This is a genomic window from Pseudoalteromonas sp. S1650 (genome assembly GCF_005887195.1).
GTDB classification, from domain to species: domain Bacteria; phylum Pseudomonadota; class Gammaproteobacteria; order Enterobacterales; family Alteromonadaceae; genus Pseudoalteromonas; species Pseudoalteromonas simplex.
Map to the genome: position 1 here is coordinate 1 of NZ_PNDF01000013.1, position 57,671 is coordinate 57,671.

General features: G+C 41.6%; 46 protein-coding genes (1 of these 46 running past the window's edge). 19 read left to right on the forward strand and 27 right to left on the reverse strand.

What is annotated here, in order from left to right; genetic code table 11:
- Positions 1-544: 544 nt before the first annotated feature.
- Positions 545-1,402: a tetratricopeptide repeat protein gene (locus CWB80_RS03535; RefSeq protein WP_138600421.1), complete on the reverse strand. Its 858-nt coding sequence runs from the start codon at positions 1,400-1,402 to the stop codon at positions 545-547.
- An 83-nt stretch (positions 1,403-1,485) separates the two neighbouring features.
- Between CWB80_RS03535 and CWB80_RS03540 the strand changes: the two genes are divergently transcribed.
- Positions 1,486-2,799 (forward strand): M20 metallopeptidase family protein, encoded by a 1,314-nt coding sequence (locus CWB80_RS03540; RefSeq protein WP_138600420.1) that lies wholly within the window; start codon positions 1,486-1,488, stop codon positions 2,797-2,799.
- 1 nt (position 2,800) lies between these two features.
- Here the strand turns inward: CWB80_RS03540 and CWB80_RS03545 are convergent, their stop codons facing one another.
- The 4 genes from CWB80_RS03545 to pomA all read right to left on the reverse strand — a co-directional run bounded on the left by CWB80_RS03545 (position 2,801) and on the right by pomA (position 7,079).
- Positions 2,801-4,711, reverse strand: coding sequence for a DNA topoisomerase III (locus CWB80_RS03545; RefSeq protein ID WP_138600418.1), 1,911 nt, complete (start codon positions 4,709-4,711; stop codon positions 2,801-2,803).
- A 66-nt stretch (positions 4,712-4,777) separates the two neighbouring features.
- On the reverse strand, positions 4,778-5,254 hold the full coding sequence (locus tag CWB80_RS03550; RefSeq protein ID WP_138600416.1) for a hypothetical protein: 477 nt from the start codon (positions 5,252-5,254) through the stop codon (positions 4,778-4,780).
- A 130-nt stretch (positions 5,255-5,384) separates the two neighbouring features.
- Positions 5,385-6,308 (reverse strand): flagellar motor protein MotB, encoded by a 924-nt coding sequence (locus CWB80_RS03555; RefSeq protein ID WP_054552563.1) that lies wholly within the window; start codon positions 6,306-6,308, stop codon positions 5,385-5,387.
- A 3-nt stretch (positions 6,309-6,311) separates the two neighbouring features.
- Positions 6,312-7,079 carry a flagellar motor protein PomA gene (pomA, locus tag CWB80_RS03560; protein ID WP_054552564.1) on the reverse strand — a complete coding sequence of 256 codons (768 nt, stop codon included), beginning with the start codon at positions 7,077-7,079 and terminating at the stop codon, positions 6,312-6,314.
- 272 nt (positions 7,080-7,351) lie between these two features.
- Between pomA and xseB the strand changes: the two genes are divergently transcribed.
- From xseB to CWB80_RS03580, 4 genes are all read left to right on the forward strand, one after another.
- Complete coding sequence (gene xseB, locus CWB80_RS03565; RefSeq protein WP_054552565.1) at positions 7,352-7,594, forward strand: exodeoxyribonuclease VII small subunit; 243 nt, start codon at positions 7,352-7,354, stop codon at positions 7,592-7,594.
- Between the two features lie 4 nt (positions 7,595-7,598).
- Entirely contained in the window at positions 7,599-8,486 is an 888-nt protein-coding gene (ispA, locus tag CWB80_RS03570) for a (2E,6E)-farnesyl diphosphate synthase (protein WP_054552566.1), read from the forward strand.
- An 88-nt stretch (positions 8,487-8,574) separates the two neighbouring features.
- The gene (dxs, locus tag CWB80_RS03575) at positions 8,575-10,437 is read left to right on the forward strand and encodes a 1-deoxy-D-xylulose-5-phosphate synthase (protein ID WP_138600414.1); all 1,863 of its coding nucleotides are present in this window, start codon (positions 8,575-8,577) and stop codon (positions 10,435-10,437) included.
- Positions 10,438-10,722: 285 nt separating this feature from the next.
- Positions 10,723-12,825, forward strand: a complete 2,103-nt coding sequence (locus CWB80_RS03580) for a collagen-like protein (protein ID WP_138600425.1) — start codon at positions 10,723-10,725, stop codon at positions 12,823-12,825.
- Positions 12,826-12,929: 104 nt separating this feature from the next.
- Here CWB80_RS03580 and CWB80_RS03585 read toward each other — a convergent pair whose 3' ends face one another.
- From CWB80_RS03585 to glyA, 10 genes are all read right to left on the reverse strand, one after another.
- Positions 12,930-16,016 carry a ligand-binding sensor domain-containing diguanylate cyclase gene (locus CWB80_RS03585; protein ID WP_138600412.1) on the reverse strand — a complete coding sequence of 1,029 codons (3,087 nt, stop codon included), beginning with the start codon at positions 16,014-16,016 and terminating at the stop codon, positions 12,930-12,932.
- Positions 16,017-16,049: 33 nt separating this feature from the next.
- The gene (locus tag CWB80_RS03590; protein ID WP_054552569.1) at positions 16,050-16,535 is read right to left on the reverse strand and encodes a phosphatidylglycerophosphatase A family protein; all 486 of its coding nucleotides are present in this window, start codon (positions 16,533-16,535) and stop codon (positions 16,050-16,052) included.
- Positions 16,532-17,506 (reverse strand): thiamine-phosphate kinase, encoded by a 975-nt coding sequence (gene thiL / locus CWB80_RS03595; RefSeq protein ID WP_138600410.1) that lies wholly within the window; start codon positions 17,504-17,506, stop codon positions 16,532-16,534. Before thiL ends, CWB80_RS03590 begins: the two co-directional genes overlap by 4 nt.
- A 44-nt stretch (positions 17,507-17,550) precedes the next feature.
- Positions 17,551-17,961, reverse strand: a complete 411-nt coding sequence (nusB, locus tag CWB80_RS03600) for a transcription antitermination factor NusB (protein ID WP_054552571.1) — start codon at positions 17,959-17,961, stop codon at positions 17,551-17,553.
- A gap of 15 nt (positions 17,962-17,976) precedes the next feature.
- Positions 17,977-18,441 (reverse strand): 6,7-dimethyl-8-ribityllumazine synthase, encoded by a 465-nt coding sequence (gene ribH, locus CWB80_RS03605; protein WP_036966328.1) that lies wholly within the window; start codon positions 18,439-18,441, stop codon positions 17,977-17,979.
- 105 nt (positions 18,442-18,546) lie between these two features.
- On the reverse strand, positions 18,547-19,662 hold the full coding sequence (ribBA, locus tag CWB80_RS03610) for a bifunctional 3,4-dihydroxy-2-butanone-4-phosphate synthase/GTP cyclohydrolase II (RefSeq protein WP_063702249.1): 1,116 nt from the start codon (positions 19,660-19,662) through the stop codon (positions 18,547-18,549).
- Between the two features lie 42 nt (positions 19,663-19,704).
- Positions 19,705-20,358, reverse strand: coding sequence for a riboflavin synthase (locus CWB80_RS03615; RefSeq protein WP_063702246.1), 654 nt, complete (start codon positions 20,356-20,358; stop codon positions 19,705-19,707).
- A gap of 4 nt (positions 20,359-20,362) precedes the next feature.
- Complete coding sequence (ribD, locus tag CWB80_RS03620) at positions 20,363-21,502, reverse strand: bifunctional diaminohydroxyphosphoribosylaminopyrimidine deaminase/5-amino-6-(5-phosphoribosylamino)uracil reductase RibD (protein WP_138600408.1); 1,140 nt, start codon at positions 21,500-21,502, stop codon at positions 20,363-20,365.
- Positions 21,503-21,504: 2 nt separating this feature from the next.
- On the reverse strand, positions 21,505-21,954 hold the full coding sequence (gene nrdR / locus CWB80_RS03625; protein WP_054552576.1) for a transcriptional regulator NrdR: 450 nt from the start codon (positions 21,952-21,954) through the stop codon (positions 21,505-21,507).
- 108 nt (positions 21,955-22,062) lie between these two features.
- Positions 22,063-23,319, reverse strand: a complete 1,257-nt coding sequence (gene glyA, locus CWB80_RS03630) for a serine hydroxymethyltransferase (RefSeq protein WP_063702242.1) — start codon at positions 23,317-23,319, stop codon at positions 22,063-22,065.
- A gap of 291 nt (positions 23,320-23,610) precedes the next feature.
- On the opposite strand from glyA, the gene CWB80_RS03635 reads away from it, so the two are divergent.
- Complete coding sequence (locus CWB80_RS03635) at positions 23,611-23,979, forward strand: hypothetical protein (RefSeq protein WP_063702240.1); 369 nt, start codon at positions 23,611-23,613, stop codon at positions 23,977-23,979.
- Positions 23,980-24,023: 44 nt separating this feature from the next.
- On the opposite strand, the gene thrC is transcribed toward CWB80_RS03635, so the two are convergent.
- The 4 genes from thrC to CWB80_RS03655 form a co-directional block, all read right to left on the reverse strand.
- Positions 24,024-25,307, reverse strand: coding sequence for a threonine synthase (thrC, locus tag CWB80_RS03640; protein WP_138600406.1), 1,284 nt, complete (start codon positions 25,305-25,307; stop codon positions 24,024-24,026).
- 18 nt (positions 25,308-25,325) lie between these two features.
- Positions 25,326-26,252 (reverse strand): homoserine kinase, encoded by a 927-nt coding sequence (gene thrB, locus CWB80_RS03645; protein WP_138600404.1) that lies wholly within the window; start codon positions 26,250-26,252, stop codon positions 25,326-25,328.
- A gap of 9 nt (positions 26,253-26,261) precedes the next feature.
- Entirely contained in the window at positions 26,262-28,679 is a 2,418-nt protein-coding gene (gene thrA, locus CWB80_RS03650; protein WP_138600402.1) for a bifunctional aspartate kinase/homoserine dehydrogenase I, read from the reverse strand.
- 227 nt (positions 28,680-28,906) lie between these two features.
- Positions 28,907-29,281, reverse strand: a complete 375-nt coding sequence (locus tag CWB80_RS03655) for a response regulator (RefSeq protein WP_138600400.1) — start codon at positions 29,279-29,281, stop codon at positions 28,907-28,909.
- 238 nt (positions 29,282-29,519) lie between these two features.
- On the opposite strand from CWB80_RS03655, the gene CWB80_RS03660 reads away from it, so the two are divergent.
- Together CWB80_RS03660 and rdgC are read left to right on the forward strand one after the other, a co-directional pair.
- Positions 29,520-31,283 (forward strand): sensor histidine kinase, encoded by a 1,764-nt coding sequence (locus CWB80_RS03660; protein WP_054552582.1) that lies wholly within the window; start codon positions 29,520-29,522, stop codon positions 31,281-31,283.
- Between the two features lie 90 nt (positions 31,284-31,373).
- Entirely contained in the window at positions 31,374-32,282 is a 909-nt protein-coding gene (gene rdgC, locus CWB80_RS03665) for a recombination-associated protein RdgC (RefSeq protein ID WP_054552583.1), read from the forward strand.
- 58 nt (positions 32,283-32,340) lie between these two features.
- Here rdgC and CWB80_RS03670 read toward each other — a convergent pair whose 3' ends face one another.
- A complete protein-coding gene (locus CWB80_RS03670; RefSeq protein ID WP_054552584.1) occupies positions 32,341-33,183 on the reverse strand; it encodes an HDOD domain-containing protein in 843 nt (280 codons plus the stop codon).
- Between the two features lie 273 nt (positions 33,184-33,456).
- Here CWB80_RS03670 and CWB80_RS03675 point away from each other — a divergent pair, with 273 nt between their 5' ends.
- Entirely contained in the window at positions 33,457-35,157 is a 1,701-nt protein-coding gene (locus CWB80_RS03675; protein ID WP_138600398.1) for a DUF8614 domain-containing protein, read from the forward strand.
- Positions 35,158-35,205: 48 nt separating this feature from the next.
- Here the strand turns inward: CWB80_RS03675 and CWB80_RS03680 are convergent, their stop codons facing one another.
- The gene (locus tag CWB80_RS03680) at positions 35,206-35,958 is read right to left on the reverse strand and encodes a substrate-binding periplasmic protein (RefSeq protein WP_171041485.1); all 753 of its coding nucleotides are present in this window, start codon (positions 35,956-35,958) and stop codon (positions 35,206-35,208) included.
- Positions 35,959-36,016: 58 nt separating this feature from the next.
- Positions 36,017-36,421: an HIT domain-containing protein gene (locus CWB80_RS03685; RefSeq protein WP_138600394.1), complete on the reverse strand. Its 405-nt coding sequence runs from the start codon at positions 36,419-36,421 to the stop codon at positions 36,017-36,019.
- Positions 36,422-36,533: 112 nt separating this feature from the next.
- Here CWB80_RS03685 and CWB80_RS03690 point away from each other — a divergent pair, with 112 nt between their 5' ends.
- From CWB80_RS03690 to CWB80_RS03700, 3 genes are all read left to right on the forward strand, one after another.
- Positions 36,534-38,759 (forward strand): S9 family peptidase, encoded by a 2,226-nt coding sequence (locus CWB80_RS03690; RefSeq protein WP_138600392.1) that lies wholly within the window; start codon positions 36,534-36,536, stop codon positions 38,757-38,759.
- A gap of 149 nt (positions 38,760-38,908) precedes the next feature.
- Positions 38,909-40,546 carry a methyl-accepting chemotaxis protein gene (locus tag CWB80_RS03695; RefSeq protein WP_138600390.1) on the forward strand — a complete coding sequence of 546 codons (1,638 nt, stop codon included), beginning with the start codon at positions 38,909-38,911 and terminating at the stop codon, positions 40,544-40,546.
- 313 nt (positions 40,547-40,859) lie between these two features.
- Positions 40,860-42,980, forward strand: coding sequence for a Calx-beta domain-containing protein (locus CWB80_RS03700; protein WP_171041486.1), 2,121 nt, complete (start codon positions 40,860-40,862; stop codon positions 42,978-42,980).
- 67 nt (positions 42,981-43,047) lie between these two features.
- Here CWB80_RS03700 and CWB80_RS03705 read toward each other — a convergent pair whose 3' ends face one another.
- The 4 genes from CWB80_RS03705 to CWB80_RS03720 all read right to left on the reverse strand — a co-directional run bounded on the left by CWB80_RS03705 (position 43,048) and on the right by CWB80_RS03720 (position 47,784).
- Positions 43,048-44,571, reverse strand: a complete 1,524-nt coding sequence (locus CWB80_RS03705) for a M17 family metallopeptidase (RefSeq protein WP_138600386.1) — start codon at positions 44,569-44,571, stop codon at positions 43,048-43,050.
- A gap of 103 nt (positions 44,572-44,674) precedes the next feature.
- Positions 44,675-46,357: a carbon starvation CstA family protein gene (locus CWB80_RS03710; RefSeq protein WP_138600384.1), complete on the reverse strand. Its 1,683-nt coding sequence runs from the start codon at positions 46,355-46,357 to the stop codon at positions 44,675-44,677.
- A 106-nt stretch (positions 46,358-46,463) separates the two neighbouring features.
- The gene (gene dinB / locus CWB80_RS03715; RefSeq protein ID WP_138600382.1) at positions 46,464-47,516 is read right to left on the reverse strand and encodes a DNA polymerase IV; all 1,053 of its coding nucleotides are present in this window, start codon (positions 47,514-47,516) and stop codon (positions 46,464-46,466) included.
- Between the two features lie 61 nt (positions 47,517-47,577).
- A complete protein-coding gene (locus CWB80_RS03720) occupies positions 47,578-47,784 on the reverse strand; it encodes a hypothetical protein (RefSeq protein WP_054552594.1) in 207 nt (68 codons plus the stop codon).
- Between the two features lie 153 nt (positions 47,785-47,937).
- On the opposite strand from CWB80_RS03720, the gene CWB80_RS03725 reads away from it, so the two are divergent.
- The 3 genes from CWB80_RS03725 to CWB80_RS03735 all read left to right on the forward strand — a co-directional run bounded on the left by CWB80_RS03725 (position 47,938) and on the right by CWB80_RS03735 (position 50,495).
- Positions 47,938-48,366, forward strand: a complete 429-nt coding sequence (locus CWB80_RS03725) for an acyl-CoA thioesterase (protein WP_054552595.1) — start codon at positions 47,938-47,940, stop codon at positions 48,364-48,366.
- 12 nt (positions 48,367-48,378) lie between these two features.
- Positions 48,379-49,431: an aldo/keto reductase gene (locus CWB80_RS03730; protein WP_054552596.1), complete on the forward strand. Its 1,053-nt coding sequence runs from the start codon at positions 48,379-48,381 to the stop codon at positions 49,429-49,431.
- A 182-nt stretch (positions 49,432-49,613) separates the two neighbouring features.
- Positions 49,614-50,495 (forward strand): ABC transporter substrate-binding protein, encoded by an 882-nt coding sequence (locus CWB80_RS03735; RefSeq protein ID WP_138600380.1) that lies wholly within the window; start codon positions 49,614-49,616, stop codon positions 50,493-50,495.
- On the opposite strand, the gene CWB80_RS03740 is transcribed toward CWB80_RS03735, so the two are convergent.
- On the reverse strand, positions 50,446-51,057 hold the full coding sequence (locus tag CWB80_RS03740) for a fumarylacetoacetate hydrolase family protein (protein WP_054552598.1): 612 nt from the start codon (positions 51,055-51,057) through the stop codon (positions 50,446-50,448). The genes CWB80_RS03735 and CWB80_RS03740 overlap by 50 nt on opposite strands.
- 300 nt (positions 51,058-51,357) lie before the next feature.
- On the opposite strand from CWB80_RS03740, the gene CWB80_RS03745 reads away from it, so the two are divergent.
- The 4 genes from CWB80_RS03745 to CWB80_RS03760 form a co-directional block, all read left to right on the forward strand.
- On the forward strand, positions 51,358-54,318 hold the full coding sequence (locus CWB80_RS03745; protein ID WP_249362504.1) for a TonB-dependent receptor: 2,961 nt from the start codon (positions 51,358-51,360) through the stop codon (positions 54,316-54,318).
- Between the two features lie 90 nt (positions 54,319-54,408).
- The gene (locus tag CWB80_RS03750; protein WP_138600376.1) at positions 54,409-55,950 is read left to right on the forward strand and encodes a tryptophan halogenase family protein; all 1,542 of its coding nucleotides are present in this window, start codon (positions 54,409-54,411) and stop codon (positions 55,948-55,950) included.
- Positions 55,951-55,970: 20 nt separating this feature from the next.
- Positions 55,971-56,696 (forward strand): SapC family protein, encoded by a 726-nt coding sequence (locus CWB80_RS03755; protein ID WP_138600374.1) that lies wholly within the window; start codon positions 55,971-55,973, stop codon positions 56,694-56,696.
- A protein-coding gene (locus CWB80_RS03760; RefSeq protein WP_171041487.1) for a cupin-like domain-containing protein crosses the window boundary here: on the forward strand, positions 56,696-57,671 show its 5' portion. It continues 35 nt past the right edge of the window; the window shows 976 of its 1,011 coding nt (coding positions 1-976); it begins with the start codon at positions 56,696-56,698; the stop codon falls past the right edge of the window. Before CWB80_RS03755 ends, CWB80_RS03760 begins: the two co-directional genes overlap by 1 nt.

The window sequence follows — 57,671 nt, forward strand, 5'->3', positions numbered from 1 at the left end:
ACGATTCGATATCGAATTGACTATATAGTCACTCAGTTACATTTGAGACTCTAAATTTGTTTGCGTCATCTAGCGAACTAGAATCTGCTGTTAGAACTCAATCTGTACGAGTGCCCACACAGATGATTGCTTTATATTGTTAAAGAACGTTGCGACGTTGTCGCTAGGGATGCGTATAATACATCCTTAAATTTTCGAGTCAACACTTAATTTTAAACTTTCTTTTTAGACCGTTTTAAACCGAAGTTTTACTTAACTCTCTGTCACTTTGTTCAGCGCTTTTCATTGCTGCCCGCCGTGTCAGTGGATGCGCATTATAGGGATGCGAAGAATTAACGCAAGCACTTTTTGTAGAAAACTACTAAAAACTTACTTTTCGCGCAAAAAACAAGCTAAAGGCAGTAAAAAACACAGTTTACTGTACAAAATACAGCCAACTTTTCTCGAGAGGATCTTAAGTATTATCGAAATTAGGTAATACGCAAGTTTTTAAATAAAAAAAAGAGCCACAATCTTAGTGGCGCTTTTATCAATCAACTCTTAATTAGTACAAGATACTATATAACTTACGACGATACTTAGATGCCAAGGCATCGCCATCAGGTAAAGAAGCGATAATTTCTAGATAGGTTGGTTTTGCATCTGCGTAGTTAAGATCTTTTTTAAGTACATTAAATAACATCTCTAGTGCTTCTTCTTTGCGACCCGCGCTATTAAGAGCATTACTTAGTTCTACTTTTATCTCTAAATCATTTGGGTATTTTTCAACTTTATCCTGCAGTGCTTTTATCTCTGGCGAATCAGTGGCAGCTAATGCTTGTTCACATTTTGCTTGAATATTTGTGAAATACGCATCACGTTCGTTTTCTGCAACCGAATCTAATAATGCTTGTGCATCTTCTAATTTATGAATTTGAATACAGATATCAGCTAAAACTAACTTTACACGTGTGTGTTTTGGATCAAGTTCATAAGCCTGCTTTGCATAGTTAAAGGCATTATTTAGATCTTGATTAATTAACGCTTGCTTAGCTTGCTCTAATAATAACTCGTGTTGAGCTGGTAAATGTTTAGCTAGCGCATCGCGAATTTGCAGTTCTGTTTGAGCACCCGGTAACATATCGACAGGTGCTGAATCTTTTAACATCACAAGCGTTGGTAATGCTTGTAAACCAATTTGCTGCGCAAGTTGCCCTGCAAGAGCTTGCTCAACATCGCAATCTAATGTCGCTACTAATAAATGCTCACCATACTCATTTGCTATTTTCTCTAAAATTACAGCTTGCTGATGGCACTCTGGGTTTTGCGCAGAGTAAAAAGTAAGTAGCACTAGCTTTTCAGCTGACGTTTCACCCAATGCTTGCTGCAAATTTTGTGGGGTAAGGTTTATCATATTATTCATTTGATTGATTGCACTATATAAGTATTTAGGTTTTTATATAGTGACAAACATAACAATTACAAGCCCCACGGGTCGAGGTCATTATGAAATTATCTGCTATTTCTGCAGCTTTATTACTTCTTAGTCCATTCGCACAAGCAACAACGCTCGATTTAAACCTTCAAAAGACTATGCCTGAAATTGAAAAGCTCTATTTAGACTTACATCAATCTCCTGAGCTGTCTTACCATGAAAAAGAAACGGGCCAAAAGCTTGCAAAGCAATTAAAACAACTGGGCTTTACTGTTACAGATAATGTAGGTGGTTATGGCGTTGTTGGTATTTATGAAAACGGTGATGGCCCTACAGTAATGATCCGCACTGATACTGATGGACTACCAATTGTTGAGCAAACTGGAAAACCTTACGCTTCTAAAGTGACTGTAACAAATGATGCTGGTGCAACCGTTGGCGTAATGCATGGTTGTGGTCATGATATTCACATGAGCTCATTTATTGGCACAGCACAACAGTTAATGACACATAAAGATCAGTGGCAAGGTACGTTAATGATGGTCGCACAACCTGCAGAGGAAGTTGGCGGTGGTGCAAAAGCAATGCTTAAAGAAGGGCTTTTCACTAAGTACCCTACTCCAGATCATGTTATTGGTTTGCATGTAAGTGCAAGTGTTCCTGCTGGTAAAGTTAGCATGAAAACTGAATATACAATGGCAAGTGTTGACTCTGTTGATATTACAGTAAAGGGCAAAGGCGGTCACGGTGCCTATCCACACACAACGATAGACCCAGTTGTGATTGCTTCACGTATTGTATTGGCACTGCAAACTATTACTAGTCGCGAATTGTCACCACTCGAGCCGTCAGTGATCACCGTTGGCTCAATTCATGGAGGCTCTAAACACAATGTCATTTCAGATGAAGTAAAACTACAACTTACATTGCGTAGCTATAACCCTGAAGTTCGTTTACAACAAATCGCGGCAATTAAACGAATTACTAAAGGCATCGCATTAAGTGCTGGGCTTGACGAAAGCTTAGCACCAGAAGTCTATGTGCATGAAGATGAGTCAATTCCTTCAACTTATAACAATCCTGCACAAACCAATGTAGTGCGATCAGCAATTGCTAACGCTATTGGTGAAGACAATGTACTTGAAACTGAAGCTGTAATGGCCGGTGAAGACTTTGGCCTTTATGGCCGTACAGAACAAAATGTGCCGATTACTTTGTTTTGGTTAGGCGGTGTTGAACCGAGTCAATATGACTCAGCAATGCAATCTGGCGCAACATTACCTTCTTTACACTCAAGTAAGTTTGCACCTGATTACAAAAAAGCACTTCCTACTGGAATTACAGCAATGAGTAACGCCGCGGTTGCCCTATTCAACAAAAAGTAGTTTAGGCTGACTTAGCTCTGGGCTTAGCTTTTCTTTTAAAACGTCGCTTTTGCGGCGTTTTTGGTAACTGGGCAAAGACTTGGCTATCGCATTGCTTGGCTTGCTCAACTAAAGCATGTAACTCTTCCAACAATGGTGTTAAAAATTGCTGATAACTCATATGCTGTTCAGCGATATTACCTAACGATGCTTCCCACTTAGCGGTTAAGTCAGGGCTAGCAAGCTGTTCTGGTAATGTACTTATGAGTGCTTTACCTGTTGCGGTAGCCAGAATGTTTTTACCCTGCCGCTCTAAAAAACGGCGTTTAAATAAAAGCTCAAGAATACCGGCTCGCGTAGCTTCAGTACCAAGACCATCTGTTTCCTTAAGGATCTTTTTAATTTCTGGGTCTTTCACATACCGACTGATGCCTGTCATGGCACTTAATAAGCTCGCATCAGTAAAATGCGCTGGCGGTGTCGTCATTTTGTCTACTACTTCACCTTGATTGCAATGCAGCTGTTGACCTTTTTCAAGTGGTGGTAAGGTTTGCTCATCTTTTAACTCTGTTTTGCCCATTAATATTTTAAAGCCTAAGCTAACATCTTGCTTAGCTGCTGCTTTAAAAAGCCCACCCGCAATTTCAACCGTTATTTTGGTTTCGTTAAATAGATAGTCTGGATAAAATTGGATTAAATAATGACGACAGATCAAGCGATAGATTTTTTGTTCATCACTATTTAAGGACGCTGAGCGAAGTTGTTTTTCGGTTGGAACAATAGCGTGGTGAGCTGCCACTTTGCTGTCATTAAAACATTTACTCCGCTTACTGCTATCAGCTTGCTTACAAGCTTCAATTGCTTGACCTTCATTATTAGCGATGGCGGCAATAATACTCGCGGCATCTTTATGATGATCTTTTGGTAAATAGCGATTATCTGAACGAGGGTACGTAATTAACTTATGACGCTCATACAAGTTTTGGCAGGTATCTAGCACTTTTTGTGCAGGCATTGAAAACGCCTTTGCCGCATCAATCTGTAAAGCGGATAAATTATAAGGTAGCGGTGCCTGTTGTTTTTTTTGCTTTTGCTCAAGCTCAACCACTTTAGCTGGTTGATTAGTTATACGTGACACAACATTTTCAGCAAGCCCCCTATGCAATACTCGCCCTTCTTCATCTTGATAAGGTTCACATGCTTTACTTGGTTGCCACTTTGCAGCAAATGTTTGCTGCTGCTGAGTTTCAAGGTGAGCTAATACTTCATAAAAAGGTTTCGCTACAAAGTGAGTGATTTCATTATCACGATTAACGACTAAACCTAAAATAGGCGTTTGAACACGCCCAACAGATAGCACATTGCCAAATCCAGCTTTTTGCCCAGCAAGCGTATAGGCTCGAGTTAAATTCATGCCAAATAACCAATCGGCACGTGATCGAGCTAAGGCAGACACACTCAAAGGAATAAAATCGCGGTTCGATTTCAAATTATTTAGTGCTTTTTTAACTGCACTTAAGTTTAAGTCGCTGATCAAGAGTCGTTGAATTTGCTGTTTTTTGGCTTGGCTAAGTTTAACCTGTTCGATCACTTCATCAACCAATAACTGGCCTTCCCTATCAGGGTCGCCAGCATGAATTATTGTACTTGCCTGCTTAATGAGCTTTTTTAGTACAGTAAGTTGTTTGCGTGTTTTTGCTTTAGGTTTTAATTGCCATTGTTCTGGCACGATAGGTAAATGCTCAAATCGCCATTTTTTAAAACTTGCATCGTAATCATCGGGCTCTGCTTGCTCAAGTAAATGACCAATACACCAAGAGACACAATCTCCATTACCAAGCTCTATATAACCATCATGTTTTTTTTGTGGTTTTGGTAGAGCATCTGCAATGGCTCGTGCCAAGGATGGTTTTTCGGCAATGTAAAGTTTCATAACGCAACACTAAATACTGTTTTTATAAACAGTAGTCTAGCACAGGATTTTTAACGAAGAAACGCCTTAAGCTTGCTGGCTTCGTCGAGTAAAAAGATAGATAAGTGGTAGGTAACATACGACCACAGTACCAATATTGATTAGCGGTAGCAGGGTCTTATACATGTAAGTGCTGTAAGACAAATCCCAAAGGTGGCGGTCAACTAAACGGAACAGTTGCAAAATAGGCGCCATTATCACAACCAACTGCCCTAAAACACTTTGCCATAAGTAGACTTTATCTTTAATACCTAAGTAAGCAATGATTGCCATCCAAGCAATATCATTAAAAGCCCAAACGACATAGCGCCAAATATAAATGTCATCAAATTCACGTAAGCCGCTATGAATTAAGGTACCGTATAAAAAGAAACATGCTGTTATTACGGTAAAGTGGAATGCCTGCCAATCTTTGCGGAGGTAGAAAACGAAAATAGCAGGGCTCAGAATGAACACCCAGCTATTATTCAAAATTGAGATGGTATATACAAACCAATCAGGCAAAATTAACTAACCTTAATCTGTTTTACCATCATCGTCGCCACTACCATTACCAGGCATGTAGCTATATTTATCAACTTTTTTCATTTTTATTCTCTATTACATTTGTTAATGAGGCTTAACTTTAATTGATTTACTGCCTTACATCAATAGGTTCAGATTCGTGTGCTTTACCTTGCATAATAGAGATTTCAACACGGCGATTTCGCTTGCGATCTTCGTCGGTTACATTCGGTACTAGAGGCCTGGTTTCTGCGTGGCCGACCACCATCATACGGGACTTATCAAACCCTGGTGCTTTTTCCATTTCACTGGCAACTGCCACCGCACGCTTTGATGATAAATCCCAGTTATTGGTATAAAGCTCATTCGATACTTGGAAGTCATCAGTGTGCCCAGACACGGTTATTTCACCCGGCACATCTTTTAACAGCGTAGCAATATCACGAATGATAGGTTTAAACTTTGGCTGTAAAAAAGCACTACCCGATGGGAATGAACCATTCTCACGAATGCGAATAATAATTTGCTGGCCTAATGACTCAAGCTCAATTGCCCCATCCATAATTTGCTGTTCTAGTTGCTGGGCAATTTTCTTCACAAGTTCATTTGTTTGTTCTTGATCAGCCGCAGAAATTGACTGTTCTAAAGCTTGTTGCTGAGCCGTACTTTGCGATTCACCACCACGTTTATTACCGCGCTGTTCTTGTCGACCACCGGCGGAGCTTTCGTCGCCAGCCTGAAACTCAAGCATTTGTTGTGTCATCTCAACGGTTTGTTGCTGAATCGTTTCAATAGGTGTTGGCTCAGGTTTGCCTGGAGTAAACTCCATGGCAATAACAGAGGTTCCTTTTGGAATATCTTTTACTTCAATTTTATTTTGTACACCAAAAGCAAACTTCATAGAGCCAGCAATTTGCTTAAACTTCAGCACGTCCATTTCAGAGAAAGCAAGCAAGAGTACAAAGAAGCACATTAATAATGACATTAAATCTGCGAAGGTTCCCATCCAGGCGGGTAAACCCGGTGGTGGACATTTGCACTCTTCATCTGACATGCTCTACTCCTCGGTATCAACTTTACGTTTTGATTCGGCTAAGTAGTTTTTCAAAATACCTTCAATTACTTTCGGGTTCTGACCGTCTTGAATACCTAGCACCGCGTCAAGAATTAAGCGTTGATTAAGGGCTTCTTCGTCTTTACGCAGTTCTAGTTTTACCTGAATTGGAATAGCGACAACGTTTGCTAAGAAAGCACCATAGAGAGTTGTTAAAAGGGCAACTGCCATTGCTGGGCCGATTGCCTTTGGGTCATCCATGTTTGATAACATAGCAACCAGACCGATTAGCGTACCGATCATACCCATTGCAGGCGCAATATCGGCAAGTGATTTGAATAAACCAGCACCGAGTTCATGACGGTTAGCAGTAAGAGAAATATCTTTTTGCAGCGTGGCGCGAACGACATCAGCATCATGACCATCCACTAACATATCGACCCCTTTACGCATAAAACCGTTGGGGATTTCAGCTTCTTCTAATGCTAAGAAGCCACCTTTACGTGCAGAATCAGCTAATTCTACTGCTTTTTCAATTAATTCTTCCGGAGATTCGATTTTGAACATAAAAGCTTTTGCTGCCACTTTACCTATGCCCAAAAATTGCCCCATGGTGAAATTTGATAATACAATAAAAATCGAACCACCAAATACAATGACCACCGAAGGCGTGTTGTAAAACATTGCAACTTGGCCATCACTACTTAACACCATCGACATAGCAATTAAGCCTATGGCACCAAGAATACCTATTATGGTTGCTAAATCCACATACCCCTCCAGAGGAACAATTACACGATACACTCAAGTATCAAATTTTTATTATTAACTGCTTATCGGCAAGCAGTTGAAATACTTAAATCATTAAATGAATTAATTTTATTTTAATGTAAGATTTTTAAGCTACAAGTTTAAGCTGTATTTAAAATCGTAAAAATAGCATACTAAAAATGAATTATGCGTAAAAAAACACATCATTCTTTGACCTAGTTTAGCATTCCCCCTAAAATTGGCCTCACTTTCTAACAGCTATCGAGGCCACAATGGCAACAAAGAAACCAGAAAACTTAAGCTTTGAAGAAGCACTGGATGAATTATCTCAAATTGTTGCACAAATGGAGCAAGGTGAATTGTCACTGGAACAATCACTAAAACAATTTGAACGCGGCATTGCGCTAGCAAACGCTTCGTCTGGTAAGTTACAACAAGCCGAACAAAAAGTTGCCATTTTAATGGGTAACGATAGCCAAGCGCCTCTTAGCAATTTTGATTCAAACTTGGACTAATTAAGTGCAATTAAAAGAACAATTACAACGCGCTCGTGAAGACGTTGAAGCACATTTAAATCGCTATTTTGAACAGCCACTTAATACCGAAAAAAACATCAAAGAAGCCACCCACTACGGTGTTCTAAATGGTGGTAAACGCTTACGTCCTTACCTTGTATATGCAACGGGCCGGATGATGGGCGCGGACAAGGCCGATCTTGATATTCTTGCCGCCGCTATTGAGTGTATTCATAGCTATTCTTTAGTTCATGATGACTTACCAGCAATGGATGATGATGACTTAAGACGTGGCCGCCCTACCTGTCATATTGTCTATGGCGAAGCACAAGCCATACTCGCAGGTGATGCCTTACAAACACTGGCATTTGATTTAATTGCCAATCATCAATTTGCTGTTTCTGCGAGCCAGCAAGTAAAAATGATTGCCTCATTAAGCAAAGCCTCAGGTATTGAAGGTATGGTAGGTGGGCAAGCACTGGATATTGAAGCGACCGATAAAGAAATTACAGTTGCTCAGCTAGAGCGCATTCATCAGCTAAAAACGGGTGCCTTGCTTAATTGTGCAATTACACTCGGTGCATTGAGTGCAAAAAGCTGTGATGAACATACACTCGCGCAATTAAACATGTTTGGCCAAGCAATTGGACTGGCTTTTCAGGTACAAGACGATATCCTTGATGTAGAAGCTGATACTGAAACATTAGGTAAGCCACAGGGTTCCGATGTTGCTGCAAACAAAGCAACCTACCCTGCTTTATTAGGGATGGCAGGCGCAAAGCAAAAAGCACAAGATTTGCTGGCTCAAGCCCATCAAGCTCTTGAGGCTATTGATTACGACACCAGCGAATTGGCGAGTCTTGCAAGCTATATTGTTGAACGCAATTATTAATACCTAAAAAGAAAGACAAAATAACTAAAAAATCGGAGCGGCAATCGGCTATAATGCACTCTGGTTAGCGAAGGATGTATAAAAAATCATGACACTTGATAGTAGCAAGTATCCATTATTAAGTTTGGTTGACGAACCAGCACAACTGCGTGATTTAGCGCAAGACAAGTTACCTGCGTTTAGTAAAGAGTTACGCGAATACCTACTTAACTCAGTTTCGCAAAGTAGTGGTCATCTAGCATCAGGTTTAGGCACTGTTGAGTTAACAGTTGCACTGCATTATGTTTATAACACTCCTGAAGATCGTTTAGTTTGGGATGTGGGTCATCAAGCATACCCGCATAAAATCTTAACGGGTCGTCGTGACCAAATGCATACTATTCGTCAAAAAGACGGTTTGCACCCATTCCCATTCCGTGAAGAAAGCCCATACGATACTTTCAGTGTTGGTCATTCGAGCACCTCAATTTCAGCAGCCTTAGGTATGGCCATTGCTGCAGAAAAAGAAGGTAAAGATCGTAAAACCGTTGCTGTTATTGGCGATGGTGCGATCACTGCTGGTATGGCATTTGAAGCAATGAATCACATGGGTGATGTTAATCCTAACGTGTTAATTATCTTAAACGATAATGAAATGTCGATTTCAGAAAACGTAGGTGCACTCAATAACCACTTTGCCCGAATTTTATCTGGCAGCTTCTACACCAATATTCGTGAAGGCAGTAAAAAGCTCCTTTCTGGTTTACCGCCTGTGAAAGAACTTGCTAGCCGCATGGAAGAGCACCTAAAAGGAATGGTCATTCCGGGTACGTTCTTTGAAGAGTTAGGCCTAAATTACATCGGCCCAATTGATGGTCATGATGTAAATATGTTGGTTGATACCTTACGTAATATGCGTAACCTTAAAGGCCCACAGTTACTACATATTAAAACGCAAAAAGGTAAAGGTTATAAGCCTGCTGAAGCGGATCCAATTGGCTACCACGGCGTACCAAAATTTGATCCGAGCATGTCGAAATTACCAAAATCAAAACCGGGTGCTGCCACATTCTCAAATGTGTTTGGTGACTGGTTATGCGATATGGCAGCCCAAGACGACAAGCTAATGGCAATTACCCCTGCGATGCGTGAAGGTTCAGGCATGGTGCGTTTTTCAAAAGAGTATCCTGCGCAATACTTTGATGTGGCGATTGCTGAACAACATGCTGTAACGCTTGCAGCAGGCCTTGCTTGTGAAGGGTTGAAGCCTGTTGTTGCTATTTATTCAAGCTTTTTACAACGCGCTTACGATCAACTTATCCACGATGTAGCATTACAAAACTTACCTGTTTTATTCGCTATTGACCGTGCAGGTATTGTTGGTGCTGATGGTGAAACTCACCAAGGCGCCTATGACTTAAGTTTTATGCGCTGTATTCCTAATATGATTATTATGGCGCCAAGCGACACTAACGAGTGCCGCCAAATGCTTTACACTGGCTACCAATGCAATCAACCTGTCGCTGTTCGTTACCCACGTGGTAGTGCCGGCAATTGTGATGTTGAATCAACAATGAGTGCGATTGAAATCGGTAAAGCGCGTAGTATCAAACAAGGTAGTAAAGTGGCCATCTTGTCGTTTGGTACGCTGTTAGAGAGCGCCAAAGTAGCCGCAGATGAGCTAAATGCAACAGTGATTGATATGCGCTTTATCAAACCTCTTGATACTGAAGCTATTAATGAGTTACTTAGCAGCCATGATGTCATTGTTACTTTAGAAGACAATGCCATTGCAGGCGGTGCTGGTTCTGCTGTGAATGAATATTTGGCTGCAATCAAAGCCGATGTGACTATCTTAAATTTAGGTATTCCAGATGAGTTCATTAAGCATGGCACACAAGATGAAATGCACGCTGAGATGAGCCTAGATGCCAATGGCATCTTAACTCGCATTAAAGAGTTCATGGCTTAAAAACTATACGCAATTCATTAAAAAGGAGCCTCATGGCTCCTTTTTTATTATTTAAAACCATACACATAAAAAATAACTTACCTATTTTCTATTTTCTTGCATCCAATATCTTTAGCTAGCCGTTTATTCATTGAGGTTAACTCGTGAGCACGTATTTTGTCGTTAAACAATACAGGTTGTTTGTTCACATTTGATGGAATATTTAAAAGGTATAGACAAATGAATACGATTAAAAGTAAAGCTATTAAAGATCAACAACTCGCTAATTCAAAACTATCTAAGGTCATGTTTTCTGCCATTGCTCTTGCTGTGATGCTGGGTATTACAGGGTGTGATGGAGATGATGGTAAAGATGGTGCTATGGGAGCTCAAGGTGCAGCAGGGCAAGACGGTACTAATGGTGTCGATGGCCAAAATGGCGCTGACGGTCAAAATGGCGCTGATGGTATGAATGGCAACGATGGCGCTCCTGGCTTTGCATCAGCAACATTTATATTAGCGAACAATGGCTCTGATAATGCGGGCACTATCAACCTCATTGATCAAAATGCCGCTAAACTCACAACATTTAATACTGGTGCTAATGAAGGTGTTGTTTTCGATAGCTTAGGTAATTTAGTGCAAGCTGCTGATTCTGGAAATGGAGCACTGAGTACCGTATGCCAAGTGTTAAACCGTGCAGATGGCATGTACACCAATAATATTGATCGTACATTAACTGGCACAAACACCACACTTGTAAATCCGAAGGGCATACATATCTCTAATAAATATGGTCTTGTTTTTATTGCTGATTTTAATGCTATGCAAGTAACTGTATTTGGTAAAGAAGCTGCAGGCGATGTAGCACCATTAGCAACAACGGTAACTGATGCAACACCATGGGATCTTACGTACGATGAAAATAATGATCGTCTTTACGTCGCACTAACTAATGGTGATGTTGCTGTTTACGACAATTATGTAATGGGTGGTTTTACTGCAACACCAACTCGAACCATTACACCAAGTGATGAAACTGGTACAAAAATTTCAGTCAATATTCATGGTATTGCTTTAGATATGACTAGTAACAAGCTTGTGCTGTCTGATGTAGGTAGTGCATCTGATGCAACAGATGGTGCACTCTTTGTCATTTCAAATGCTGCTCAAGCAGATGGTATGGTAGCGGTTGACCGTCATATAGCAGGTCCAATGTCTATGCTCGGTAACCCTGTGGATATAAGTCTTACTGGCAGCGACTTGCGTGTGGCTGAAAAATCAAATGATGCAGTTTTAGTATTTAGTAATATATTTGCAGGCGAAAGTGGTGATGTATCACCAGATCTCATCACGCCAACAACAAAACCTGAATCAATAACAGAAACCGTTATGCATAATAATATGCAAGATAGCTCTGATAGTATTATGGTTAACATGCCCCTGCTCGGTGTAGCTGTAAGTAGTAACCCAGGAACAGTAGGTCCAACAACAGGTCAAATTAGTCGTTTAAACGCACCTTTAACAGCCGAACTGGCAACGTATAATGCAAATCAAACAATTGAAAGTGTGGCTTTTGATAAGTCTGGCACTAGCTACGCAACATTTGATGATGCAGTTACATCGATGGGTGGTATCGTTATTTCAAACAAGGTTGCAACACAGCGTAACGGCGAAAGTTACGCAACCAACCAAGATAGAACAATCATGGGAGCAAGTACTGGTATTATCTCACCAAAAGGTATTGATATAGCTTCAGATACAGGCATGATTTTTGTTGCTGAATTTAATGCAACAACGCCTGGTGTTCTCATTTTCTCTAGCTGCGCAACAGGTGATGTAAGCCCATTAATGACCCTAAACCCCAGTGCTAGTGCACGCCCTTGGGATGTAGACTATGATCCATCAACTGACAGGGCATTTGTTGCACTTACCAATGGCACAATTGCTGTTTTTGATGAAGTGAAAAGCAAGTGGATGTCAGGTATGACAACCATTACAGGTGAAGATCGTTTAATTACCCCTGCATCGGGCGGCACTGCATTTGCTGCACCAACCAATATTCATGGTATTGATTACGACCCATTAAGTGACTCACTAATAGTTTCTGATGTTGGCTCTGCAGCCGATGCCACCGACGGGAAAATTTATGTGATTAATAGTGCCGCTATGGCCAGTGGTTTAACCAATGTAAGTGTAAATATCGCAGGTCCTGCAAGCCAATTAGGTAACCCTGTCGATATTATGTATACGGGTAATGATTTATATGTTGCCGAAAAATCAAATGGCCTAGTTATGCGCTTTGATAATATTTTAAATAGTCCTAGCGGTGACATTGCAGCAACGGTGAGCTACTCCTTTACCGCCCCAGAGTCTGTGGCTGTTTTACCAGCTTGGCTTAATCACTAACCATCAAAAGGTGTTTAGGTAACGAACGCCTCTATTGGCCTCCAATGCCTTATCTAGCCCTAGGTAAGGCATTTTTTATATCTGCTCACTTAGTTTAGAGAGTATTAACGCATCCAAATTTTAATATCGGCTAAGCCATTGGCTTGCAGTGCGCTGAGCTGCTGATCAACATTGTTGCTTTGCTCGAACTCAAAGGCATCTAATTGCTCATCAAAGGTAATGTTTGCTACACCATCGCCACCGCGCTTTTTAACTTGATGCAGTGCGATATCGGCAAGGTTAACTGAGGTTTCCCAACCAATAACTTGGCCACCCAGTAAAGGTAACGGATAAAAAGACCAACCAATCGACGCAGTGATAGTGGTCGACTGCCCATTCGGTAATCTAAATGGGTTTGCTGCAATTGCTTCACATAAATCGGCCACATAATTGTCTATTGCTGTGCGTTTGAAATCACGTAGTAAGAGTAAAAACTCGTCACCACTCCAACGCGCAACATAGTCAGAACCTTGAGTACGGCTATTCAACAAAGTCGCCATTTGCTGTAAACAGCTATCGCCTGCAAGTGGGCCATACGCATCATTAATGCGGCTGAAGTTATCAAAGTTTATTATTAATAGCACTAGCGACTTACCCTGCGCTTGCAATGACTGTGAGTTACGCTGGAAGTGTTCGATATCTTTAGGGAGCTGATCAAACAAGAAGCGACGGCTACGTAAGCCTGTAAGCTCATCTGAGTGACTAACTAGCTTAAGCTGTGAGTTAACTTGGTTAAGCTTATCGTTAGCCTCTCGAAGCTCTACGGTACGTTCTGTTACTAAGCTTTCAAGGGCTAATTGCTTACGTTTCTCTTGCGCTCTAAATACCCAAAACACGAGGTAGAACAGTAAAATAAAGCTGCTGGTGATCAAGAGTCTAAAATAAATAGTCTCATCAAAACGACGCGGCACTACAAAGCTGTACTCGGTACGACGTGCTTTTTGCCAATCTTCACCACGACGCTTTGCTTCAAGTTGGAACAAAAACGATCCCGGCGGTAAGTTGGTATAGATTGCCTCACGACGAGTATTGGCATAACGCCAGTCACTGTCTAAGCCACTTAAACGATAACGGAACTCGATACTTGAAGGGGCATAATAATCAATCGCGGTATATTTTAACGTTACATCGCGTTCATCAATTTGTAGCTCAGGCTTATTACCTAAAGTTGCGGTACTTAAATGACGAAGCGGCGTGATCAAGCTTTCAATGCGAGGCTTAAGTGCTTGTACACCAAACAGCTCAACGCTCTTTGGTATTTCTACCACACCTTGCAGACTTGGGTACCAAATAGAGTTGCCTGTGTCTGCTACAGCATCATGGCCAAGGCCTGCACAACATTGACTGGCTTTACCGTCAAGTTGACGGTCAAACGATGAGATCACTTGTTCTACTTTTAAACTTTCGATATCAGTACCAAACTGCTCTACAGGCATACGGTATACGCCTTTCATAGTACTGACCCAAATACGTTTTAATTGCTTGTCGTAAACTAGACTGAAAATAGAGCCATACGGTAGACCATCGGTGGCATCTAACTGACGCCACTGGCCTTTGGTACTGCGATAAAATAAGCCATCGTTAAGTGAACCAATTAATATTCCCACTCCTTCGATATTCAAAATACTGGTGACGTAAGCACTTTCTAAACTAGTTTGGTCGCCAATTTTTTCAATCCCGCGGTCGGTAAAGTAATAAGCTCCTTTACTGGTACCTATTAAGCCAAAATTCTGCTCATCATGAACATAAGTAATAAATTTGCTGCTTAAGAAGGCATTGTATGCAAAAGGTGTTAAACCACCATAACTTAAGCGGTACATACCGCGGCCAGTACCGAGCCAAAATCCACCTTTGCTAGAACGGCTTATTGCAAATACTGGGTTATCGCGCAGCGCTCGCCCAGGCACCGTATACAGGTTTTGGTTTTCGTAATAAAACACACCGCGGCCTGTTGCGATGTACAAACGATCACCATCAAATTGTAAGTCGTGCACTGCTGCTCGACCAAACTGATTACTCGGAATTTGATTTACAAAATTCTTGTTGTAGTCGAAGTAGCCAACACCGCTACGGTTAGCCACCCATAATTTGCCATCAGGTGCCTGGCTAATCGCCATCACCGCTTCGGTCATATTTGAGATAGCTGAGTGACGTTCAATACGCCCTTCGTGAGCAAGCCATAAGCCTTCACTGAAGCTTGCCAGCCAAATGTTATTTTGATTGTCACGGAAAATATCGGCAAACCAAATGCTTTGATCGAGCTGGCTAGGTTCAACCCATTGCCAATCTCCTGAATTATTACGGAATAATAAGCGTCCATAAGTAGAGATCCATAGCGCGCCATCGGAGTCGCTCATAAACTTATAAACGGCAGAGTTACTGGCATTTGGCAGTGGGAATGGACGCAGCTCGTCATCTAAATCAAGAAAGTAGGCACCCAGCTCTGAGGCAAGATACAAGTTACCTTCAAGCCACGCCATGTCATGAATAATGGTTTGCGCTAATCGTTCAGGTAGTGAAACCTTGGCAGTCAGCTCTAATCGTAATTTCGCAAAATCAGAAGAGGTATTAGTTAAACGCAATAAGTGACGCTCATTAACCAGCCAAATGCCTTCTGGCGACAATGCCATTTGACTCACTGAACCCACAATTTGCGTAATAGCAGTGGCATTCGAGACCGGTACAATTAACGCGGAGTTTTGATTGAGTGTGACTTGATTTCGAGCAACATAATAAAGGCCATTCGCTGCAATCCAAATACTGCCTTTGGAATCTTCGAGAATATCGCGCACCGGACCTTTAACGTTAAAGGTTTGCGACATCATGGTTTTAGGATCAAGTGTTACTAAACCATTCTTGGTACCAACCCAAAGTAACCCTGTGCTATCGACTAGTAATTTATTGATACCATTACTTGGCAGGAAGTCGCTGTTTTGCGTATTGAAGTTAGTGAACGTATTACCATCAAAGCGGCTTAAGCCAAACTGAGTACCCAGCCACATATAGCCTTGCTCATCTTGAGCAATACTTTTTAATGATTGCGATGGCAAGCCATTTTGGATGTTCCACTGTTTGACGACATAGTCAGTAATAGATGCAAACGCAGGCATGCTGCAAAGCATCAACAAACAGACAACTAGAAATCGCATCATATACTTGCCACCAAGTAACACTTAACTCATCGTTTAAAAAGGCAAATAGCCTGCTTTAAACAAGGCTTGAACACAAATTAATGAAAAAACACCTGCTAAAATATCATCAGCCATGATGCCCAAGCCCCCGTGTAAACGTCTATCTAAAATTCGGATAGGACCTGGTTTAGCGATATCAAAAAAGCGGAACAATAAAAAACCAACCAACAGTGACTGCCAACTCAGTGCAGCACCAATCATGGTGATATAATAACCAGCAACTTCATCCCAAACAATGGCTGGATGATCATGCACACCTAAGTCATCTGCTGTTTTACCACATGCCCAAATACCAAACACGCTGATCACGACAGCAAATACAATTTGTAACCAAAGCGGAAAATACATTGTGGTGAAAATAAATGGCAAGGCAGCAAAGGTACCAAAGGTGCCTGGCGCTTTAGGGGCAAGGCCTAAGCCAAAACCCAGACCAAAAAATTGGTGTGGGCGTTTTAAATTGAATAAACGGTTACTGCTCAAACCGGCTCCTTCGTAAAGTGCTGAAAGCCCTTACCTTGGTAGTTAAACTTTTCGCCGTCAAGCAATAGCTCAATCTCACCTTCGCCACTTTTAATTTGACCTACACAGCTTGCTTCTACACCATATTGGCGCAGTTTCATATCAACCATGCTTTTATTGCTTTCTGGCACAGTAAACAGCAACTCATAGTCGTCACCGTAATTTAAGATATAGTCAAATTGCTCAGCACGTGGAATCGACGAATTTAATGCATCAGAAACAGGCACTTTATCAACATTGATCACCGCACTAACTTGCGATAGCGCTAAAATATGGCCTAAATCAGCTAATAAGCCATCGGAGATATCAATTGCTGAAGAGGCTGCGCCTCGCAAAACTTGCCCCGCTGCTACACGTGGCGTCGGATAATCAAAACGATTATTTAAATAGCTTAAGTGTTCAGGGGCGATATCGAGGCCTTGTTTACGGGCTTCAATGGCTACACCAGCATCTCCTAATGGACCTGTTACATAAATCCAATCGCCCACTTTAGCACCGCTACGGCGCAGTGCTTTGCCTTCAGGCACGATGCCTTTAGCACAAATCGTAATAGTTAAAGGGCCTTGAGTGGTATCACCACCAATGATTTGCACATTGAAGTACTCTGCAATTTCATGCATGCCTTCAGTGAACTCTTCAAGCCACTCTATATTTGCTTTAGGCAAAGTTAGGCCTACCGAAATCCACGTAGGTTCAGCGCCCATTGCCGCAAGATCACTTAAGTTAACAGCTAAAGCTCGATGCCCAAGAGCACGCGCAGAGATGTCATCAAAAAAGTGTACGCCCGCAACTAAAGTATCTGTTGTTACCGCCAATTGACAGTTTTCAGGCACAGTTACTAAGGCACAATCGTCACCAATACCTAGGTTCACATCACGGCGAATAATGCCACGGCCCTTAAAGTAACGATTGATTAATTCAAATTCCTTCATACACAAAAAAGCCGGCCCAAGCCGGCTCTCCTTTACGGGGTTACTTACTTACGCAGTTCTTTCACTGCTTTATCAAGTACACCGTTGACAAATTTATGGCTGTCTTCAGCACCAAACATCTTAGCAAGCTCAATGCCTTCATTGATTGCCACTTTGTAAGGTACGTCTTCACGGAATTTCAGCTCATAGCCAGACAGACGTAAAATTGCTTTTTCGACCATGTCTAACTCATCAGCTGGGCGTGCTAAATGTGGTGCAACGATTTCATCTAATTGCTTACAGTTAACAACAACACCGCGTGCTAGGTCTTTGAAATATTCGACGTCGATCTTAGTCACATCATTTTCAATTAACATTTGCTGTTCAATATCAGCAATTGGGTTGCCGCTTAACTGCCAAGAGTATACGGCTTGAAGTGCTAAGATACGTGCTTTACGTCTTGCTGCTGGTTTCACAGAGATTCCTTAAACTTAAATTTTGTCTAACACATTAACCATTTCAAGCGCGCCTAAAGCAGCTTCGCCGCCTTTATTACCCATTTTGGTACCTGCGCGCTCAATTGCTTGCTCAATGCTTTCAGTGGTTAATACGCCAAATGCAACCGGGATATCATACTCAAGAGATACTTGCGCAAGACCTTTGTTTGATTCGCCAGCGACTAAATCAAAGTGTGGTGTACCACCTCTGATCACTACGCCTAAAGCGATGATTGCATCGTGTTCTTTCTTTGCTGCAACGCGTTTCGCTGCTAAAGGTAATTCAACGGCACCTGGTACGTAAACAACAGTAATGTCGTCATCAGATACGCCACCTGTGCGCTTAAGCTCATCAACAGCACCTGCTAATAGGCTGCTACCAATAAAGTCATTAAAGCGAGAAATGACAATGGCAAATTTTTTGCCCGGTGCGTATTTGTTACCTTCAATAATTTTCATTTAATAACCCTAAAAAATAAGTTTAAGCGGTTGCGATTGCGCAAAAATTACGGCGCATAATACCACAAAAATATAAAAGTAGCCTAGAAAATCTGTTTTCCCTAATTAAGAGCGCGGCTCAACGTAGTCAACCACTTCTAAGTGGAAACCAGATAACGCATGGTACTTCTTAGGACGGCTCATTAAGCGCATCTTTTCAATACCTAAATCAGCCAAAATCTGCGAGCCAACACCTACAGTACGCGATGTACCTTGGAACTTACGATGACTGACATTTTCGCCCGCATCTTCAGCAGCAAAGGCTTTAACGGTTGCTTCTAAGTCTTCAGTTGATTCTTGTTTACCTAAAATAACCAGCACGCCGTTGTGCTCAGCGATATAAGCCATTGCATCTGACAAGCCCCAGCTACGATCAGCACTTCTATCTGATAATAGAATGTCGTTAAAGGTGCTTTGTAAGTGAACACGTACTAGCGTAGGTTCATCTTTCGATACTTCACCTTTTTGTAAAACATAGTGAAGCTGACCATCAATAGTGTCTTTGTAGGTCACTAAATCAAACTCACCGTGATCTGTTGGCAGTTTACATTTAGCAACGCGCTCAATGGTGGTTTCGTTTAGGTTTCGGTATTCGATTAAATCTGCAATAGTGCCAATCTTTAAGTCATGCTCTTTAGCAAATACTTCAAGATCTGGGCGACGAGCCATGGTGCCATCTGCATTTAAGATTTCAACAATCACAGATGAAGGCTCAAGACCTGCTAAACGCGCTAAATCACAACCCGCTTCGGTATGACCAGCACGTGTTAACACCCCACCTGGCTGCGCCATGATAGGGAAAATATGCCCTGGTTGTACGATATCGCTCGGCACGGCACCTTTAGCAATAGCTGCTTGCACTGTACGAGCACGGTCAGCTGCTGAAATACCCGTTGTTACGCCTTTCGCTGCTTCAATCGACATGGTGAAGTTAGTTGAAAAAGCAGCCCCGTTATTTTTCACCATTAACGGTAAATCTAACTGCTGACAACGCTCTTGTGTCATTGTTAAACAAATTAAACCACGACCATGTGTTGCCATAAAATTGATAGCATCAGCACTAATGTGCTCTGCTGCGATAATTAAATCGCCTTCATTTTCTCGGTCTTCATCGTCCATTAAAATAACCATTTTACCGGCTTTAATGTCATCGATAATTTCTTGCGCGCTGTGTAAATTCATAATGTGCCCATGAGAGTATGATTAATAGTGACGTATCTGTACTTATTTAATAAAGCCAGCTTGTGCGAGCAAGCTCATTGATATGTCTGAACGGGAAGGTTGTTCGGCCCCTTTTATTAGGCGCTCTAAATAGCGAGCAATCTGGTCAACTTCTAGGTTCACCTGAGTCCCCACCTGAAATTCTGCAATCGTAGTTTGCTCAGCAGTATGCGGAACAATCGTCAACTTAAAGCGATTTTGCTCGACCTCGTTGACCGTTAAGCTAATGCCATCAATACACACCGAACCTTTGTACGGAATATATTTCATTAAATCGCTATCTGTACTTAGCCAATACTCTGTTGCACGAGCATTAGGGCTGATACTTTCAACGGTCGCAATACCATCAACATGGCCTGACACTAAATGTCCACCTAAACGAGAAATAGGTTGCATGGCTTTTTCAAGATTAACTGTTTGCCCTTTTTTGTAATGTGCAAACCCAGTTAAGCTGATGGTTTCGTTTGACAAGTCAGCACTAAAACCATCGCTATGTTTAGCGACAACTGTTAAACACACACCGTTGGTGGCAATACTGTCACCGAGCTTGACGTCTTTCATATCCAAATTAGCGCTTTGAATACGAATAGCTAGATCACCTTGCTTTTGTGTTAGTTCAACAATTTTACCTGTTGCTTCAATAATTCCAGTAAACATAGTGCTACTCTTTATTTTCAATGTGTGTGGCTTGCTTTGCTTTTACCGCTGTTAGGCGGATGTCATCACCAATCATCACTGTATCAGTAAAGGTCAGCTCAGTGATATCACTCATCATGGTGACTTCTGCAAAGTTTAGTAAGCTTTTGCCCATATCACCTATTAACTTAGGGGCAATATAAACAATGTATTCGTCAATTAAATCTTGCTCAGCAAACACGCCAGCCAGGGTCGCACCTGCTTCGAGCCAAACGTGATTAAATTGTAGTTCAGCAAGACGCTTTAAAAGTGCTGATAAATCAACTTTATTATTAACTGCTGGCACTACTTCGTGTTTAACAAAGTGAGGCCACTTAGTTTGATTATCAAGCGACGTGGTAAAAATTATCACCGGGCTCTCGATGCTGAATAACGCAAGCTCAGGCGTTAACCTATTTTGTGAGTCAATAATGATTCGGGTAGGCTGGCGTAAAGGCAACGAGGTCGGCATGCTAAATGGCAACTCATCAACACGGACATTAAGTTTGGCATTATCGGTAATAACGGTGTCTGCACCGGTTAAGATAGCACAGCTTTGCGCACGAAATGCTTGCACATCTTGGCGCGCTTTAGAACTGGTTATCCATTTACTTTGGCCATTATTGAGTGCGGTTTTACCATCTAAACTGCACGCCATTTTACAAGTTACATATGGCAATCCAGTTTCCATACGCTTTAAAAAGCCTTTGTTTAAATCACGCGCTTGTTGCTCAAGTAAACCAGATGCCACCTCAATGCCAGCATCGGCTAAAATCTGTAGGCCACGACCACTCACCGCGGGGTTTGGGTCAACCATAGCAGCAATCACCTTGCTAACACCCGCGGCTTTTAAACCTTCGGCACAAGGCGGAGTACGCCCATAATGACTACAAGGCTCTAAAGTGACATAGGCAGTGGCGCCTTTTGCGTTGTCGCCAGCCACGGCTAATGCATTGACTTCAGCATGGCCCTGCCCTGCGATTTGATGAAAGCCTTCACCGACTATTTCGCCATTTTTAACCAGTACACAGCCAACATTAGGATTTGGCGTCGTAGTAAAACGGCCGTGTTTAGCAAGCTCAATGGCACGCGCCATATAAGCCGTATCAAGCTCTGTAAATGACATGATTAATCACCTAAACGAGCGATTTCTTCGCCAAACTCGCGAATATCTTCAAATGAACGATAAACCGAAGCAAAGCGTACGTAGGCCACTTTGTCGAGTTTCTTCAGAGATTCCATGATGCACTCACCAATCAAATGGCTAGAGATTTCACGTTCACCCGTGGCACGAAGTTGAGATTTAATGATGTTAACGACTTCGTCGACCTGCTCAGTGCTGACTGGGCGTTTTTCTAAAGCGCGATGCAAGCCATTCAGTAACTTGTCTTCATTGAATGGTTCGCGGCTACCATCTTGCTTGATGACTCTTGGCATCACAAGTTCAGCGCCTTCAAAGGTGGTAAAGCGCTCATGGCATTCGTTACATTCACGTCGACGTCTCACTTGATGACCACCGCCAACAAGTCGAGAATCAATTACTTTGGTATCTTTTGCTGTGCAAAAAGGGCAATGCATAAGGTTCAACTTCCGTTTATAAAAAACAAAAAAAGGCCGCTTTATAAGCGGCCTTTATAATAGCAAAAAACAACGCTATTGTTATCTTAATTACGGTTTAACCAGTAATTAAGCGTAAACTGGTAATTTTTTACAGATAGCTTTAACTTTCTCTTTTACTTCTGCTTGTACAGACTCATCGTTGATGTTGTCTAGTACGTCACAGATCCAGCCAGCAAGCTCTTTTGACTCAGCTTCTTTGAAACCACGGCGAGTAATAGCCGGAGAACCAATACGAAGACCAGACGTTACGAACGGTGAACGTGGGTCGTTTGGTACTGAGTTTTTGTTAACTGTGATGTTTGCATTACCTAGTGCAGCGTCAGCATCTTTACCTGTGATATCTTTATCGATTAGGTCAAGAAGGAATAAGTGGTTGTCTGTTTTACCAGAAACAACTTTGTAGCCACGCTCTTGTAGTACTTCAACCATCGCTTGTGCGTTCTTAACAACTTGTGCTTGGTACGCTTTGAATTCTGGTTGTAATGCTTCTTTGAAAGCAACCGCTTTAGCAGCGATGATGTGGCATAAAGGACCACCTTGACCGCCAGGGAATACAGCGCTGTTTAGCTTTTTGTAGATCTCTTCATCACCACATGCAGAAACGATTAGACCGCCACGAGGACCCGCTAATGTTTTGTGAGTTGTTGTTGTAACAACGTGTGCGTGAGGGATTGGGCTTGGGTATACACCAGCCGCGATAAGACCAGCAACGTGAGCCATATCTACGAATAAGTACGCACCTACTTTATCAGCGATTTCACGGAATTTAGCCCAGTCAACAACGCCTGAATATGCTGAGAAACCAGCGATGATCATTTTTGGCTTATGCTCTAATGCAAGTGCTTCAACTTGAGCGTAATCAATTTCGCCTGTTTCTTCATTTAGGCCGTATTGAATTGCATTGTACGTTTTACCAGAAAAGTTAACGTGTGAACCGTGAGTTAAGTGACCACCATGAGCTAAGCTCATACCTAGTACTGTATCGTGTGGCTGAAGAAGTGCTTGGAAAACAGCTGCGTTTGCTTGTGAACCCGCATGTGGTTGAACGTTAGCGTAATCAGTGCCGAATAACTCGTTTGCACGGTCAATAGCTAGTTGCTCAACAACGTCAACATGCTCACAACCGCCATAGTAACGTTTGCCTGGGTAACCTTCAGCATATTTGTTGGTAAGCTGAGAACCCTGCGCTTCAAGTACGCGTGGGCTACAGTAGTTTTCAGACGCGATCAGTTCGATGTGCTCTTCTTGACGAGCAGTCTCTTTAGTGATGGCTGCAAATAACTCTGGATCGAAATCCGAAATATTCATGCTACGTTCTAACATGGGGTCTCCTAAGGCAACGTGTATGGTGTTTTTTGAAGGCTGTATTGTACGCTTAAAACGCACTTTTGCCTATCTTGTAAAGGTGAACATATTTAAACAGGGATTGAATTTATTTCACAGTGTTTTAATAATGATATTTTTTTATTGATACATAACAAAAATTTATGAATTTAAAATATTCCATAGCTTTTTAAAATGTTATTTCAACAAATAATCGCGCTGTTACATTGCGTTTTTATAGGGACAAACTAAGCTTATAGGACTGGTCAATATCAAGGATGGTATAAGTTCATGTTAGCTAAACCAATATACGAATTAGTCCCCTACGGATACTTTTTTCTCGGCATCAGTTGTATCACATTAGCCAATGATTATGTGCCCACATTAATCGGTGTCATCTTATTTTTATTAGGTGCTAACATTTGGCGGATGCGTTCTGAAGCCAGAAGAACCGATCATTCAAGCCAGCGAGTTAAACAAAAGAAACTTCGCTATTACTATGAATTTAAACCCTTTATTATTTTTATTTCGGCATTCACTTTGATGCAATGGACACAAAATGAACTCGTCTCTGTGATCAGCATTTTGCTGTGTATTGCGGCTGGGGTCATTCTAAGTATGCGGGTTTTAAACCGTCATAGTCATTCGTTACTTCATTAAAAGACTGCATTAAAAAGAGCGGCTTAGCCGCTCTTTACTTGCTGTTATGCTAATTTATTTAACAGCTCAGTGCGAAGCAATTGATAATCAAACTTAATATCTTCAGCTAAACACTGTTTTGCTAATGCATCTGCCAGTGGTTTCGGCATAGGCAATTCGATGTCTAAAATTTGCTCTACGCTGTCTTTGAATTTAGCTGGGTGTGCAGTCGCTAAAAAGATACCTGCACTGCCATCAGCTAGATTTTCTTTCAAGCCCTGATAAGCAATTGCAGTATGAGGCTCTGCGATGTAACCGGTTTGATGAATTTTTTTCATCACCTCTTTTGTTTCTTCTTCACCTACACAGCTTGAATAAAAGTCATCATAGCTAAACCATTCGTTATCTAGCATAAATTGCACTCGTGGCCAGTTATTCGGTTTACTAACATCCATAGCGTTCGATAACGACTCAAGGGTGTCATTTGGCGCCCACTCTTTGCTTTGTAAGAAACGTGGCACTGTGTCGTTTTGGTTAGTGGTAGCACTTAATTTCGCTACAGGCATACCAAGCACAGCACCAATCATTGCAGCGCACACATTTCCAAAGTTACCACTAGGTACTGAGATATGCGCTTTACTGCGCTGCTCTTTAGGTAATTGAGCAATCGCTTCAAAGTAATAGCACACCTGTGCAACCAAGCGACTGATATTGATTGAGTTTGCTGAATTTAGACCTAGCTTTTGTTTAACTTCGTCGTCTAAAAAGGCTTGCTTTACCATACTTTGGCAATCATCAAAGCTGCCATCAACCGCATAGCAGTGAATGTTATTACCTAAAGTAGTGAATAGTTTTTGCTGCGCTAATGAAATTTTACCTTTCGGGTATAAGATCACGACATCGATATTAGGCTTATTATAAAAGGCATGGGCAACCGCCGCCCCTGTATCGCCTGATGTAGCCGTTAAAATCGTGACTTTTTCGCCCTGATTAAATTGCGCAAGACACTCAGCCATAAAACGGCCGCCAAAGTCTTTAAACGCAAGCGTTGGGCCATGAAATAATTCAAGGCAATAAATGTCTTTTTCTACTTCAACTAATTTCACATCAAAGTTAAACGCATTTTGCACCATCTGTGCAACGGTATCGGCAGGAAGCTCGTCACCAATAAGGTGTGATAAAATCTTGCTGCTACGACTAACAAAGTCTAAATCAAGTAACGCATCAATGTCTTGAATTGGCGTAAGGCTATTAGGGAAGAATACACCTTGATTACGCCCTAAACCCGTTTTTACCGCTTCAACAAACGACACCTGTTGTGTTTCATCTTTTAAATTATGTAATTGCATGTTTATTCCTTAAATTCTTTAAAGCTGTCGTGTGCCAAGCTGATCTAGTTGACAGATGTGGCAGAAGCCCTGCTCATTGATGTAATTATCATTCAGCCACGCTGCACACTTTTGTGCAGCTTCAAGGCTCTTACACACGGTAAATAATGTTGGCCCAGCCCCCGAAATGCTGACTATCTCTGCGCCAAACTCAGGTAAAGCACTTTTAGCTTCTGCAAAGCCTTGAATAAGCGGTGCGCGATGTGGCTCGGCTATTTCATCACTCATAATGGAGAGCGCTGCATCAAAGCGACCTATTAGTAATAAACTACTAAACGCAGAGAGTCGCTGTGCAAACTCAACACTGTCATGCATTGATAATTGCTTTGGCAGTACTGAGCGCGCTTTTGCGGTATTCAGTGAAAAACCTGGAAAAGCCGCTACGTAATACCATTGATTATCAACGGGTAACGAAATTGACTTGTTCGGAATAAGTTCACCAGTTAATTGCAAGCCACCCAAGTAACATGGTGTGATGTTATCGTAATGACGGCCGCCACTAACAATAGCTTCAAAATCAGCCATCAACTCGATAAGTTGCTCTTGAGATAAATTCGTTTCAGCGAACTTATCAAGGGCTGCAAACGCAGCCACTACAGAGCACGCACTTGAACCTAAACCAGAACCAATTGGTAAGTTCTTTTTAAGTTCAAGTTTTACCGCAGGCATAGTCGGCGCAACGTGTTCTTTAAAATGAATTAAACATTGATAAGCCAAGTTTTCTTCAGCATTAGCAGGCAGTTTATGGGCATAGTCGCCAGAGCAAACAAAAGTATCTTGCTCAGCGGCACTCACCTCAACAACATCACCTAATAAGGTGCCATCGATAGGTGCTAGCGCAGCACCTAAAGCATCAAAGCCGACAGCAAAATTCCCGATTGAAGCGGGTGCATATACACGGATCATGACCAGCTCCTAACGTGTTAACGTTTTTAAAATGTCGGCAAATACGCCTGCAGCCGTTACTTCAGCACCTGCGCCATAACCACGGATCACAAACGGACGAGGTTGATAATATTGACTTAAGATGGCCAGTGCATTTTCACCGTCACGGATATCGTAAAGAGCATGGCTACTATCTACAGCTTCAATGCCTACTTTACATTGACCGTTTTCAATAGTGCCCACATAACGAAGTACTTTACCTTCACTTGCAGCGCTTTGAATGCGGTCGTTAAACTGTGCATCAAGTGATGGTAGTTTTGCCATGAAATCTGCTACAGAATCACCTTCTGCAAACCCTTTTGGTAAAACAGATTCAACTTCGATATCGCTTAGTTCTAACTCAAGACCCGATTCACGAGCAATGATCAGTAGTTTTCGAGCAACATCAGTGCCTGATAAATCATCACGCGGATCTGGCTCTGTAAATCCACTTTCTTTTGCTTTTAACGTTGCTTCGCTAAGTGATAAACCATCTTGTAGCGCACCAAACATATACGATAATGAACCAGACAAGATACCGCTGAACTTAATAAGTTCATCACCGGCACCAAATAGCGATTTCAGATTATCAAGAACCGGTAAGCCGGCACCTACGTTTGTTTCGTATAAAAATTTACGATTATTCTTTTGTGTTGCTGCAACTAAATCTTGATAGTAAGCATACGAGCTAGTATTGGCTTTTTTATTTGCCGCAACGACATGGAAACCAGCATTCAAGAAATCAACATATTGCGCAGCAAGTTTATCGGCTGAGCTACAATCTACGATCACTGGATTGATTAAGTGATTTTGTTTAACAAATTGCTCAACCAGATTTAAATCAAATGCCTGCTCTGACTCGGCTAGTTTGTCTTGCCAGCCATCAAATGCAATGCCTTCGCTATCTAGATAAAGCTGTCTTGAGTTAGCAACACCGTATAAGTTCAGTTTAATGTTACGTTTTTCAAGCCATGCTTGTTGACGCTTTAACTGCTGAATAAGTTCTTGGCCTACTAAGCCACAACCAAGTAAAAACACATCGATTGAAGGAATGTGAGTAAAGAAGTTCTCATGGCACACTTTCACCGCGTCGTTGCATAACTCACCGTCGATAACCGCTGAAATGGCGCTTTCTGTTGAATCCTGTGCAATAGCAACAATGTTAACTTGGGCTTGTGCTAATGAGGCAAAGAACTTAGCAGCTAAGCCTTTGTGCGCACGCATGTTATCACCCACTAAAGTGACAATAGCAAGGTTACGTTGTACTTGAACTGGTTCGATTAAACCGGCTTGTGATTCCAATTCAAAAGCAACTTGAAGCGCTTCAAGCGCGAGCGTTAAATCGCTTTCGTGAACACAAAAACTGATACTAAACTCACACGAAGATTGAGTGATTAGCACAATTGAAACATTGTCGTGTGCCAGCGCATTAAATACTTTTGACGCCATGCCCACTTTGCCTTTCATACCTGGACCAGACACAGTTAACATAGCCAGGTTTTGTAAGCTTGATAGCGCTTTAACAGGTTCGTTCGATACACTGTCGTTGCTGATCACAGAACCTTCAGCGCGTGGGTTATGAGTATTTTTGATCTCACACGGCACGCCTGCTTTAGCACAAGGTAAAATCGTTTTCGGGTGCAATACTTTCGCACCAAAGTAAGAAAGCTCCATTGCTTCTTTATAGGATAATGAATCAACTTTAGAGGCTTTTTTGATATAGCGCGGATCCGCATTGTAAACGCCATCTACATCAGTCCAGATCTGGCATACATCAGCTTCTAAACATGCCGCAGCTATTGCTGCTGAGTAATCTGAACCATTGCGACCAAGTGTTGTTAGTTCCCCCTGCTCATTGGCAGCAGTGAAACCCGGCATGATATAAATAGTGCTCGGTGCTGCTTTTAATGCAGCTTGAAAACGTAACTTACTTGCGGTCAAGTCAGCTTCAGCATCAATGTAGCCACCTACAGATGCAATACAGTCTGTTGCTTCTAAATAACGAGCATTACTTTCTTTAAGCATACACTCCATCAAGGCAACACTAACGCGCTCACCAAAACTAATTGCATAAGCACGTACTTGGTCTGGGCAACACTTCAAAAGTGCAACACCATCCAGTTTATTCTTAAGTTCGTTTAAATCAGGCCAATTCACTACCTGACCAAAGTCAGCTTCAACAGCAGCTTTTAATTGTTCACAGCGCGCAACCAATGCTTGCCATAACTCACTAAAATCTTGCCCCTGCTCTGCAGCGCTTGCTAATGCAACTAATGAATCTGTCATGCCACCTGGTGCTGACAGCACTAACAGCATTTCATCGCGTAATTCTTCTTTGACTAACTGAGCTACCTGTTGCAAACATGCGTAGTCGGCCAAGGACGACCCACCAAATTTTAATACTCGCATTATTTATGTTTCCTCATTCCATAAACGAAAAAGGCCTGTGTTCTAGTGAACACAGGCCTATAAATTTGTTGCACCGACCTATGCCACTATCCCGTAAGGATGATGGTTGTAATAATAATGGTCGTTGCGTGATTAAATGTTTTCATAGCCTTTAGACTGCCTTAAATGTAGCCAAGCTGTCAACCCTTAAAGAAAAGATAAATTATGCACTTTTGTTATACAAAAGATTAATGAATACCAAACTTATGCAAAGTTGCTTTCAGTCGAACAATATCTATTGGCTTATCGATGAAATCAATGGCTCCCAAACTAACTACTTTTTGCTTCATTTGCGCTTGAATATCAGCTGAAATCACTATAACAAAGCACTCTATTTTCTCTGCTTTGATCGTTTCAAGTACAGCAACACCATCTAGCTCTGGCATAGTTAAATCCAAACACAATAGATCAAAGTTTTGCTCGCGTAGTAAAGCAAGTGCTTCTCGACCATTGGTTGCTTGTTGAATATCAGCACTTAAACAGTTACCTAAGCACCGAACTACTTGTTTGCGAGCTATACTTGAATCATCACAAACCAGTATTGAAAAATTAGGGTTATTCATGAATATAAAAATCTTCGCTGTAGCAAATACAACATCTAAAAAGGCTAAAGTAAAAGACAAGCGAAATTTATAACACACTTTTATTGGTGCAGTAAGGTTAAGTTTTTTTAAAAAATAGTAACAATTTATAAATACTCCAGTAAAAAAGGATTTATTTATTTATTTTTAACCGTTTATTAGCTAACTTTAGAACTAATTGAATGTATTACAAATGTAACCAAGGAGCTATGGGTATTCTATGTTACAGAAAAGCCTATCAAAAGAATTGTTAACAAATGTGCTCTCGGTCTACTTCTTACTCACTTTTGTAGTGACCTGTGGGCAGGTTATTGCTGAATATGTAAACACTAAAGATTACATTCGTGACGAATTAACCACTTTACAAAAAACATTTAGCCGTAGTTTAACCCGTGCAATTTGGGAACTTAACGATAAACAAACCATCACAACAGCTGAAGGCTTACTCGCAATCCCTATGATCGAAGGCATTATTGTGCGCGATGATAGTGGCGAGGTACTCTCACAATTAGGTCGCTCATTAGATATTCACGAGCTATATAGCCAGCAGTTAGTGCAAGAAGAAGCGATAATTGAAGATACACCATCCGGTTTATTCGGCTATACATTTCCGCTTATTTTTGAGTTTTCGGGTAAAACAACTCAAGTAGGCGATGTAACCTTATTCTCAAGCCGAGAAGTGGTATTTAGCCGCATCATGATCTCTATTTATTTTCTAATCGGTAACGCAATGATCAAAACCACCTTTTTGATCATACTTTTCTTACTAGCATTTAGAAAACGCTTAACTGAACCACTTGCGCAATTTACAGAACAAATTGAAGATCTTGAACTAAACGATTTAGAAGGCCGCCATATCGAGATCCACACAACTGAACACAACGAATTAAAAGTAATGGAAGAATCTTTTAACCGTTTAATAGATAAAGTTGTTCTCTACCGAGAAGAGCTGGAACATACTCAGAAAGAGCTTGTACTTAGTAATGAAAAACTCGACCAACATAATTTACAGTTAGAGCAAGAAGTCGCGCGCAAAACATCTAACCTTAGCCAAGCGATGATGGATTTGCAGCAACAGAAATATGAATTAGAAAAACAAAAGCTAACACTGACTGAAGAGATAGACCTTCGTAAACAAACTGAACAAGAACTCATAACCAAGCAAACTGAGTTACAGCGCTATGTTGATGAGTTGAACTTAGCACAGGAGCGCCTAGTCGGCTCCGAGAAAATGGCTGCTTTAGGCGGCTTAGTTGCAGGTATTACCCATGATGTAAATACACCAATCGGGATTGGTGTGACTGCGACTTCATTTTTACAAGAACGTTTAGATCAGATTGAAGCGGCATACAAAGAAAAAACCTTATCACCAAAAGCGCTTGAAGAGTTTATTAATGACGCCAAGCAAAGCACTAGCTTACTTACTAGTAATTTAGACCGTGCATCAGAGTTGGTTGCAAGTTTCAAACAAATTGCAGTCGATCAAGCTAGTGAAGCAGTACGTACTATTAATTTCAAAGAGTATTTAGGTGAAGTGATCCGCTCTTTACATCCAAAACTAAAGAAAACATCTCATCATATCAATTTAGATTGCCCTGAAGATTTAACACTCAACCTGCCTGCAGGCGCTATTAGCCAAATTTTTACAAACTTGATCATGAACGCACTTATTCATGGCTTTGAAGGTATTGAAAGTGGCATCATAGATATCATAATTAAAGACGAAGAAGATGAAGTCGTTATCGACTTTAAAGATAATGGTAATGGTGTATCCGAACATCAGCTAGAAAAACTGTTTGACCCGTTCTTCACAACCAAGCGTGATCAGGGTGGCAGTGGGTTAGGTACTCATATCACTTTAAACTTAGTGAAGCAAACCCTTGGCGGTGATATAGAAGTAACAAGCGAAGTTGGAAAAGGCTTGCATTACCATATTAGTTTCCCAAAAAACATGCCTAAACCGCTCTCAATGTTTAACTCATAAGCAATTCGTACTGATGGCGAAATGATTCATTTCGGCATCAGTTTTTTATTGTTATGATTGGGCAAATTTATTGAAAGGATTAGCCTAATTATGTGGTTTAGTAACCTTATCTGCTACCGTTTTAAACAAGACGTTTCATACTCTCAAGAAGACTTCGACAAAGCCCTAGAACAAGATCTGTTCCGCTCATGTACAGGCCAAGAGCTTTCAACATTTGGTTGGACAAAAGCCTTTGGTAAGCATGGTCAAACTCTATCTCACTTCTCTCAAGACAGCATTTTAGTATGCGCTAAGCGTGAAGAAAAAGTACTGCCTGCGGCCGTTATCAACGAATTGGTTGCAGAGAAAGTTGAGCAAATCGAAGCGGAAGAAAACCGTCCGGTAAAGAAAAAAGAAAAAGACGAACTAAAAGAAAATATTCTGCACACTTTACTGCCTCAAGCATTTAAAAAGTCGAGCCTACAGTTTGCGTTTATTGACCAAAAGAATGGCTGGGTTGTCGTTAACAGCGCAAGCTTTAATAAAGCAGAAGAGCTTTTAGCCCTACTTCGTAAATCACTTGGCACGCTACCTGTCGTACCTGCATTTGCTAATTATGATTTAGATGTATTTTTAACAGATTGGTTAACTAATTTCAGCACTCCTGAAGGCTTCTCTATCGGTAACGATGCAGAGCTTGAAGAAGCCGATGACAGTGGTGCTCAGGTTAAATTGAAAGGCCATGACTTATCATGTGACGAAGTAAAGTCACACCTAGAAAATGGTAAGCGCGTAACTAAACTGGCTCTTGATTGGCAAGAACGCGTTAAGTTCATGCTACAAAACGATGGTTCGATTAAGCGTCTAAGCTATTCAGAAACATTAAAAGAAGAAAACGCCGACATTCCAAAAGAAGATATGGCGGTAAAACTTGATGCAGACTTCATCTTAGCGTCAGAAGAAATTAAACAGTTGCTAGAAGAGCTGACCCAAGGCTTAGGCGACGCTGAAGATTTATAAAATTAACCTAAATGTTAATTAACAAAAAGCGCGACTTGGTCGCGCTTTGTGTTTTTAGCTATTCAGTAAAAATGGCTTTGACCTCATCAAGCATATCGTGATATTCGTCTTCATTAAATAACTCAAGCGATTCTATTACGCCTTTATCTACATATGTTTGCAATGCTGCCGATTTGTCAGAAACCTGCAAGATGCCTTCTAAAATCGCGCCAATACGAATAAAGTCAACATAGCATATATGCTCTGGACGATAGTTTGGATTTGCCCAGCTTTCAGCAACTTCGACGAACTCATCAGTAAAGCCCCAAGCACGCATAATTGCGCCACCTACTTTGCCTCCTAACTTTTGGATAGCGTGTGCCAAAAAACTTGGATTTGCAAAAACTTCAGGGTGCTTTTCAGCCTCAGTCAAAATTGGCAACACGCCTATGTTATAGACTAATGAAGCTAGCGTAATGGTATCTCGGTTCAGTGATGTTTGCTTATTTCGACGTAAGAAAAAGTCCATTAGAGTAATTGAGTGACATGCAACTTTAAGGGTTTTTTGCCATGCTTTATCCATATACCCTTTTATCAGCTCATTATGCGATACAAACAATTGTTCCATCGCCATTGCGGTGGCAATATTTTTGATTTGACGTAGACCAATTCGTGTGACGGCTTGATGAAGATTGGTGACTTTAACTGAGCGCCCCATAAATGCACTGTTGGCCACTTTAATCATTCGTGCCGATAACGCTGGATCATGGGAGATAACATCTGCCATATCCATCAAGTTTACTTCTGGGTTATCTGCTGCTTGCCTCACTTTTACTGCAACTTCAGGTAATGTCGGTAACACTAAAGTGTCATTATTTATTCTGTCGACCAATATGGTCAGTAATGCATTCTCTGTTGACATATGCGTGCCATCCTCTTGGGTTAGTTTGCCAAAATAAAGACAAACTAATGACTGACATTATTAGATTAGTTCTTGTTTTAGTATTGTCTAACTTAACGCTAAAGTTAAGAAAATCACAGAAATTATCTCTTTTTATGCTTTTTAATCATGTAACTGATAAATAAACATCGCTTCTAGCGCTGTATACTTGCCATGTATATGGCAGGTTTGCTTTAATGCATACACTTTTTGTTTTAATAACAATGACTCTCACTAAAATCGGGAACGGGCAAAATGACATTAAATAAAATTAGCCAAGCACTTATCTTATCAGGTGCTGTTTTTCTTGGTGCATGTTCTGATCAGCAAGCAACCACTTCTCAAACTCAGCCTGCTGCAGAGCAAACAAAGCAAAGTATTGAACAGAACAACCCACAACTTATCAATGCAGATGAAAACCGTTTAGACATTTACACAGACTTCACACTTACTTCTGATCTTAGCCACCTGAGTGATAACCAAAAGCAAATGGTTGGTAAGTTGATCGATGCCTCAAAAATTATGGATGAGCTATTCTGGCGCCAAGCATTTGGTGAGAACAAAGACGCTTTCTTAGCAAAAATCAATGATGAAAAAGTTCAAAAGTTTGCAGATATCAACTACGGCCCTTGGGATCGCTTAAACGGCGACCAAGTTTTCTTATCAGGTTATGAAGAAAAGCCTCTAGGCGCTGAATTTTACCCAAGCGATATCACTAAAGAAGAATTAAACAACGCAATCGTTGATGACAAAACAGGTCTTTACTCAGTGATCAAACGTGACGAGAAAGGCCTTCTTTACAGTGTGGCTTACTCTGTTGAGTACGCACAAGAGCTAGAAAAAGCAGCCAACTTGTTACGTGAAGCAAGCAAGCTAGCTGATGATAAAGAATTCGCTAACTACTTAAGCATGCGTGCAGATGCACTAGTAAATGATGACTTTCAACCATCTGATTTTGCATGGATGGATATGAAAAATAACCCTATTGATGTGGTTATTGGTCCTATTGAAACCTATGAAGATCAACTATTTGGTTACCGTGCGGCGTATGAATCTTATGTACTAATCAAAGACTTGGCATGGAGCGAGCGTTTAGCTAAATTCGCTGCTTTCTTACCAGAGCTACAAAAAGGTTTACCTGTAGACGAAAAATATAAGCAAGAAGTCCCAGGTTCAGACGCTGACTTAAATGCTTATGATGTCGTTTATTACGCAGGCCACTCAAATGCGGGTAGTAAAACAATTGCTATCAACTTGCCAAATGATGAGCAAGTACAGCTAGAAAAAGGCACACGTCGTTTACAGCTTAAAAACGCAATGCGTGCTAAGTTCGATAAAATCTTAGTGCCTATTTCAGAGCAGCTAATTGTTCCTGAGCAACGTAAACACATTACCTTTGACGCTTTCTTCGCAAACACTATGTTCCACGAAGTAGCGCACGGTTTAGGCATTAAAAACACCATTACGGGTAAGGGTACTGTTCGCCAATCATTGCAAGAGCATGCAAGTGCCCTTGAAGAAGGTAAAGCGGATATCTTAGGTCTTTACATGGTTGAGCAATTACTTAAGAAAGGCGAGATCACTGACGGTACATTAGAAGATTACTACATCACCTTTATGGCTGGTATCTTCCGTTCAGTGCGTTTTGGTGCTTCAAGCGCACATGGTAAAGCGAATATGATCCGCTTTAACTTCTTCGCTGAAGAAGGCGCATTTTCTAAAAATGCTGACGGCTTATACAGCGTTAACATGGAGAAAATGAGCCAAGCAATGGAAAAACTATCGCGCTTAATCTTAACGATTCAAGGTGACGGTGATTACCAAAAAGTTGATCAGCTAATCGCAACTCATGGTGAGATCAAAGCTGAGCTAGCGAAAGATTTAGAAAAATTAAGCCAAGCTAATATCCCAGTTGATGTTACTTTCAAACAAGGCAAAGAAGTATTAGGCCTTTAATACCAGCCTTGTCTGATATAAAAAACGCTGCAATTGCAGCGTTTTTTATTATTCACGTGCGACAAAACTTAATCCATATTTGCTATTCAGCTGGACTATATCACCACTAATCAACATCTTATTAAACTCTGAATTAAAGTCCTCTATAAACTCATTAAGCTCCCGTTGCTTAGTGAAACCATAATAGCCTTGATTCACCGTAATGATTGGCGACAGCATGATGACCTTACTAGAAATTGATAAATCATCAATAATCGGAAGAGCAGCTCGCGGGTGAGTCATCACTAGATCAACTCGATTATGCATTAACTGTAAAAAACTAGCTTTAACACTCGCCACTTCTGACAAAGTTAAACTTGATTTATTGCGTTTAAATTCTGAACCATAATTCCAACCCCGAGTAATACCAATCACGTCTTTACGTAAGCTTGCGAAATTACCAGCCCAAGTTACATCGCTATTTTTTTTGGTAAAAAAGACAATAGGATCTTCATAAAATGGCAAGGCACTAAATTGCATATATTGTTGACGTTGAAGAGACTTATAAGGACCGATAATGGCATCTGCATGGCCTTGCTCAACCATTTTTAAAGCACGCTTTAGTGGCATGATATCGATGACGAGTTCATGCCCAAGGCGTCGACAAATTTCATGAGCAATATCAGCACCTAAACCAATCACTGTACCTTGTTGATCTTGTTCTAAGATTGTGGGGAAATGGCTCCCAACAAAGTAATAACTTTTTGCTGTTACGGAAAATGAACATAGAAAAGCCAATACGGCTATTACTGTGCTTTTCACTTTTATTAGTCTCTTATTTTTCGCATCTACTTAGCTTAGCGCAATTTAATATGATTGATTAAAAATGTGCTCTTAGTTGCTCTATTTGTTCATCGCTATATGGAACTGCCGGTAATTTACCCCAAATAGGCGCAGGCCAAGCCGGATCGGTAGTGAAGCGTGCAATATGATGAACATGTAATTGCGGCACCATATTACCCAATGCTGCTATATTGAGTTTGTCTGGGCTGAATACCTGTTGTAACAACTTACTCAGTTTGCCCGACTCTTGTAATAAGGTAATTTGTAGCTCTTCAGACAGATCGATAATCTCTTTAACGTCCGCAACTCTTGGCACTAAGATAAACCAAGGGTATTGGCTATCATTCATCAGCAATACTTTACACAGTGGCCAATCCGCAAGTTCAATGCAGTCGCGTTGTAGTTCTGGGGCCAGAGAAAACGACGTATCAGTATTTTTCATCAATAAATCCTTTGATATTGGGTAATCAAATCCTACTTTATAGCATTTTGTTGCAGTTGCCTAAGCTTACCATTAACATCATGGCAGTTTTTATTCGAGCGAAGGTACTCCTGTGCTAAAAAAAATTAAATCTCTCTCACTTGCTCTGCCAGTGGTGGCCACTGCATTTAGTGTGACTGCTGAACCACTCACACTTGAGCGTATTTTTGACGATCCAAGCTTAGCAGGCAAAGCGCCTGTACAACTTAAATTCTCTCCAGACGGCAGTCGTGTCACTTACCTGCAAGGTAAAACCGATGATTACAACCGCTACGATCTATGGGAATACAACTTAAAAGATAACAAAAACCGCTTATTAGTTGACTCTGCTGCGCTATTTTCTGGTCCAGAAAACTTATCTGATGAAGAAAAAGCACGCCGTGAGCGCCAACGTATTTTTGGTAAAGGGATCTTAGAATATAAATGGTCTAAAGATGGTAAAGCGCTTTTATTCCCACTTAATGGCGACCTTTACTATTACGAGCTTGCCTCAGCTAAAAGCCGCAAATTAACCGACACAGACGCATTTGAAACCGATGCACGCTTCTCACCTAAAGGGCACTTCGTATCGTTTATTCGTGAGCAAAACCTATACGCACTTAACTTAAAAACGGGTCAAGAAATCCAATTAAGTAAAGATGGTGGCGGTGTTATTAAAAACGGTATGGCCGAGTTTGTTGCGCAAGAAGAAATGGGCCGTATGACTGGCTACTGGTGGTCTGGTGATGAGTCTAAAATCGCTTATACCCGTGTTGATGAAAGCCCAGTAAAAGAAGCGATCCGTAATGAAATTTACGCCGATGAAGTAAAGCTTTTTAACCAACGCTACCCGTTTACAGGTACCGACAACGTTAAAATTCAGTTAGGTGTTGTAAGCATCAACAATCAAAAAACTGACTGGGTTGATTTAGGCGACGATCAAGATATCTATATCGCTCGCGCAAAATGGTTAAAAGATAACAAAACGCTTTCTTATCAGTGGCAAGACCGCTCGCAACATAACTTAGAGTTACGTTTTTATAATAGCGACACTAAAAAACAAACGGTTGCCCTAACAGAAACCAGTGATACTTGGATTAACCTACACTTTGATTTGCAATTCTTAAACGATAAAAAGCATTTCGTTTGGGCATCTGAGCGCGACGGTTTTAAACACCTTTATTTATACCGCACAAACGGTGAAATGATCCGTCAAATCACCCAAGGTGAATGGGTTGTTGATAGCTTAAAAGGTATCGATGAGAAAAAAGGCATCGTGTATTTTGCAGGTCGTAAAGACACAGCACTTGAGAGCCACCTTTACAGCGTACCGCTATTCAAAAAAGGCGAAATTAAGCGCGTAACTGAGCTAGGCGCTTACCATAATGTGGTGATTGCTAAAGATAACAAAACCTTTATCGATAACAGCTCATCAGTGAATAAGCCTGGCTCTGCGGCATTACGTAAAATTAATGGCGAATTTATCACTTGGCTTGAAGAAAACAAGTTAGATAAGTCACACCCATTAACGCCTTACCTAGCTGATTTGATCACCCCAGAATACGGCACACTAACGGCTGAAGACGGGCAAATCATGCATTACCGTTTATTCAAGCCAACTAATTACCAAGACGGTAAAAAGCACCCAGTTATTGTTAACGTGTATGGCGGTCCTCATGCTCAGCGTGTAACAAACAGCTGGCGTAGTAAAAACTTATACTTCCAATACATGGCACAACAAGGCTATGTTATTTTCCAACTTGATAACCGTGGTTCATACAACCGTGGTAAAAAGTTTGAAGACGTGATTTATAAGCACTTAGGTGTGGCTGAAGTGGCAGACCAAATTAAAGGTGTCGAGTTCTTACGCACCCTTGATTACGTTGATCCTGAGCGTATTGGTATTTATGGCCACAGCTACGGTGGTTACATGGCGCTTATGACCATGTTTAAAGCGGGCGACTACTTCAAAGCCGGTGTTTCTGGTGCGCCAGTTACTGATTGGGCACTTTACGACACTCACTACACTGAGCGTTATGTAGGTCACCCTGCAACAAACGCGAAAGGTTACGAAGCAAGTGCTGTCTTCCCGTATGCTGAAGGCTTAAAAGGCCCACTGATGATTTATCACGGTATGGCTGATGATAACGTGTTATTCACTCACGCCACTAAGTTATTCAAACAACTGCAAGATCAAGAAAAACAGTTCGAAATGATGACTTACCCGGGTTCAAAACACAGTTTACGTGGCAAGAGCGTACAAACGCACTTACACCAAACTATCACAAGTTTCTTCAACCGACACTTTAACGTTGAATAATCACGTTCAATTTCGGTAACTTAGACTAAAGGCTGATTGTTAAATCAGCCTTTTTTTTGTCTCAATGTATTCTACTATTTAACTAGATTTTCGACCTATTTTGGCTACGCTTAATACATTGCTCTTATGAGCATGACGAAGGAACACACATGAATTACTTACGCCGTTTTACAATTTTTCAGCGCCTCGCCATGTTAGTGAGTGTGGTCGTGATAGGGCTGATATTTTTGAGCGTCTCGAGTTTAACGCAGCAATACAGCTCGCTAAAGCAAGAGCAATACATAAAAACCCAAAACCTTGTTGAGTCAGCCTACTCTATTATCGAGCATAACTATGCGTTGTTTGAGCAAGGTAAGCTGAGTGAGCAACAAGCCAAGCAAGCAGCCCTCGAAACAATTTCTGCACTACGTTATGACAATAACAATTACTTTTGGATCAACGATTATGAACCCGTTATGGTCATGCACCCGTTTAAGCCAGAATTAAATGGTAAATCGCTAGCGGGCAGTAAAGATCCAGATGGTGTGTTGTTATTTGTCGATATGGTTAATATCGTCAAAAAACAAGGAGAGGGTTTTATTCCCTATAAGTGGCCAAAGCCAGGTAAAGATCAGCCCGTTGATAAAATTGCCTACGTAAAAGGGTTTGCAAAGTGGCAATGGATTGTTGGCTCTGGTGTCTACATTGATACCATTGAAGAGGCCTTCTCGTCACTTCGTACCCATGTCATTATCACCGCGGTAGTGATTATTGCCCTACTGGTTGCGCTTAGCTACCTAATTGCCAATAGCATTCTTCGTCCGACACAACTTGCTGCAAATATGATGAAAGATATCTCACAAGGTGAAGGTGATTTAACTCAAAAGCTTGATGAAAACGGCAATGATGAAGTGTCTCGTTTGTCGCGCTACTTTAATTTGTACACGGCCAAAATGCGTGAGTCACTAAAACATGTTGCCGACAACGCAGAGCAAGTGAATCAGTTTGCCCACAGCGTTGATGATGCCAGCAAAACCAATCATTCATTTATAGAACTGCAAAACGACAGCTCAACTCAAGTGGCCACGGCGATGGAACAAATGACCCATCAAATTCATGATGTCAGTCAGAATGCTGAACAAGCTGAGCATGCCGCTAACGAAGCTGCACAAAATGCCGAAGCAGGCAAGCAGGTTCTTAACAAGACCATCACCGCCATTGAAACCTTGTCGCGTAACATTGAACAAGTGAGTAAGGTTACTGCCGACCTTGCTGCAGAGAGTACCAACATAGGCTCAGTGCTTGATGTTATCCGCAGCATTGCAGAGCAAACCAACTTACTGGCACTCAATGCAGCCATTGAAGCAGCACGTGCTGGTGAGCAAGGTCGAGGCTTTGCCGTTGTAGCTGACGAAGTGAGAACTTTGGCAAGCCGTACAGGTAAAAGTACCGATGAAATTCAAGCTATGATCAGTAAACTACAAACCGGTGCACAAGCTGCTGTTGATGCTGTATCAGCAAGTCAGCAGTTATCAAGTGAAACGGTTTCACAGGCAGGTGAAGCAAATAGTTCGCTAAGTGAGATTGAGCGACTTGTCTCTATTATTAAAGATATGAACAGCCAAATTGCCCGCGCTACCGAGCAACAAACCAGCGCCGCAGATGAAGTTAACTTGCGGATTAATGAGCTTTCACAATCAACCGAGCAATCACTGTCGAATACCCAAGGACTTTCGAACGCCAGTGATAATTTAAAGCATAGCTCACAAGCATTGAGCGATGTAGTTAACCGTTTCAAACTCGATTGATCACAGCACTTCAAAAGCCCTGCAATGGTTTGCGGGGTTTTTCTATAACCTTTCTTTTTTATCCCCTAGTAATTTTTGAAGCCACTAAAAATTCAACCCACTGATTTAATTAGATCTTTATTAAATAGATAAAAAAAAGATGATAAATAGATATTAACGAGATTTACATAAATAAATTAAAAAGGAACTAATGGGGTGTGCTGAATTAAATTGCCATTGGCATTTAATCACTATTACAAAAATAATAAGGAGCGATACCAAAGTGCCTTCAAGAAACATACACCCCAAAAAGAACACACACTTAAAGCGTACTATGTTAGCTGCAATTTGCACTTACTCGCTACTCGGAGTAACTAATCAAGCGCTGGCAGATACAACTCAAACAAAACAAATTCCATTACACTTTATTGTTGCAGCAACCGATAAAGATGGCGCTAATGCCAAAGTTGACCAAGCCACTATTGAGCAATCAATTGAAAACTTAAATTCACATTATCAAGGTACAGGTTACTCATATCACTATAAATCTACTGACTTCGTAACCAACGAAGAGATGCCTGGTTTTTATGACGACGATTACTCACCAGACAATAGAGTGTTATTTATTGAGCCTTATTTTGATAAATCAGCTTTAAATGTCATGGTCGCAGACTTTGATGGCGTCAATGGTAATGCGTTTTTTCCTTACTTTGGCGTAGATGGTGTGTTAATTGATACAGAAGACCTTGTTACAACGACACTCGCACATGAAATCGGCCATAACCTCAGTTTATTGCATACCTTTGCCGATGGTGATGATGAACCTATTTCAGTGCAAATCGGTGAACGTGGCTACTTGTACGGTGACCAGATAATCGACACCCCTCCTTCTTTTGATGACTTAGATGATGATATTGAAAATTGCGAATACACAGGCTCTGCCGAAGATGAAGAAGGTACTCCCTACGCCCCTGATGCCAAAAACATAATGAGCCAAGGAAAAAATACCTGCCGTACGCACTTTTCTGCACAACAAATAGACCGTATGCAGTACGTTTTGCAAAGAGATAAATACCATCTTTTTAATCAATTTGGTGAAGGTAGAACCGTACCAAACTGCGAAAACTCAATTATAGTTACTCAATTCCCACATATAGATGGCTTTAATTTTAATCAAGAAATAGCGCAGCCATGGGTTCAAGATGTAGCTAATAACGGCTTCTTTTTTAGAACCTCACCTGATTCAAATTCAAGCAGAACAGGTGCTGATGAACCCTTTGAGGGGCACAGCTATTTACAAATTGATAGTAGCAAACGGGATGACACTGATTTTGATGACATTGTATATGCCAAAAAAGGTGACAAATTAAACTACTTAAGCCCTTGCTATGACTTGAGCTTCATCGAAAAACCGACATTGGAGTTTTACTTCAATATGCACGGCAAAGATATGGGAACTAGTATTATCGAGGTATCCGCCGATAATGCGCAAACGTGGGCTGAGTTATGGCGAAAAGAAGGCCAACAACACTCCGACGGCGACATTTGGGAAAAAGTGACGGTTGATCTATCTAACTACAGAACAACTCCCGCACAGCTGAGACTAAGTCATATTATAGAAGGTGAAAAAGGTGATGCGTCATTTGATCTTTTCACCATTTCGGGCACTCTACCTCAGCAAGATTATGAATTTAATAGTAATACTCTCAATATAGCCGAAAACGAAAATGAAGTAACATTCAAGGTCATTAAAAACTCAGGCTTAGATAGTAGTTCGAAAATACGAATTTACACCGAAGACGTGGATGCTATTGCTGGAGAAGATTATACAGCACTTGATGAGACCCTTACTTTTTCGAGCCAAGAAACTGAAAAAGAACTAGCTATAAATATATTTGATAATAATGAAGTTGATGGTTCTCGCTCGTTTAATATCAAACTAGCATCTGATGAAAGTGACATAATCTTCAATGAATCAATTGTAACGATTGAAGACAACGATGTTGATTTCAGCTATGAGTTAGGCATTTCAGACACACAAATATCAGAAAATAGCGGCCAACTATTAGTTGGTATAATCAAATCCGATCCAACCGATTTTGAAACAAAAGTTCGTATAAAAACGACGGATGATAGCGCGGTCGGCGGCACTGATTTTACAGCTCTTGATGAAGTACTTACCTTTGCTCAAGGCGAAACACAAAAAAACATTACGATCGACATTATTGATAATTCAGAGGTAGATGGCTCAAGACGCTTCACTCTCGTATTAGAGTCTGAATCATTCAATGAAAAATACGCTGATGAAGTAATCACAATCACCAATGAAGATGGTATTCCAGAGCATGCAACTCCAGATGATAAAGCAAGCGGCAGTGTATCAGGTTACTTTACACTAATGCTCGGCGCACTGTGCTTTATTCGTAGAAACCGAAAGAAGAACATAAAAGACTAAACCTGACCAAGCATAGGCTTTAGAGCACAGGGTTGTGTCTAAAGCTTATGCTTTTTAAACTTACAACTTACAAACAATAACGAGCGAATAAGCTGCTTACTGTTGCGGCGGTAGGCTTGCCATGTTGCCAATCACCACCTTCTACACCACTGCCTGCGATATCCATATGAACATACGGTAATGGCTGCGCTGATTCAGTACCATGCTTATCTAAACCACCAACAATCGCTAAGAATGCCATCGGGAACTGATGACCACGTGCAGTTACAGCAGAAGCTGCATTGTTACTTGATAGTACGTCATCAGCTAATGTGCGAGGGCGAATGAAGTCATAATCTTCACGGCGGCTACGAGATACTTCTGCGGCATCTGCCCACAAATCGCCTAAGTCAGCAATTTGGCGCGAAATTTTCGCCGCGCGAGCTGGACCATTTTCAACATACGCACTGTAAGGACCCATAGCACGTGCTGCGTGGCCTGTTAGTGTTGCAACAGTGAATAGCTCTGGATTCACTTCGTTTAAAGCGCGATCTTTCATTTCGCTTAGTAAGTCGCCCATAGCTAAACGGCCTTCAGCATCTGTGTTACCGATACGAACACGCACACCTTCGCGGCTAGTAATGATTTCATCAGGAACAAAACAATCAGAACCAATTGAGTTACGAACTACGGCTAAGTAAGCAATCACTTTTACGCCTTTTGGTGCAAAGTCAGCCACTGATTTCATAAAGCCAGCAACCGAAGCAGCACCGCCTTTATCACGGCTCATACCTGCCATAAAGCCACCCACTTTAAGGTCTGCACCACCGGTATCGTAAACTAAACCTTTACCAACAAACATTAAGGTACGCTCAACATCGCCTTCAGGCACGTATTCTAGTTTTACAACACGTGGGTGATGACGCTCAACAGCATAAGATGCGCGCGCTACGGTGCTCATCATTGGGTAATCTTTATCGATAGTGTTGATATCTGAAATCACTTCAACAGACACCTTACTACCAGCAAATAACTCAACGCAGTAGTCTGCAAAACGAGGTGGTGCCATACGCTCAGGCTCTGTACCACATAAATCACGTGCAGCGTATTGACCTGCAGCAATGGCATTAAGCGCTTTGCTCATTGCCTCGTCTGCACCCACTAGGCTAATTTGGCTAACTGGTTCAATCGCTTGGCCGTGGAACTCACGTGCCTCAAGTGGTTGCCAAAGCGCTTGGCAAGCACCTAAATAAGCCACTTCAAGGGCATGCTTGTAACGGCTATCTTGATTTACGTTAGCAAGTAAAATTGCAGGCTGAGTGCTACCCGATGCTTTCGCTTCTAGTACACCTTGCTTTGCTGCATCAAAGTAACGACGTACATCATCATAATCACGGTTCAGAGGGCCTGTAGGCGCTAAAATAACGCGTTTAGAGTCAATTACAAGTAATGTCACTTGTTTGCCAATACGTGCGTCTACAGCTTGTTGAGCGCTAATAGCTTGACTTAAGCTTGCGTCTGCTAAAGAAGAAAAATCATCACCGATAATAATCAATGCATCGTGATTTGCATCCGCTAGTTGAGGGGCTGCAACTGCATGAGGGTATGCCATAAAAAAGGTCCTGCTGTTAAAAACATAGGACCTTATTATCATTGATTTAGGGCGCTATTGCCAGCCAAGTAAGACAGCTTACTATAAGGCTGGCAAGCTAAGTTTACTGCTCTGTAATGTCTGCTGAGTCTTTACGATGCTTAACAATCACAGACCAAGCTTCAAGCATAACCAGTACGCTCACAACCAGTACTAACAAATCAAGTGTCACCAGTAACCAGTTACCTTGTTGATAGTACTCACCCAGTTTAATAACCCCAGCAAAGAACGCCATAACTAATACGAAACTCATTGGTATAAGCGTGTATTTAGCTGGGCGATTCGCTTTAATTAGCATTACCGAGATAACCAGTAAGGTTAAGCTTGCTAAGATTTGGTTAGTCGAACCGAATAATGGCCAAATGATCATACCGCCGCTACCGTCAGCGCCACCAGCACCAAAGGCAAGCAGTAAACAGCTTAGTACTGCTATGAGTGTAGCTACAATACCATTACGAATGATGCTGATATTATAAATATCACCCCACTCTTGAATGATATAACGCTGCAGGCGTACGCCAGAGTCCATGGTAGTGCCCGCAAACAAGACCACCATTACGGCAAGTAAGGTTGAAGCTACCTCTTGCGAGATACCCCAACCACTTTCAATTAAGTTAGCGCCACCATTAATAAAGGCGCTCACACTACCGGCACCTAAGTGACTGTAAATTTCGTGCCATTCTTCAGGTGATACAGCAAGTGCAACACCACTAACTGCAACGAGTGTAATAAGCGCAAGCATACCTTCGCCTACTGCACCTAAGTAACCCACAAAGCGGCCATCGGTTTCTTTGTTCAGCTGCTTAGAACTGGTACCTGAAGACACAATACCGTGGAAACCCGATACCGCACCACAAGCTATGGTCACAAATAGCAATGGAATAATACTTGGTGTATCTACCGCCGTTTGCGTATTAAACGCAGGCGCTGTGATATCTGGCATCGATACAAACACCGCACCGTAAAGAAGCACTAAGCCAACCAATAACTGCATACCGTTGATAAAGTCACGAGGCTGTAACAGCATCCATACTGGCAATAACGAAGCAATGGCTGCATAAATAAATAAGATAATGATCCAGTTCGCATTCGCACTTAGACCAAACATTTCATCAGGTAATGAAATTGGCATACCACTACCAAGGTAAATGGTGTAATAAAGAATTCCCACACCAACTAAACAAAGCGGAATTAACGACACTTTACGGCGTAGTAACTGACCAATAACTAAGGCCACTACAATCGCTGACCAAGCGGGGAATACCGCGTTAGGTTGCGATACAAATGACTTGGCAATCACCACACCAAATACCGCATTCACCATCAGTAGTACTAAGAACACAACAATCATAAATAATGCACGGGTGCGTTTACCAATTACGCTTTCAGATAAAGCGCCCATTGATTTGCCTTTGTTACGCGCACTGGCCCATAGAGCGCCCATGTCGTGAACACCAGCAAAAAAGATAGTACCAAATACTACCCAAAGTACCGCAGGCACCCAGCCCCAATATACGGCAATAGCAGGGCCAACAATTGGCGCAGCACCTGCAACAGAGGTGAAATGGTGGCCCCATAACACAACTTTGTTAGTTGGCACATAATCCACACCATCCTCAAGTTCATGAGCTGGTGTGACAAAATTATCATCCATTTTAAATATTTTTTCGGCGATGAATTTCGAATAAAAGAACCATCCGAACAACATACCGACTATTCCGAGCAGCACGATTACGACCGATTGCATAGTCATCTCTCTTATTAAGTTATAATGTTGTCTAAGGTGTTGAACTAGGCAGGCCTAGCACCCCAACTAGACACTAACAAACTTTCAAGCACCAAGGTGTTAACCTTTAGTCTAATATACTCAGCTGAAAATGCTCGTGAGCCTGACTCTTTATTCCGACACCTATCCCTAACAGGCGTACTGGCTGGTTATTACCTCGCTCATAGGCTTTACTCATTAACTCAGCAAAAATGCGTTCGTCTAATTGATGGTGGCTTTGATCGGCACTGGTCACGACAAAATTGGCAAATTTTACTTTTACCGATAATTTATTGATGCGGTTGTTTAACTGTTGTTTATCAAGACGGCGGGTTAATTCATCTATCAAGCGGGGTAACTGGCTTAAACACTCGTCTAAATTATTTTTGTTGTATTCATAGGTGTGCTCAACACTGAGTGACTTTCGTACTCGCTCAGTTGACACTTTGCCAACGTACTCGCCTGCACACTTTTGATATAAAGACACGCCAAAATTACCAATGTGCTGCTGCATCCAATTAACCCCTTTCGTACGCACATCAGCCCCTGTGTAAAGCCCTTTAAGTTGCAGCTTTTCTAAGGTCACCTTGCCAACGCCGGGAATTTTGCCAAGCGGTAAACTCGCCAAAAAGTCATCAACTTGATCGGGTAATACCACAAACTGACCATTAGGCTTATTTTCATCGCTGGCTATTTTGGCAATAAACTTAATTGGCGCAACGCCCGCTGAGGCTGTCAGCCCAGTGGTGTCATAGATTTCTTGGCGGATTTGCTGTGCCATGAGTGTTGCACTGCCTTTGCATGCGGTACTGTCGGTTACATCAAGGTAGGCTTCATCTAACGATAACGGCTCAATAAGGTCGGTGTACTTTGCAAAAATGGCGCGAATTTGCGTGGAAATTTCTTTGTAAACCTGCATGCGCCCGGGCACGATAACCAGATCGGGGCACAGTTGTTTGGCGTGATAGTTCGACATCGCCGAGCGCACACCATATTTACGGGCAATATAATTAGCTGTTGATAGCACCCCGCGACGACTATTACCACCTATAGCCAGAGGCACATTGGCAAGCGCGGGGTTATCACGCATCTCAACGGCTGCATAAAAGCAGTCCATATCGATGTGAATGAATTTTTTCATCAGGAACACAACAACTGTTTATATATACAGTTATTATATTTAAACTTCCTGAGAGTGCAAGCTAAGAGGTTTGGCTTGTTTGTTGGTTTGGTTTTTTGCGACTGATAAGCCGTGCGCCAAATAACCAAAAGGCGGCTTCGAATAACAAGCCCACGACAATTAAAGCGATAAATCCTGACATTGTGCCCATGCTATAACAGAGCAAAGCTAGAGCAAGTAAGATGAAAAGTGCAATCCACTTTATCACCCTCAAGGTTAGTTGCTGCATAATTAAGGTCCTTTAATGTGTGTTCATTTTACTCACACTTTACGTAAGCGTGAACTTATAAATCTAGCACAATTTACTGAGATTTCTAATTTCCTTGAGCTAAAAGCATCATATTGCTAACCTAAGTTTTCTCACAATCAATGAAGATTTACTATGCAATCGTTTATAGAACAACACCCTATCAGAACCAAAATAAATGTCGCATGGGGTGAAATGGATGCCCTACAACACGTTAATAATGTGGTGTACTTTCGCTACTTCGAAACAGCTCGTATCGATTTTTTCACTCAACTAGGCTTTCTTAAAGATTTACAAGTAACAGGTGTGGGTCCGGTGATCAGCGAGAACAATGCTCGCTATAAACGCCCAGTAACATTTCCTGATACGGTGCATGTTGGTGTTAAGATCAGTGACATTGAACACGATCGCTTTATGATGCATTACACTGTATTTAGTGAAAGCCAAGACGCAGTAACAACCATTGGCTCATCACAAGTGGTTATGTTTAATTTTAAAACGGGTAAAAAAGCTCAGTTAAATGATGAGTTATTAACTGCACTTAAAGCCCATTCTAGCGATTAACAAGGATCTATTATGCTTTATAGCCCACTTGGTCGAAGTGGTATTGATGTATCTCGTGTCTGCTTAGGTAGCATGACATGGGGTATGCAAAACAACCAAGCCGATGCCGATGAACAAATCGCCTATGCGTTAGATAAAGGCGTTAACTTTATTGATACCGCCGAAATGTATGCCGTTCCACCTTCTCCTGACACCTACGGTAAAACAGAAGAGATCATCGGTAATTGGTTAGCGCGAAATAAAGACAAACGCGATGATCTTGTCATTGCCACTAAAATAGCAGGTAACGGCTTACCGTGGGTCCGCGATGCAGGCGATATTACTCGCCAAGCAGTGGTTGAAGCCGTTGATGCATCTCTTAAACGCTTACAAACTGAGGTTATCGATTTATACCAATTACATTGGCCTAACCGTACATCACCGCACTTTGGTAAACAGTGGCCAGGTAAAGTATGTTTCTCAGAAGCTGACACTGAACAAAATATCGCGGGTATGTTAGATATTCTTGAAGGTCTAAATGACTGTATCAAGGCTGGCAAAATTAAGCACTGTGGTTTATCAGACGATACACCTTGGGGCATTAGCCAGTACTTGCGTTTAAGTGAGCAGCATAACCTTCCGCGTATGGTTTCTATTCAAAACGAATTTAGTCTCCTGCACGCCAAAGATTGGCCGTATTTAATTGAACAATGTATTCATGAAGATATTGCTTACCTACCTTGGTCACCGCTAGGTGGCGGCATGTTAAGCGGTAAGTACTTAAATGGTGCTCGCCCTGAAGGTAGTCGTTGGACGCTAGTGCAACGTAATGGTTTATTTAGAGACACAGTACAATCTCGCGCTGCGATTGCTGAATATGTTGAAATTGCTAACGCCTTTAATTTAACCCCTTCACAACTTGCATTGGCTTGGTGTAATCAAGTGGATGGCGTAAGCTCAACAATCATAGGCGCTACATCTATGGCGCAGTTAAAAGAAAATATAGATGCTTTTTCTGTGCAATTAAGCGATGAAGCTAACGATAAAATCGCTGACGTATTTAACCGTTATCCAATGCCTTTTTGAGCATCTCCCTGCAATATTAATAAGTCTATTAAATGATAGGCTTATTAATACTTATTCATCATTTTTACCTTTCTCCTACAACTTCACCAATACTTTAGTGTATGGTAATTCACAGCATTTAACTTTTTTGGTTGTTAATGAGTAAATACGTAAAACATATATTATGCATGATAATGGTGATAGTGCTTGTTCCTATAACCTATGCTTCAGAGCGGCTTTCTATAACTTGGCTCGAAACAGATAACAAACCTTTCTTTGTTGATAAATCTGAGCAATATCCTTTAGGTGGCTTGTGCAACAACATAACCGACTTACTGATTGAAGCAATGCCAAATTTTAAGCATCAAAAGTCACTATTGCCACCTAAGCGATTAAGCAAATATCTCGATGATGGCCACTTAGCGTGTTACGCGTGCATGATCCATCGAGATAAAAAAACTAACCGTGCCACTTACTCTATTCCAACTGCAGTTTATCCATCCTTTAGCGTGTTAAGTACTGAAGAAAGAGCGCTAAAGATTAAGCAAAAACACGGTAATCCAGTGTCATTAATTTCATTATTGACTGATGCCAATTTTATTTATGGCCAAAATGATGCGCGAAAATTTGGCAGTAAACTGGACGCAATAGCTAAAAATACTAAGCTTTATGAGAGTGCTGCATTAAGTGGCACCGGCAGCCATGCAAACCAAGCGCTACTATCGCAGTTAGAGCATGGCTACATTGATTACACAATTGATTACCCATTTGTTGCTGATTATTACAATCAACAAAACCAACAGAATATTCAAAAGCTCAGCATTGCTAATCCAACTCAAAATGTGGTTTTTGGTGCCATTGGTTGCTCAACAAATGCGCCTAATAATTATGCCGAAAAAGTACTTGCAGAAATCAATGAGGCGCTGAAAAACAAAGTACTGCCGAGTGAAAAATACCAGCAAAGCCAACGAATTTGGCTCGAACAAAGCTTTCCTGAGTTTTCAACTTATTATCAGCGCTCTATTTTAGACCCGCTTAAAGAGCCTGCCACTGATGAGATAACAGCTCCTGTTGATCATCCATAAGTGTTACAGCAAAGCTCGAATTTGCGACAACCTTCCCTACCCCTTCAGGCGTGCCAGTCATAATGATGTCGCCATCTTCTAGGTCCATAAAATCACTAATTTCAGCTAAGATTTGCTCTGCGTTATGCAGCATTAACCTTGTATCGCCTAGTTGAGTGTCTATTCCATCAATCTTTAGACTAAATTGATAATGACAACTGGCATTAACCGCAACAAATTCAGTAAAAAGCGCTGAACCATTAAATGCTTTTGCGCGCTCCCAAGGCAGGCCTTTTTCTTTAAGTGTGCTTTGTAAGCCTCGTTTGGTTAAATCAAGCCCAAGCGCAACCGCTGCCAGCTGTTTATCTTTAACTAAAAAGCAAAGCTCAGTTTCGTAATGTAGAGCCTCACCTAAGTGTTCGCTATTAAGAGAATCAGTGATGGCGCTATTTGGTTTTGCAAACAGCACCATATTTGTTGGTGTTTCATTGTTAAGCTCTGCAATATGCGCAGCATAATTACGACCTACGCAAATAATTTTGCTTGGGGTGAATACTTCTTTATTCCATTTCACTGATTGCACGCAAATACCTCTCATTTTAACAAATGTAAAAGACTCAATTTTTTATTTTTAGCATTAACATGCCAATTTCGTACCTAAAACAAGTAAATTCATTGGTAGAATAATTCTCATAATAACATAAACATAGATATTACCTTTCACTATAAGCGTTATTTATGTTGACGATTGTTTTACTTTCTAATAACTTAATGTAAGCGGTTACATTTTAAAAATCGGGTTCGGCGATTTTTTTTGGAAAGAAATGTAAGCGCTTACAAAAATAGACAACAACATAAAATAAAACCAAATCTGGAGATTTGCATGAACCACACACTTTTCAAGAAAAAGCAGCTTGCTATTAGCCTGTCTATGGCAATGGGTTTAAGCGCGCTAGTTCCTCACTCAGCTGTCGCCGAAGAACAGCCCGACAAAGCAAGTGATATTGAAGTAATACAAGTATCAGGTATTCGCGGAAGCCTAGTAAAATCAATGGATATCAAGCGTCAATCTGCGGGGGTTGTTGATGCAATTACCTCTGAAGACATTGGTAAATTCCCTGATACCAACCTAGCTGAATCTTTGCAACGTATTACCGGTGTGTCTATTGACCGTAGTAATGGTGAAGGTAGCAAAATTACGGTTCGTGGTTTTGGCCCTGAATTTAACTTAGTAACCCTTAACAATCGCCAAATGCCAACAACTGGCGGTCGTTCATTTGATTTTGGTGACATCGCAACAGAAAGTGTGAGCGGTGTTGAAGTATATAAAACAGCACGTTCTGATATCCCTAGCGGGGGTATTGGTGCAACAGTTAATATCACTACAGCTAAACCACTTTCTAATCCTGGTTTGCACGCTTCGATTGGTGCAAAAGCAGTTCACGACACATCAAACGAAACAGGTGATGATGTAACGCCTGAGCTTTCAGGTATCTACAGCAACACATTCAACGATGACAAATTCGGGATTTTAATTTCAGGCTCAGTTCAAGAACGTGATAACCGCGAACAATCAATGGCAGTTGATAACTGGATCCCAAATGTTGATATTTCATCGTCTCCTGATTTAGCACTGACAGATAACAACCAGCGCGCAGATGGCGCAACCTGGTATCCGCAAAATGCAGGTTACGCGTTTTCAGACAATTCACGCAAACGTACCAATGGTCAACTTGTGCTGCAATACGCACCGAATGACCGCATTACTGCAACCGTTGATTACACTTACTCAAAACTCGAGTTTGAAAAAGATGGCCGTAGCTTTGGTGTATGGTTCAATAATGGTGGTAACGTCAGCGCAGCAACTATCAATGAAAAAGGTACTTACACACAGGTAACTGAAATTGGTGGTGACTACTCTACAAACTTAAACCGTGGTGCAACAACCAACGAAAATAAATCGCTTGGTTTAAACATTGATTGGCAAGTAACAGATAATTTAAACATTGAGTTTGATGCGCATAACTCATCGGCTGAAAGTGCCGGTGTAGGTATTGGCCACGATGCGTTTATGATCATTGGTAACACATCATGTTCATGGTGTGAAAACCCAACGGTTAATATCGACGAAAAAATGGCTGACTTTAGCCAAGGCGAAATTCCGCTTATTGATATGACCTTAACCAATGGCCAAGCAGAAATTTTACCGAGCGATATGGGAACCCTTTTCGCCGGTGTAAACAAAGATACCAACACTAACGATCTTGACCAATACCAGTTAAAAGGTACGTGGTATAACGAAGACAGCGGTGCTCTATCGAGCATTAACTTTGGTGTATCACACACTAAAATCGATTTCCGTACGACAACTGCCTACTCAGGTCAGCTTGCTGCTGGTTGGTGGTTGAACTCTGCCGATTGGTACGATGACAGCATGTTCACTCGTGTCGACAGCTCAGGTTTACTTGATGGCTTCTCTGGTGGTGGTAGCGATAAGTTATTAAATTACTACTACGATGCTGATTTTGATGAGATTGTCGCGATTGCCGAAAGCATTGACTGTGATCACCCTGATGGCGGTATTGGCGCATGTAGCTGGCCTGCTGATGTAAACGGCATGGTGCAAGCGGGTCCAATCGATGACGACCACCGTGTAAGCGAAGAAACAACGGCGGTATACGCACAAGCTAACTTCGAAACAGATTTTAACGGTATGCCAGTGAACATCACTGCGGGTTTACGTTACGAATCAACAGATGTTACAGCAAACAGCTTAGAGCGCCCTGCTGTTGCAATGGAATGGGTTAACGGTAACGAATGGTCTTACATTTACGCTGATGAACGCTCATTCTCAAACGGTGAAGGTAGTAGCAAAGAGTTTCTACCTAGCATCGATATGAACATCGAAGTAGTTGAAGACGTTATTGCACGTTTCTCTTACAGCCGCAGCCTTGCTCGTCCTCCTGTAGGCGCGCTTCGCTCAACAACGTCATTCTTAGGTAACCCGAAAGTGGGTCAACGTAAAGTGGCTGTGGGTAACCCGAACTTAAAACCTTATACTTCAGATAATATCGACCTATCACTTGAATACTACTACGGTGAAGGCAGCTATATGTCTGCGGGTTACTATCGTAAGCAAGTTGATAACTTCCTTGTAAATATCACAACCGAAGAGACGATTGACGGTATTACAGACCCATTCATCGGTGATCGTGCTGAACAAGCGCGTGACGATTTAGCGGCAGCGGGTGAGCAACCATCTGACCAAGCAATTCACGATAAGATCAACGAAAACCAAGGCACAGAAGAAGGCACAGAAGAAGGCACACCTATCGTTGGTAACGATACAGATCCTCTAGCAAACTTCTTCGTATCGCGTGATAACAACGTTGAAACAGCAAATCTATGGGGCTGGGAACTAGCAGCGCAACATATGTTTGGTGATTCTGGCTTTGGTATTGCCGCTAACGCGACTTTCGTATTTGGTGATGTTGAAGCAGACCGAGATGCTATCGGCTATCAATTTGCCCTACCGGGTTTAAGTGATTCAGCTAACTTCTCTGCGATTTATGATTTAAATGGTTTATCGGCTCGTATTTCTTATAACTGGCGTGATGAGTTCTTAACAGGCTTTGACCAACATGCTTCACCTATCTTTACTGAGTCTTATGGCCAGTGGGATATCAACGTGAACTATTCAGTTAACGAGAACCTAACTGTGTTTGTTGAAGGCCTTAACCTGACAGATGAAACGCAACGTACTTACGTTCGTTACTCTGAGCAGCTGTTACGTGCAAACCAATACGGTGCGCGCTACAACATCGGCTTCCGCTACTCGTTCTAGCATTTTGTTGTCAAAAAAGCCGCTCAACAGCGGCTTTTTTTTTCATAATTATGCTAGTTTGTCTACATAGCATTTGAGATGGCCTTAAACATGCAAAAGAATGAAGTAAAAAAAGTCGTCATTTTAGGTGGTGGTACAGCAGGTTGGTTATCTGCAGGTTTAATTGCTGCCCAGCCTCATTTAACTCACAACGCACAAATTACCCTGATTGAGTCGCCCGATATTGCCACCATTGGTGTCGGTGAAGGTACTTGGCCGACCATGCGACAAACCTTAAAAACCATCGGCATCAGCGAAAGTGAATTTATTCAACGTTGTGATGCATCTTTTAAACAAGGCTCACGTTTTGATGGCTGGTGCGACGATGAAGGCGATGCTCATTATTATCACCCATTCAGCTTACCTGTAGCGTATCAGCAATTAAATATTGCACCTTACTGGTTTGCCAACAAAGATGCCGTGAGTTTCAGCCACGCGGTGGCAAGCCAAACCTACTTATGCGATCACCATAAAGCACCGAAAAACCACTTACATAGTGCCTATCAAGGTGAAGCAAACTATGGCTATCATTTAGATGCTGGTAAGTTTGCCATGCTGCTACAACAACACTGCACTACCATGCTAAACGTTGAGCATATCGTCAGTCATGTTGAATGCATCAATAGTGATGAAGATGGCTATATTAGTTCATTGCAAACTCGCGATCATGGCACTATTGCGGGTGATTTATTTATTGATTGCTCTGGCACCCACGCAAAGCTGTTACATCAACATTACGGTATAGAGCTAATCGAGCAACACGATGTGTTATTTAACGATAGAGCCGTTGCCGTACAGGTGCCCTATTCAAACCCGCAGCAAGAGATCCTTTCTTATACCAAAGCCACGGCGCAAGATGCTGGTTGGATTTGGGATATCGGCTTACAAAGCCGCCGTGGTCTAGGTATGGTGTACTCAAGTCGTTTTGCCAATAGCGAAGATGCGAAACAAGCGCTTAGCCAGTACATTGCAAAAACCCAGCCTGGCACCGCGCAAAATGAACTGATATTTCGTGAAATTAGTTTTACGCCCGGCTATAGACGCCGTTTTTGGTATAAAAACTGTTTAGCTATTGGTATGTCTGCGGGATTTATTGAGCCACTTGAAGCCTCAGCGTTAGTCATGGTGGAGCTTGGCCTTAATAACTTACTTGCTAATTTCCCAACACATCGTGCTGCAATGCCGACACTGGCAAAACGTTTTGATGAGCAGTGCCATTATCGCTGGCAACGTATCATTGAGTTTTTAAAGCTGCATTATGTGTTGTCAAAGCGCACAAGCCCTTATTGGCAAGCTCATAAAGAGGCAAACTCAATTCCTCTGCAACTTCAAGAAAACTTAGCACTTTGGCAATATCAAAGTCCGTGGTTAAACGACTTTGACCGTGCTCAAGAGGTCTTCTCTGCAGCCAGTTACCAGTATGTGCTTTATGGCATGAAGCAATTGCCACAGTTTCCTGTACTTGCAATGCCTGCGGCAATTATTGAGCATTTTAGTGCTAACCAACAACAAGCCAAACGCGGATTACAACAACTACCAACTAACCGCGAACTGTTAAATCATATTCAGCAATTTGGTATACAACCTATTTAATCTCAGTATTAGGAGGCCCAATGGCCAATCATGTCTTACTTGATAACATCAGCCATAAAGACCTAAAAGTGATCACCACACGCGGTGCTAACTGGGGCGACAATATTAGCTGCACTACCGTGTTTCCTAGTGAGTTTGCTAAAGTTCAAGCAAATCAACCTATCGTATTTCGTAAGCACCCGCAAACAGGTCAATTCGAAGCCCTCGCTTTATTTGGTTTTGAAAATGGTGAGAACTTGCTGCTAAACGAGCAAGGCGAATTGCAACTGAGTTACTTACCGCTAAGTATGCAGCGCCAGCCATTTTTAATTGGCCAACAAACTCAGTATAACAATGGTATTCCTGAGCAATCTCTGGTGGTACATATCGACTTAGACAGCCCACGCATAAGCACACGTGATGGCGAAGCCATTTTCCTTGAACATGGTGGAAATAGCGAATACTTAAATCATATTGCTCAAGTACTTAACGCGTTACATCAAGAACACCAAACAATTAATCTGTTTTTTGAGCGTTTGCTTAGCGTTAATTTACTCGAAGCTTTCAGTATTGAATATGCAGATAAAAATGGCGAAAAAGTCACAGTAAGCGGCTTTTATACTATTAACCAACAGGTGCTAAACGGCTTAACCGCTGAACAGCTTAAGCAGTTACAACAGCAAGGTGACCTACAGGCTATTTATATGGTGCTGGCATCAATGGAGCACATTCCTCATTTGCTTAATAAAAAATGGGCTCAGCAGTAATGTTTGCGGCTGCGCCAATAAAAGAATGCCAGGCTTCAAGCATTGCTGATCTAAAAGTGTTTTTAGCTGAGCAAACTGAACCACTGGTCATAAGAGATCTCTGCGTTGATTGGCCCCAAGTCATGGCAGCTAAACAAAGTTCTAAAAACGCCTTAGACTACCTTTTAGGGCTTGCCAATAACGCCCCAGTACGCAGTTTTAGCAGCCAAGCAATTCATCAGGGACGCTATTTTTATAACGCTGATTTCTCAGGGCTTAATTTCTCACAGCACGCCGATAACCTAGTTTCTGTGCTGCAAAAATTAGCACGTTCAATCACACAAACCGACAGTGATTCACTGTATATGGGCTCTACTGCTGTGGAGTATTGCGCTCCGGGCTTTAGTGTTAAAAACCCATTAACAGTGACCGATTATAACTGCTTAACCAGCCTCTGGGTGGGAAATCATAGTCAGATTGCCGCTCACTATGACAACGCCGATAACCTAGCTTGTGTTGCTGCGGGTAAGCGTACCTTTACTCTGTTGCCAACTGATCAGGTCAATAATCTTTACGTTGGTCCACTCGAATTTACACCCGCTGGGCAAGCGGTTAGCTTGGTTGATTTTAATAACCCCGATTTCAACCGTTTTCCACGTTTTAAAGAGGCTATAGCAAAGACGCAATCGGCAACTCTTGGCCCTGGCGACGCTATTTATATTCCAGCGCTTTGGTGGCATCAGGTTAGCGCAACCAGTCCGTTTAATGTGTTGGTGAACTATTGGTGGCGACAAGCCCCAGAGTATTTAGCAAACCCATTTGATGCCATGCTGCACAGTATGCTGGCAATTAAAGACTTGCCAAGCGAGCATAAACAAAAATGGCAGAAACTCTTTAATCATTATGTGTTTGCTGATGATGTGGATTTAGCAAGCCACGTTGCTGAGCCTGCGCAAGGGATATTAGCGGATATCGACGAACTAACGGCCAGAAGAA

Excerpts from the sequence above, each read along its gene's own strand:
- CWB80_RS03535 (WP_138600421.1), bottom strand. The coding sequence starts at position 1,402 with ATGAATAATATGATAAACCTTACCCCACAAAATTTGCAGCAAGCATTG.
- CWB80_RS03540 (WP_138600420.1), top strand. The coding sequence starts at position 1,486 with ATGAAATTATCTGCTATTTCTGCAGCTTTATTACTTCTTAGTCCATTC.
- CWB80_RS03545 (WP_138600418.1), bottom strand. The coding sequence starts at position 4,711 with ATGAAACTTTACATTGCCGAAAAACCATCCTTGGCACGAGCCATTGCA.
- CWB80_RS03555 (WP_054552563.1), bottom strand. The coding sequence starts at position 6,308 with ATGTCAGATGAAGAGTGCAAATGTCCACCACCGGGTTTACCCGCCTGG.
- xseB (WP_054552565.1), top strand. The coding sequence starts at position 7,352 with ATGGCAACAAAGAAACCAGAAAACTTAAGCTTTGAAGAAGCACTGGAT.
- dxs (WP_138600414.1), top strand. The coding sequence starts at position 8,575 with ATGACACTTGATAGTAGCAAGTATCCATTATTAAGTTTGGTTGACGAA.
- CWB80_RS03580 (WP_138600425.1), top strand. The coding sequence starts at position 10,723 with ATGTTTTCTGCCATTGCTCTTGCTGTGATGCTGGGTATTACAGGGTGT.
- CWB80_RS03585 (WP_138600412.1), bottom strand. The coding sequence starts at position 16,016 with ATGATGCGATTTCTAGTTGTCTGTTTGTTGATGCTTTGCAGCATGCCT.
- thiL (WP_138600410.1), bottom strand. The coding sequence starts at position 17,506 with ATGAAGGAATTTGAATTAATCAATCGTTACTTTAAGGGCCGTGGCATT.
- ribH (WP_036966328.1), bottom strand. The coding sequence starts at position 18,441 with ATGAAAATTATTGAAGGTAACAAATACGCACCGGGCAAAAAATTTGCC.
- ribBA (WP_063702249.1), bottom strand. The coding sequence starts at position 19,662 with ATGAATTTACACAGCGCGCAAGAAATTATCGATGACATTAAAGCCGGT.
- CWB80_RS03615 (WP_063702246.1), bottom strand. The coding sequence starts at position 20,358 with ATGTTTACTGGAATTATTGAAGCAACAGGTAAAATTGTTGAACTAACA.
- ribD (WP_138600408.1), bottom strand. The coding sequence starts at position 21,502 with ATGTCATTTACAGAGCTTGATACGGCTTATATGGCGCGTGCCATTGAG.
- nrdR (WP_054552576.1), bottom strand. The coding sequence starts at position 21,954 with ATGCATTGCCCTTTTTGCACAGCAAAAGATACCAAAGTAATTGATTCT.
- glyA (WP_063702242.1), bottom strand. The coding sequence starts at position 23,319 with ATGTTAGAACGTAGCATGAATATTTCGGATTTCGATCCAGAGTTATTT.
- CWB80_RS03635 (WP_063702240.1), top strand. The coding sequence starts at position 23,611 with ATGTTAGCTAAACCAATATACGAATTAGTCCCCTACGGATACTTTTTT.
- thrC (WP_138600406.1), bottom strand. The coding sequence starts at position 25,307 with ATGCAATTACATAATTTAAAAGATGAAACACAACAGGTGTCGTTTGTT.
- thrB (WP_138600404.1), bottom strand. The coding sequence starts at position 26,252 with ATGATCCGTGTATATGCACCCGCTTCAATCGGGAATTTTGCTGTCGGC.
- thrA (WP_138600402.1), bottom strand. The coding sequence starts at position 28,679 with ATGCGAGTATTAAAATTTGGTGGGTCGTCCTTGGCCGACTACGCATGT.
- CWB80_RS03655 (WP_138600400.1), bottom strand. The coding sequence starts at position 29,281 with ATGAATAACCCTAATTTTTCAATACTGGTTTGTGATGATTCAAGTATA.
- CWB80_RS03660 (WP_054552582.1), top strand. The coding sequence starts at position 29,520 with ATGTTACAGAAAAGCCTATCAAAAGAATTGTTAACAAATGTGCTCTCG.
- rdgC (WP_054552583.1), top strand. The coding sequence starts at position 31,374 with ATGTGGTTTAGTAACCTTATCTGCTACCGTTTTAAACAAGACGTTTCA.
- CWB80_RS03670 (WP_054552584.1), bottom strand. The coding sequence starts at position 33,183 with ATGTCAACAGAGAATGCATTACTGACCATATTGGTCGACAGAATAAAT.
- CWB80_RS03675 (WP_138600398.1), top strand. The coding sequence starts at position 33,457 with ATGACATTAAATAAAATTAGCCAAGCACTTATCTTATCAGGTGCTGTT.
- CWB80_RS03685 (WP_138600394.1), bottom strand. The coding sequence starts at position 36,421 with ATGAAAAATACTGATACGTCGTTTTCTCTGGCCCCAGAACTACAACGC.
- CWB80_RS03695 (WP_138600390.1), top strand. The coding sequence starts at position 38,909 with ATGAATTACTTACGCCGTTTTACAATTTTTCAGCGCCTCGCCATGTTA.
- CWB80_RS03700 (WP_171041486.1), top strand. The coding sequence starts at position 40,860 with ATGTTAGCTGCAATTTGCACTTACTCGCTACTCGGAGTAACTAATCAA.
- CWB80_RS03705 (WP_138600386.1), bottom strand. The coding sequence starts at position 44,571 with ATGGCATACCCTCATGCAGTTGCAGCCCCTCAACTAGCGGATGCAAAT.
- CWB80_RS03710 (WP_138600384.1), bottom strand. The coding sequence starts at position 46,357 with ATGCAATCGGTCGTAATCGTGCTGCTCGGAATAGTCGGTATGTTGTTC.
- dinB (WP_138600382.1), bottom strand. The coding sequence starts at position 47,516 with ATGAAAAAATTCATTCACATCGATATGGACTGCTTTTATGCAGCCGTT.
- CWB80_RS03720 (WP_054552594.1), bottom strand. The coding sequence starts at position 47,784 with ATGCAGCAACTAACCTTGAGGGTGATAAAGTGGATTGCACTTTTCATC.
- CWB80_RS03725 (WP_054552595.1), top strand. The coding sequence starts at position 47,938 with ATGCAATCGTTTATAGAACAACACCCTATCAGAACCAAAATAAATGTC.
- CWB80_RS03730 (WP_054552596.1), top strand. The coding sequence starts at position 48,379 with ATGCTTTATAGCCCACTTGGTCGAAGTGGTATTGATGTATCTCGTGTC.
- CWB80_RS03745 (WP_249362504.1), top strand. The coding sequence starts at position 51,358 with ATGAACCACACACTTTTCAAGAAAAAGCAGCTTGCTATTAGCCTGTCT.
- CWB80_RS03750 (WP_138600376.1), top strand. The coding sequence starts at position 54,409 with ATGCAAAAGAATGAAGTAAAAAAAGTCGTCATTTTAGGTGGTGGTACA.
- CWB80_RS03755 (WP_138600374.1), top strand. The coding sequence starts at position 55,971 with ATGGCCAATCATGTCTTACTTGATAACATCAGCCATAAAGACCTAAAA.